The organism is Bradyrhizobium sp. SZCCHNPS1003 (genome assembly GCF_032381555.1).
In the GTDB taxonomy this organism is placed as follows: domain Bacteria; phylum Pseudomonadota; class Alphaproteobacteria; order Rhizobiales; family Xanthobacteraceae; genus Bradyrhizobium.
Genome location: NZ_JAUHIU010000017.1, coordinates 112,851 through 159,939, shown reverse-complemented (window position 1 = coordinate 159,939; position 47,089 = coordinate 112,851). Strand labels below are relative to the sequence as shown.

Annotated in this window: 41 protein-coding genes (1 of these 41 running past the window's edge); 31 read left to right on the top strand and 10 right to left on the bottom strand. The window is 66.0% G+C overall.

Annotated features, from left to right (window positions below; genetic code table 11):
- The 3 genes from QX126_RS26170 to hemA form a co-directional block, all read left to right on the top strand.
- A partial coding sequence (locus QX126_RS26170) for a cytochrome c3 family protein (RefSeq protein ID WP_315784625.1) occupies positions 1-2,104 on the top strand: 2,104 nt, incomplete at its 5' end.
- Between the two features lie 50 nt (positions 2,105-2,154).
- Positions 2,155-5,370 carry a hypothetical protein gene (locus tag QX126_RS26165; protein WP_315784622.1) on the top strand — a complete coding sequence of 1,072 codons (3,216 nt, stop codon included), beginning with the start codon at positions 2,155-2,157 and terminating at the stop codon, positions 5,368-5,370.
- Between the two features lie 32 nt (positions 5,371-5,402).
- Positions 5,403-6,668, top strand: a complete 1,266-nt coding sequence (gene hemA / locus QX126_RS26160; RefSeq protein ID WP_409999126.1) for a 5-aminolevulinate synthase — start codon at positions 5,403-5,405, stop codon at positions 6,666-6,668.
- A gap of 71 nt (positions 6,669-6,739) precedes the next feature.
- Here the strand turns inward: hemA and QX126_RS26155 are convergent, their stop codons facing one another.
- Positions 6,740-7,024: a hypothetical protein gene (locus tag QX126_RS26155; RefSeq protein WP_315784616.1), complete on the bottom strand. Its 285-nt coding sequence runs from the start codon at positions 7,022-7,024 to the stop codon at positions 6,740-6,742.
- Between the two features lie 201 nt (positions 7,025-7,225).
- Between QX126_RS26155 and QX126_RS26150 the strand changes: the two genes are divergently transcribed.
- Entirely contained in the window at positions 7,226-9,082 is a 1,857-nt protein-coding gene (locus tag QX126_RS26150; RefSeq protein WP_315784613.1) for a tetratricopeptide repeat protein, read from the top strand.
- Between the two features lie 12 nt (positions 9,083-9,094).
- Here the strand turns inward: QX126_RS26150 and QX126_RS26145 are convergent, their stop codons facing one another.
- From QX126_RS26145 to QX126_RS26135, 3 genes are read right to left on the bottom strand one after another with little or no spacing between them, the layout of a single operon-like run.
- Positions 9,095-10,129 (bottom strand): class II aldolase/adducin family protein, encoded by a 1,035-nt coding sequence (locus tag QX126_RS26145; protein ID WP_315784611.1) that lies wholly within the window; start codon positions 10,127-10,129, stop codon positions 9,095-9,097.
- A 14-nt stretch (positions 10,130-10,143) separates the two neighbouring features.
- On the bottom strand, positions 10,144-11,013 hold the full coding sequence (locus QX126_RS26140; RefSeq protein ID WP_315784609.1) for a TIGR01459 family HAD-type hydrolase: 870 nt from the start codon (positions 11,011-11,013) through the stop codon (positions 10,144-10,146).
- Entirely contained in the window at positions 11,010-12,284 is a 1,275-nt protein-coding gene (locus QX126_RS26135; protein WP_315784607.1) for an FGGY-family carbohydrate kinase, read from the bottom strand. The genes QX126_RS26140 and QX126_RS26135 overlap by 4 nt, the downstream gene beginning before the upstream one ends.
- 180 nt (positions 12,285-12,464) lie before the next feature.
- On the opposite strand from QX126_RS26135, the gene QX126_RS26130 reads away from it, so the two are divergent.
- The 11 genes from QX126_RS26130 to QX126_RS26080 all read left to right on the top strand — a co-directional run bounded on the left by QX126_RS26130 (position 12,465) and on the right by QX126_RS26080 (position 26,757).
- Entirely contained in the window at positions 12,465-13,454 is a 990-nt protein-coding gene (locus tag QX126_RS26130) for a sugar-binding transcriptional regulator (protein WP_315784636.1), read from the top strand.
- A gap of 38 nt (positions 13,455-13,492) precedes the next feature.
- On the top strand, positions 13,493-14,932 hold the full coding sequence (locus QX126_RS26125) for an extracellular solute-binding protein (protein WP_315741296.1): 1,440 nt from the start codon (positions 13,493-13,495) through the stop codon (positions 14,930-14,932).
- A 99-nt stretch (positions 14,933-15,031) separates the two neighbouring features.
- Positions 15,032-15,964: a carbohydrate ABC transporter permease gene (locus tag QX126_RS26120; protein WP_409999125.1), complete on the top strand. Its 933-nt coding sequence runs from the start codon at positions 15,032-15,034 to the stop codon at positions 15,962-15,964.
- Between the two features lie 12 nt (positions 15,965-15,976).
- Positions 15,977-16,834 carry a carbohydrate ABC transporter permease gene (locus tag QX126_RS26115; RefSeq protein ID WP_315741294.1) on the top strand — a complete coding sequence of 286 codons (858 nt, stop codon included), beginning with the start codon at positions 15,977-15,979 and terminating at the stop codon, positions 16,832-16,834.
- Between the two features lie 6 nt (positions 16,835-16,840).
- Entirely contained in the window at positions 16,841-17,944 is a 1,104-nt protein-coding gene (locus QX126_RS26110) for an ABC transporter ATP-binding protein (RefSeq protein ID WP_315784601.1), read from the top strand.
- 15 nt (positions 17,945-17,959) lie between these two features.
- Positions 17,960-19,069: an ABC transporter ATP-binding protein gene (locus QX126_RS26105; protein ID WP_315784633.1), complete on the top strand. Its 1,110-nt coding sequence runs from the start codon at positions 17,960-17,962 to the stop codon at positions 19,067-19,069.
- Between the two features lie 2 nt (positions 19,070-19,071).
- The gene (locus QX126_RS26100; RefSeq protein ID WP_315784598.1) at positions 19,072-20,652 is read left to right on the top strand and encodes an FGGY-family carbohydrate kinase; all 1,581 of its coding nucleotides are present in this window, start codon (positions 19,072-19,074) and stop codon (positions 20,650-20,652) included.
- Positions 20,645-21,685 (top strand): 2-hydroxyacid dehydrogenase, encoded by a 1,041-nt coding sequence (locus QX126_RS26095; RefSeq protein ID WP_315784595.1) that lies wholly within the window; start codon positions 20,645-20,647, stop codon positions 21,683-21,685. Before QX126_RS26100 ends, QX126_RS26095 begins: the two co-directional genes overlap by 8 nt.
- 18 nt (positions 21,686-21,703) lie before the next feature.
- Positions 21,704-22,450 carry a class II aldolase/adducin family protein gene (locus tag QX126_RS26090; protein ID WP_315784593.1) on the top strand — a complete coding sequence of 249 codons (747 nt, stop codon included), beginning with the start codon at positions 21,704-21,706 and terminating at the stop codon, positions 22,448-22,450.
- Complete coding sequence (locus QX126_RS26085) at positions 22,447-23,955, top strand: glycerol-3-phosphate dehydrogenase (RefSeq protein ID WP_315784592.1); 1,509 nt, start codon at positions 22,447-22,449, stop codon at positions 23,953-23,955. The genes QX126_RS26090 and QX126_RS26085 overlap by 4 nt, the downstream gene beginning before the upstream one ends.
- A 309-nt stretch (positions 23,956-24,264) precedes the next feature.
- Positions 24,265-26,757 (top strand): hybrid sensor histidine kinase/response regulator, encoded by a 2,493-nt coding sequence (locus QX126_RS26080; RefSeq protein WP_315784589.1) that lies wholly within the window; start codon positions 24,265-24,267, stop codon positions 26,755-26,757.
- Between the two features lie 748 nt (positions 26,758-27,505).
- Here the strand turns inward: QX126_RS26080 and QX126_RS26075 are convergent.
- The 3 genes from QX126_RS26075 to QX126_RS26065 form a co-directional block, all read right to left on the bottom strand.
- Positions 27,506-28,027 carry a DNA-binding protein gene (locus tag QX126_RS26075; RefSeq protein ID WP_315784586.1) on the bottom strand — a complete coding sequence of 174 codons (522 nt, stop codon included), beginning with the start codon at positions 28,025-28,027 and terminating at the stop codon, positions 27,506-27,508.
- Between the two features lie 60 nt (positions 28,028-28,087).
- Positions 28,088-28,444: a hypothetical protein gene (locus tag QX126_RS26070; protein ID WP_315784583.1), complete on the bottom strand. Its 357-nt coding sequence runs from the start codon at positions 28,442-28,444 to the stop codon at positions 28,088-28,090.
- A gap of 86 nt (positions 28,445-28,530) precedes the next feature.
- Positions 28,531-29,196 (bottom strand): XRE family transcriptional regulator, encoded by a 666-nt coding sequence (locus QX126_RS26065; RefSeq protein WP_315784581.1) that lies wholly within the window; start codon positions 29,194-29,196, stop codon positions 28,531-28,533.
- Positions 29,197-29,401: 205 nt separating this feature from the next.
- Between QX126_RS26065 and QX126_RS26060 the strand changes: the two genes are divergently transcribed.
- The 4 genes from QX126_RS26060 (at position 29,402) to QX126_RS26045 (ending at position 33,142) form a co-directional block, all read left to right on the top strand.
- Positions 29,402-30,898, top strand: a complete 1,497-nt coding sequence (locus QX126_RS26060) for an amidase (protein ID WP_315784579.1) — start codon at positions 29,402-29,404, stop codon at positions 30,896-30,898.
- A 40-nt stretch (positions 30,899-30,938) separates the two neighbouring features.
- Positions 30,939-31,289: a RidA family protein gene (locus QX126_RS26055; protein WP_315784577.1), complete on the top strand. Its 351-nt coding sequence runs from the start codon at positions 30,939-30,941 to the stop codon at positions 31,287-31,289.
- A gap of 16 nt (positions 31,290-31,305) precedes the next feature.
- Positions 31,306-32,544 (top strand): FAD-binding oxidoreductase, encoded by a 1,239-nt coding sequence (locus QX126_RS26050; protein WP_315740349.1) that lies wholly within the window; start codon positions 31,306-31,308, stop codon positions 32,542-32,544.
- 223 nt (positions 32,545-32,767) lie between these two features.
- Complete coding sequence (locus tag QX126_RS26045) at positions 32,768-33,142, top strand: hypothetical protein (RefSeq protein ID WP_315740348.1); 375 nt, start codon at positions 32,768-32,770, stop codon at positions 33,140-33,142.
- Positions 33,143-33,258: 116 nt separating this feature from the next.
- Here QX126_RS26045 and QX126_RS26040 read toward each other — a convergent pair whose 3' ends face one another.
- Both QX126_RS26040 and QX126_RS26035 read right to left on the bottom strand, forming a co-directional pair.
- Complete coding sequence (locus QX126_RS26040; RefSeq protein WP_315784575.1) at positions 33,259-34,452, bottom strand: polysaccharide deacetylase family protein; 1,194 nt, start codon at positions 34,450-34,452, stop codon at positions 33,259-33,261.
- Between the two features lie 240 nt (positions 34,453-34,692).
- Complete coding sequence (locus QX126_RS26035) at positions 34,693-35,529, bottom strand: polysaccharide deacetylase family protein (RefSeq protein WP_315775257.1); 837 nt, start codon at positions 35,527-35,529, stop codon at positions 34,693-34,695.
- Between the two features lie 110 nt (positions 35,530-35,639).
- Here QX126_RS26035 and mgtE point away from each other — a divergent pair, with 110 nt between their 5' ends.
- The 8 genes from mgtE to QX126_RS25995 all read left to right on the top strand — a co-directional run bounded on the left by mgtE (position 35,640) and on the right by QX126_RS25995 (position 42,335).
- Positions 35,640-37,058 (top strand): magnesium transporter, encoded by a 1,419-nt coding sequence (gene mgtE, locus QX126_RS26030; protein WP_315740345.1) that lies wholly within the window; start codon positions 35,640-35,642, stop codon positions 37,056-37,058.
- 81 nt (positions 37,059-37,139) lie between these two features.
- Positions 37,140-37,415, top strand: a complete 276-nt coding sequence (locus QX126_RS26025; protein ID WP_315740344.1) for a helix-turn-helix domain-containing protein — start codon at positions 37,140-37,142, stop codon at positions 37,413-37,415.
- 76 nt (positions 37,416-37,491) lie between these two features.
- Positions 37,492-38,310 carry an aldo/keto reductase gene (locus QX126_RS26020; protein WP_315784574.1) on the top strand — a complete coding sequence of 273 codons (819 nt, stop codon included), beginning with the start codon at positions 37,492-37,494 and terminating at the stop codon, positions 38,308-38,310.
- Between the two features lie 161 nt (positions 38,311-38,471).
- On the top strand, positions 38,472-39,344 hold the full coding sequence (locus QX126_RS26015) for a hypothetical protein (RefSeq protein WP_315740342.1): 873 nt from the start codon (positions 38,472-38,474) through the stop codon (positions 39,342-39,344).
- 142 nt (positions 39,345-39,486) lie between these two features.
- Positions 39,487-40,146 carry a glutathione S-transferase family protein gene (locus tag QX126_RS26010; RefSeq protein ID WP_315784573.1) on the top strand — a complete coding sequence of 220 codons (660 nt, stop codon included), beginning with the start codon at positions 39,487-39,489 and terminating at the stop codon, positions 40,144-40,146.
- A gap of 239 nt (positions 40,147-40,385) precedes the next feature.
- Positions 40,386-40,577, top strand: coding sequence for a hypothetical protein (locus QX126_RS26005; protein ID WP_315740340.1), 192 nt, complete (start codon positions 40,386-40,388; stop codon positions 40,575-40,577).
- 298 nt (positions 40,578-40,875) lie between these two features.
- A complete protein-coding gene (locus QX126_RS26000) occupies positions 40,876-41,871 on the top strand; it encodes a hypothetical protein (protein WP_315784571.1) in 996 nt (331 codons plus the stop codon).
- Positions 41,872-41,894: 23 nt separating this feature from the next.
- Positions 41,895-42,335, top strand: coding sequence for a DUF1489 domain-containing protein (locus QX126_RS25995; RefSeq protein WP_315740338.1), 441 nt, complete (start codon positions 41,895-41,897; stop codon positions 42,333-42,335).
- Positions 42,336-42,506: 171 nt separating this feature from the next.
- On the opposite strand, the gene panC is transcribed toward QX126_RS25995, so the two are convergent.
- On the bottom strand, positions 42,507-43,358 hold the full coding sequence (gene panC / locus QX126_RS25990; RefSeq protein WP_315775251.1) for a pantoate--beta-alanine ligase: 852 nt from the start codon (positions 43,356-43,358) through the stop codon (positions 42,507-42,509).
- 262 nt (positions 43,359-43,620) lie between these two features.
- On the opposite strand from panC, the gene QX126_RS25985 reads away from it, so the two are divergent.
- The 4 genes from QX126_RS25985 to QX126_RS25970 all read left to right on the top strand — a co-directional run.
- Positions 43,621-44,544 carry a division plane positioning ATPase MipZ gene (locus QX126_RS25985; protein WP_315740336.1) on the top strand — a complete coding sequence of 308 codons (924 nt, stop codon included), beginning with the start codon at positions 43,621-43,623 and terminating at the stop codon, positions 44,542-44,544.
- Between the two features lie 403 nt (positions 44,545-44,947).
- A complete protein-coding gene (locus QX126_RS25980) occupies positions 44,948-45,835 on the top strand; it encodes an alpha/beta fold hydrolase (RefSeq protein ID WP_315754484.1) in 888 nt (295 codons plus the stop codon).
- Between the two features lie 155 nt (positions 45,836-45,990).
- Entirely contained in the window at positions 45,991-46,749 is a 759-nt protein-coding gene (locus tag QX126_RS25975; protein ID WP_409998060.1) for a VWA domain-containing protein, read from the top strand.
- A gap of 110 nt (positions 46,750-46,859) precedes the next feature.
- Positions 46,860-47,089, top strand: partial view of a DnaJ domain-containing protein gene (locus QX126_RS25970; RefSeq protein WP_315754567.1) — the 5' end (the start) only. Its footprint extends 487 nt past the window's final position; only the first 230 of its 717 coding nucleotides appear in the window; its start codon is at positions 46,860-46,862; its stop codon lies beyond the right edge, outside the window.

Genomic DNA, 47,089 nt, shown 5'->3' with positions numbered 1-47,089 from the left:
CGGTGGCGCCGACTGCGTCAGCTGTCACGCCAAGGCGGCCTCGGGCGGCTTCACCAGCTGGGGCGGCGCGGCGTTCACCCACTCCGCGGCCAACACCAATTGCTCCGCCTGTCACAATGGCTCGAGCGCGAAGGGTTTGACCACGCCGCCGCACATTCCGGTGACCGGCGTCCAGTGCTCGAACTGCCATAGCAACACCGCGGCGAGCTTCGCCACCTACACGATGAGCCATACCGCCGTGCATGCGACGCGCTGCGACAGCTGTCACAATGGCGCCTATCGCAGCCAGGGCCGCAGAGGCGCGCAGGGGCCGGATCACAGTGCCAAGTCACAGGATTGCGGCTGCTGCCACGTGCGCGCTGCCGCCAACTTCTCGACCTGGGACGACGACCCGCAGAAGCCGGCCGCGGGTTGCTCGACCACGGCCAGGTCGGTGGTCCCCGCTCAGGCGCCCGTCGCCAAGGCGGTGACGCCAGCCACGACCGCCAACCGGACGATGACGGCGGCCACGACTCCCGAGTCCGCATCGGGCACGAGCGCAGCGCCGGCCACGGCTGCGGCCGGCGCGGCTGCGAAGCCTGCCGCACCATCCAGTTCGACGCTCTTGTTCAGCAGCAAGCCGCTGGCGAATACAGCTGCGACGTCGGCGGCCGCGACGACCGATCCTCGAGCGGGGGCCCCGGCCGGTGCGCCTGCCGCCTCCAAACCCGACGGCGCGGCGAAAGCTGGTGACGCGGCGTCGGTGTCGCAGCCGCCGAGCACTCTCCCGCGGATGACATCCGCCCCTTCAGCGCCTGTGCCGAACGATCCGCGCAGCAAGCTCCTGCCTTCGATCGGTGCCGCCAATCCTGATGCAATGGAGTCGCAGAACGCAGGTCGGGTTCCATCGCTGTTGCCGACGGTCAATCCGAGGGCAGGGCTTGCCGGGTCGAGCGCCACGGAGGCCGGCTCGAGATTCAACCACATGACGGCGCAGGGACCGTGCGCATCCTGCCACAACGGCATGAGTGCGCCTGGCAAGCCGTCGAAGCACATTGCGACTGCGGCGCCGTGCGAGACCTGCCACAAGAGCACGACGACGTTCAGCGGAGCCCGCTTCAGCCACACCGGGACGACAGCGGCCTGCGCGAGCTGTCACAACGGCATGGCCGCGACCGGCAAGCCGCAGAAGCACGTCGCGACCAATGCGCCGTGCGAGACCTGCCACAAGAGCACGACGACGTTCAGCGGAGCCCGCTTCAGCCACACCGGGACGACGGCGGCCTGCGCGAGCTGCCACAACGGCATGGCCGCGACCGGCAAGCCGCAGAAGCACGTCGCGACCAATGCGCCGTGCGAGACCTGCCACAAGAGCACGACGACATTCGGTGGAGCCCGCTTCAGTCACACCGGCACGATGGCGGCCTGCGCGAGCTGTCACAACGGCATGGCCGCGACCGGCAAGCCGCAGAAGCACGTTGCGACCAATGCGCCGTGCGAGACCTGCCACAAGAGCACGACGACGTTCAGCGGAGCCCGCTTCAGTCACACCGGTACGATGGCGGCCTGCGCGACCTGCCACAACGGATCATCAGCCGGCGGCAAGCCGCCGCGCCACGTGGTCACCAGCGCGCCATGCGAAAGCTGCCACAAGAACACCGTGTCGTTCTCGGGCGCACGGATGGATCACGCCAGCCTGACTGCGCCGTGCGCCAGCTGTCACAACGGCTCCAATGCCACCGGCAAGTCGCCGAAGCACTTCGTGACCAACGTCCCCTGCGAGAGCTGCCATCGGACGGTCAGTTGGAGCTCGGTCAACTACCGGCATATGTCGGCAAGCTATCCGAACCATAGCGCCACGATTGGCTGCACCGCCTGCCACAGCGGCAATTCGCAAGCCGTCGTGTTCAAGTTCGCGGCCTACAAGCCCGACTGCGCCGCCTGTCACGCGGGTGATTTCCGGCCGCAGCAGCATGCCAAGCTCGTGAAGCCGGCGCCGATGGACTACACCGTCGCCGAGCTCAAGGACTGCACCGGCGCGTGTCACATCTATGCTGACAAGTCGCAGACCGCCATCATCACCCGTCGCCAGCGGCAGCACCGGGTCAATGGAGGCGGCTGGTGATGAGCTGCCGCTTCAGTCAAGCAGCAGCAGCGAGGTCGACCCGATGGGCGATGACTCTGCTGTCCGGCCTGCTCGCAATCCTGCTCGATGGAGCCTTCGGCGTCGCACCGGCCCAGCCCGTCATCGATCAGTTCGTCGCCAGCGCAAACGCCACGACGATCGGCAACTGCAGCCTGCTGCGCGTCAACTTTCATGCTCGCGTGCGCTACACTGGGCATTTTCCGCTGGATAAGGGCAGCCAGCTCAGCGTCTCGCTACAATTGGTCGATCGGGACGCCGTCATCACGCGGCGTCTGGTCAGACGAGAGGGCGTGCGGGTCGACAATGCCCAGGGCTCCGGCATCCAGGACGTCTATTTGACGCTCGATCAGAACAGAGGACCGATCCTCGTCGCTCAGTTTGCTGGCGAGTTCACCTATCAGATCGTGCAATCCGGCAGCTTCGAGCAGGTCACGATCGTGATTGCCCGGAAGGGCCCGGTGTCGGCGTGCAAGGTGAAGGCCCTGGTGCCGAGCGTAGCCGCTCCGGATGCGCCGAAACCGGTTGCGATCCCCGGTGCGGCGGCGTCGGTCCGCAACGACAATCGCACGATGCAGCAGGCGTCCGCGGCGGACATCCGGTTTGCGGAGGCCTCGATGGACGAGGCGCGCGCATCGATCAAGAAAGGCAATTTCAACGCCGCGATCGACCTTCTGAAGAAGGTGCTGAAACTCCCTGAGACCGGTTCGAGCGCAGAGGCGCAGGAGCTGCTCGGCGTCGCGCGCCAGAAGGCCGGGCAGACCGCTGCAGCCCAGGCCGAATTTGAGGACTATCTGCGCCGTTATCCGAACGGCGAGGGCGCTGAGCGGGTGAGGCAGCGGCTCGCTGCGCTTCTGACCGCAACCAGCAGCGCGCCGGCACGACCGCGCGACATGTCTCCGGCCAACTCCGATGGCGGAGACATGGGGGCAGGGATGCCAACCAAGTCGGCAGGGCCGAACGGCGATACGCGCTGGTCGATGTCGGGCAGCCTCTCGACCACCTTCATCACCAATGACAGCACCAGCGCCGTCAAGGACAGGGCCATCGCGCCGAACCCGAATGCAGATCCCGATGCCCACCGGGTGCACCAGAACACGCTGCTGACCAATTTCGACTTCCTGGGCACCGCGGACAACGATCGCATCAGGACCAAGTTCAAGCTGGCGTTCACCCACGAGCGCCAATTCGATACGGGCAATGACAAGTATGGCGTCTCGACCGCGCAAGTCGATTACACGCTGAAGGAAGCCGACGTGACCTTGCGCGTCGGACGGCAATCCCGCAACACCGGCGGCGTGATCGGCCGTTTCGACGGCGCGGTGCTGAGTTGGCAGAAGAGCCCCGGGCTGCGCTTGAACGTGCTCGCGGGCTCGCCGAACTGGAGCCGTTTCGACGCACCGTTCAAGGATGGCAAGACGCTCTATGGGGCAAGCATCGATTTTGGCAAGATCCTCGGCGGGCTCGAGACCACCGTCTACCTGATCACGCAATACGACCGCAACATCGTCGACCGCCAGGCCATCGGCGCGGAATTCCGCTATTTCGACACCAACAAGTCGCTGCTCGGCCTGATCGACTACGACACGCATTTCCGCGCGCTCAATGCCGCCGTGTTCTCGGGAACGTATACGTTCGAGGACAAGTCGGTCATCAACGCCTCGTTCGATTACCGAAGAGTTCCATTTCTCTCGACCTGGAATGCGTTGCAGGGGCAGCCGTTCCTCACGCTCTACGACATGATGAAGTTCAATACCGCAGGCGAGATCAGGCAGCTCGCGATCGACCGCACGCCGACATTCCAGTCGGCGATGGTCAGCTATTCGCGGCCCCTGAACGAGACCTGGCAGGTCGCCGCCGATGCCACGGTGACCAATCTGACCGGCACGCTGCCGTCCGGCGGCGTCGACGGCACGCCGGCGAGCGGTCTCGAATATTATCTGTCGGCTCAGTTGACCGGGAACAGCATCATCAAGCCGGGCGATCTGTTCATGGGCGCGCTACGCTACGCGAGCCTGGCGGACTCGAAGTTCTATGTGCTGGATCTTGCCTCGCGCTACCCGATCACCCCCGATCTCGCCATCAGCCCGCGGCTGCGGATGGGCTACAGGTCCGGCACCCGGACCGACTTGAAGGAGTACACGATCCTGCCGTCGTTGCTGGTCAGCTATCTCTGGTCGAAGGAGATCAGCTTGGAAACAGAGGTTGGCTACCGGTTCGTCGACAGCACGCTGGCCAACGTCAAGACGACGACAAAGGACCTGTTCGCGACGGTCACGTTGCGGCGCGATTTCAACGCCGACGGTGTCACGAAGTGCAACGCCTCGATCGTCAGCTGCGCCTGGGCCAGGCCTGCAGCGTTGCAAGGCGGCCAAGGCGCGGGCTCGGGCGATATGCCGCTGCGGTCGCGCGCGTCGATCCTGCCGTCCTATATGCTGGAGACCGGAGTGCGCTACTGGTTCAGCTCGGGGCAGAATCGCTACCGCTATTTCGCCGATCAGGCAGCGACGCTTCAGGTCTCCCGGCTCGCTTATGGCGGCATGACCGGGCACAGCGGCGAGATGTTCTTCAGGGTTGATGCGCTCGACGGCCCGTTCACCAACATGTTTCTGAAGGGCTATTTCGGGGCGGGCAAGATCAGCTCGGGCACTCTCGTCGATGAGGACTTTGCTCCTTTCGTCAATCCGTCATCCAAGACCGTCAGCAGCGTGGGCGGGCGGCTGCAATACGCAAATCTCGATGTCGGTTTCAATCTGCTGGAGACGGAGCGTTTCCGGCTTGGTGCCTTCGTCGGCTATCAATATTGGACAGAAACGGTCGACGCGCGGGGCTGCACCCAGGTGGGTGGCAATCCGACGATCTGCAGTCCGGCTCTTGGGGCAGGCGTCAAGGTGGTGACCGAGCAGGATCGCTGGCATAGCGGACGGGCCGGTGTCTCACTCGACACGCGGCTGTCTGACCGGCTGAGCTGGCAGGCGGAGGCCGCTTATGTCTGGACTTCGCAGAATGCGATCGACACGCACTATTTCACGTTCGGGCGCGATCCTGCCTCAGGACAAGGATCCGGATTCCAGGCCGAGACCGTGCTGAACTACCAGTTGACCGATAATTTCCGCATCGGCATCGGCGGACGCTGGTGGCATCTCAGCACCAATGCGGTCGATTCCTTCAATCAGGTCCTGAGATATACGACGGAGCGCTATGGCGTCTTCCTGCAGGGCTCCTACCAGTTCAATCGGGCAAAATAGTCGGCAGGAGTCGTCCAATCATGAACTACCAGATGCGGCCGTTGAGCCTCCTCCCTGAATATGATGCGATGTTCCGCGGTGCGTTGGATCGACTGCATCAGGAACGGCGCTATCGTGTCTTTGCGGATCTTGAACGCCAGGCGGGGCGCTATCCCTATGCGATCTGGCATTCGGGGGAGGGCAAGCGTGAGGTTGTGATCTGGTGCTCGAACGATTATCTGGGCATGAGCCAGCACCCGAAGGTCATGGGAGCCATGATCGATGCCGTATCGCGCATGGGCACAGGAGCCGGGGGCACCCGTAATATCGCGGGAACGAACCATCAGCTCGTCGCGCTCGAGCAGGAGCTGGCCGATCTCCACGGCAAGGAATCCGCGCTGGTGTTTACCTCCGGCTACGTTTCCAACGAGGCGGGGATATCGACGATCGCCAAGCTGCTGCCTGGGTGTTTGCTGCTTTCCGACGCGTTGAACCACAACTCCATGATCGAGGGTGTTCGCAAGGCGGGTGCTGAGAAGCAGATCTGGCAGCACAATGATCCGGAGCATCTTGAACGGCTGCTGCGGGCGGCAGATCCCGAAAGGCCAAAGCTCATCGTATGCGAGAGCCTCTACTCGATGGACGGCGATATCGCGCCTCTGCATCGAATTTGCGACTTGGCCGAGCGCTACGGCGCACTGACCTATGTCGACGAGGTGCATGCGGTCGGGATGTATGGCCCGCGCGGCGGCGGCATAGCTGAGCGCGACGGGGTCATGGAAAGGATCGACATTGTTGAGGGCACGCTCGCAAAGGCCTATGGCTGTCTCGGCGGCTATCTTGCGGCTGGGGCGAACCTGATCGATGCGGTGCGTTCCTACGCCCCCGGTTTCATCTTCACGACGGCATTGCCGCCTCCGGTCTGCGCAGCCGCGACCGCTGCAATCCGGCATCTGAAAGCCTCGACAGCGGAGCGCGTCCGGCATCAGGATCGTGCAGCGCGGCTGAAGTCCGTCCTGACGGCAGCAGACCTGCCGGTGATGCCGAGCGAGAGCCATATCGTGCCGGTGCATGTCGGCGATCCCGAGAAGTGCAGGGCGGCTTCGGAGCTGCTGATGTCGGAGCATGGCATCTACATCCAGCCGATCAATTACCCCACTGTCCCGCGAGGAATGGAACGCCTGCGTCTTACACCTACGCCCTATCACGACGACGCGCTCATGGACCAACTGGTCCATGCGATGATGAAGGTGTGGGACAAACTCCATCTCTGTTACCGCCGGGAGAGCGGCTTCACACGTGGGCATGAAGCGCCATAGCGCTGCCGGCGGAAGATTGGATCAGAAATCGGCACGTCCGGCCGGTGTGCGGAAAGGCGGTCGTGCTTCAACTACTGAACGAACGCAGGTGTTCTCCCGCTCCGAGCGCACCATCCAGCCTCTCCTCCTTTCCAGTCTGTTTCCGGTTGTTTGCGGATGGCCGTGTCCGGCGACGAGTCCGAGCTGTCCGACGGCCCACGCCAGGCATCCGGCCGGATCAGCGCCAGGCCCGATTCCGGATCGTGAAACTTGCGCAGATGCGCCGGCGTTTCGGTGATGATGATCTCGAGGTCGGCCGGATGGCCCGACCTCGTATAGGCGTAGCCACCGAAGAAGTCCTCACCCTTGTCCTGCACGCCGATTTGATCATGCTCGCAATGGTTGCGCTGAGTTTGACTTCCACGAAGCGGTCATCGGATCGTTGTCTTCCGCGCTCTTATGCTAGGGAATGCGGGCAGAATCGGAGCGCTCCTCACCACAGCCGGAGATAGAATTGCGACTGTCAGCCTGAATGAGAATCAATTACCCTGAAATCGTAACCGGGACGAATTGCAGCAATGAACCGTCGCGAGCGCCGAGCTTCGCCCACCAAAGTGAAGCTCCAACCTGCCAAGCCCGATGGTGCCGCGAACTTCTATGACGCTGCCTTGCGTGACGTCGCCAATGGCCGACACGCGGACGCCGAGCGGTGTTGTCATATGGCGCTTGCGATCGATGGAGGGCATGCGCCGACCCTCAACTTGCTAGGGATCCTTGCACTGCAGGCACAGCAGTATGAAGCTGCACTGCGGTGGGTATCCCGCGCGATCCAGCAGGATGTTCAGCCGCAGTACTTCCTGAGTCTTGGCACGGTGCTGCAGGTCCAGGGACGCTCGGATGAGGTGATGAAGGTCGTCGAGAAGGCGAGGGCGCTCGGTCTCGAAAGCGCCGATCTGTGGATGCTGAGGGGCAATGCCCTTGTCAGCCTGCAGCAGCTCGCCGACGCTGTGTTGAGCTTCCAACGTGTGCTGGAACTGAATGCGAGGCATTGGGACGCGGCAAACCAGTGCGGCATCGCGCTTCAACGGTTGGGACGGATCGATGAAGCGCTCGCCTATCTCGATCTGAGCGACGCCTTGCGGCCCAACCATGTACCGACGTTGTTGATGCGTGGTGCACTTCTGAATGGCCTGAAGCGCTTCGACGAGGCCCTTGCCATCTGTCGGCGAGCCCACGAGATCGAGCCCGGCAACTCTGACATCTGCGTCAAGACGGGCATTGTCCTGCGGACGATGCGCCGAGACGAAGAAGCGTTGCAATGGTTCGAGCGAGCTCTGGCTTTGCAACCTGGCTCCAGGGATGCGCTGCACGACAAGGCCTCTGTGCTGACGAAGCTGCGTCGATTCGACGAAGCGTTCGAGGTCTACAGGCAGTTGAAGCGTGCCGACCCGAAAGACACGCTGGCCGATCTTGGAACGGCTCATTTGAACCTGTTGCTGGGGGATCTCGACGCGGGCTGGTCTGGTCGGGAGGCCCGTTGGAGCCTGCCGAGCTCTTATCCGCGCTTCCAGCAACCCATGTGGCTGGGCCAGGACGGCATCGCTGGAAAAACCATTGTCATCGCAGCCGACGAAGGACTGGGCGATACGATCCAGTTTGTCCGTTACGTGCCGATGGTCCTGGCGCTAGGCGCCCGCGTCATCCTCGCCGTTCAAAAGCCGTTGCTACCTCTGTTGTCGAATGTGCCGGGCATTTCGCAGTGCATTCCGGTCTCGGAGGCCGCCGACCTTGCGGGAGTGGATATCCATTGTCCAATCATGAGCTTGCCGTTTGCCTTTCGGACGACACTGGCCGCGATTCCAGCGCCGGTGTCGTATTTGCCGGCGCCTGATCCGGATCGGATTCAAATCTGGCAAGAGCGCCTTGGTGCGCCTGAGAAGTTGCGTGTCGGCCTGGTCTGGTCAGGCAACCCCAATCATCTCGACGACCACAATCGCTCCATCCCATTGCGCATGTTTTCCCGCCTGCTCGGCGAGGACGCGGCGTTCATCAGCCTGCAGAAAGAGCCGAAGGCCGAAGACAAAGCCGTGCTCCAGGAGACGAGCCGGATTGCGGACCTGACGGGTCAACTTGCCGATTTCGCGGACACGGCCGCGCTGATCTCATGTCTGGATCTCGTGATCACCGTCGATACCAGTGTCGCTCATCTCGCCGGCGCGCTCGGCCGTCCCACCTGGACGCTTCTGTCGTATACGCCGGACTATCGCTGGCTGCTCGATCGTGACGATAGCGTCTGGTACCCGAGCATGCGTCTGTTCCGTCAGCGCGAAGGGCGCGACTGGGGCGAAGTCATTGATCGGGTCGGAGATGCTCTTCACAAGCTGATTGTGGCGAGGGCGCCGTCCCTGCCGGTGTCGAGCGAGGAGATCGCGTGATCTGCCGCCGTTTCACTTCGACGACTGGCGGCTTGCCGTCAGCTGCTGTCGGTAACGTTCGGCGTCCCAGTTGAGCAGCAACTGCTCGTGCTGAGACGAGAGATAGCCGATATCGGCCGATAACGGCAGGCGGCTGGTCACGAGCGCGAGGCAGCTCAGCATGGCCTCGGCGCCCGGGCTGGCGTCGCTGCGGATGATGGCGCCGAGACCCGGCGCGAGGACCGCGACGGGCGCGGGCAGGCGGCTCGCGTCCGCCCGTGCGAGCAGCGTGGCGAGGCCGCCGGCGCTCTCGATCGTCGGCAGGCCCGGGCCGAGAAACACGACGTGATCCGGATACAATGATCCGCCGGTTGCGATGGCGCGGTTGAACGGATCGGTGGCGATGCCGTGGCTACCAGCGTCGTGCGGCAGGCGATAGGCGGTGCCGGCGCACACGCGGCGCAAGGCCGCGGCGTCGGCGGCGGGCGCCGGGCGCACCGGCAGCGCCAGCCGGCGCTCGACGTCATGGACCAGCGCCTCGGCCTGGTCGCAGCTTTCGGCACCGACGACGAGGCCGTGATTGCCGAGGATCAGCACGTCGATGCGCTCGCGCGCGACGATTGCACTCACCGCGCGCGCCAGCGGCAGCCCGGGATGAAAGTAGTCGAGATGGCGCCAGGAGAGCCCGACCAGTCGCGCCGAAAATTCATCGCGTGCGTCGCGCCGTGCCGCCCAGGCGATGGTGTTGACGGCATGCACGTGCAGCACGACCCGGTGCGGCAGCAGCGCATGCAGCGCGGTCTCGATCGAGGCGCGTAGCGGGCCGGGGGCTGCCAGCGGAATGCGCTCGTCATCAGCGGCGAGCGCATCGCGCGCCGCAGGCAGGAGGACAGGCACGAAGATGTCCTTCGCGTCGGCGTCGGCAAGCCAGGTGCCGGACGCCTTCACCCACAGCACATCATCCTGCTTGAGCGAGGAGTTGCCGCCGGCGCCTTGCACCAGCTCCACGTTGCGGCCGACCCGCGCCGACATCCGGCGCAAATCATCAAGCTCGGCAGGCTCGCGCATCTCGCGTCTCCTTCTCACCACACCAGGTGCTGCATCGTCCAATTCGGCATGCGGCCTGGCGAAGCCGCGAGCTTGCGCGTCGCGGCAGCCAGGTCGGGCGCACCGGCCAGCGTCGTGCGATGCACGCCATCGCCGAGCAGCAGGCTCTGCAGGCCTGCGGCGCGGGCGCCGGCGACGTCATGGTCGAGCGAGTCGCCGATCATCAGCACGCGATGCGGATGCGGATGGCCGAGCTGCTCCAGCGCAGCCGCGAAGATCGGCGCATGCGGCTTGCCGACGAAGCTCACCGGGCCGCCGAGCCACTCATAGGCGCGCGCCAGCGTGCCGGGCGCAGGCACGAGGCCGCTCGCGCCGAACATCATCAGGTCGGGATTGGCGCAGATCATCGGCAAGCCTCGCGCCGCCGCTCCGGTGAATTGATCGCGCCAGAGGTCCGGCTCGGCGAGGTCGTCATCAAGGCCGCCGAGCAGGATGAAATCGGCGTCGCGCATATCCGTCACGATGACGAGATCCAGCCCGTCGATCAACGAGCGGTCGCCGCCCCTGGTGATCAGGAAGCAGGCATTGCCACAATCGGTGAAGGGCGCGCGGGTTCTGTCGCGCAGGCCGGTCCAGGTCACCTCGCCCGAGGTGAGAATGCCGTCATAGGTCGAGCGCGGCAGGCCGAGCCGGGCGAGGCGCTCGGCATTGGCGCTCGCGCGCTTGCCGGAGTTCGACAGCACCAGGATATGCTTGCCGGCCTCGCGCAGCCGCAGGACGCAGTCATGCGCAGCGGTAAGCACCGTCCTTCCGTCATGCAACGTGCCCCATTGGTCGAGCAGCACGTGATCGAACCTGTCGGCGATGGCGGACAGGCCGCTGATCTCGCACGCCGCCGGCGTCATCGCGGCGGTCCCTGCAGCGCCAGCAGCGCCGTGCCGTAGCTCGCTTCGGTCTGCGCGGCGGCGCTGACGGGCACGCCGACGATGCGCCGGCGGATATCGGTCCAGGCTTCGTTCCGGGCACCGCCGCCGATGCTGATCACCCGCCGCAGCGCCGGCGCGCCGAGCGCGTGCAGGCGCCGATAGGCCAGCGCTTCTACGCCAGCAATTCCTTCGAGCAGCGCCTGGAAGAAGCGATGATCCTCGGCCGGCCGTGGCGTGATCCGCGGCGCCAGCGCGGGATCTGCGATCGGAAAGCGTTCGCCGGGTTTTTGCAGCGGATAGTAGTCGAGCCCGGTGGGCTCGTCCGGGCGCAGTAGTGGTGTCATGCGATCCATGGCGTCGGTGGTGAAATGCGCAAGCAGCGCGGCGCCGCCGGAATTCGATGCGCCGCCGGCGAGCCATTTGTCGCCGAGGCGGTGCGAGTACACGCCCTGATCGGCGGCGAAAATCGGCTGCGTCGCGACCAGCTTCACCACCAGCGTGGTGCCGAGCGAGGTCACCGCATCGCCCGGCGTATCAGCGCCGGTGGCGATGAAGGCGGCGACGCCGTCGGTCGTGCCGGCGACGATGCGCGTCGATGGGGACAGACCGAGCGAGCGCGCGATGGCTGGATCGATATCGGCGAACGGCGTGCCCGGCACCAGAATGCTCGGCAGCACGTCGCGTGGAACGCCGAGCTGATCGATCCACGGCGGCCATTCGCGCCTGACGGGGTCATAGCCGAGCTTCAGGGCGTTGTTCTCATCGCTGACGCCGTGATGGCCGGCGAGGCGTCCGGCGATCCAGTCGGCCTGGTGCACGGCACGCCGCGCGCCGCTGGTGGAGGCGAGCAGATGCAGCAGCTTGGCGAGCGGGCTGCTCGTGCCATGCGCACCGCTCTCGGGCGGTGCGACGGCTGCGATGCGCCTGGCCTCGTCGACCGCGCGGGCATCATTGTACATCAGGCCGAGCGAGCGGGGCCGCCCGTCGGCGTCGATCAGCAGCAAGGTGCCGGAGGTGCCGTCGACTGCGATGCGCGCGACGGCGCCGAGATCGACGATCCTGCCGAGCTTGTCGAGCGCCGCGACCGTCGCCTGCCACCACAGCTCGGGATCCTGGTCGATGGCGTTGCCGTCCTGATGCGGCGCGATGAGCGGAACAGCGGCTGCGCCCTTGATCTCGCCGCTGTTATCGACGGCGCAGGCGCGCACACCGCTCGTGCCCACGTCGATGCCGACAAACAACTCCGTCATGCGACCTCATCCCGTTGTGCGCCGACGAGCATGCCTGTGCTCGCCCGGCGCGTCGTCCCTGACGCGCTGCAGCACGTTTGGGGGATTGACGGCCGGATCGGCGTCTGCAATTTTTTGCAAGGTGTGAAGAATTTTGCAAGCAGGCATTCAGGCGTGACGACAGCTTCCGACAGGGCGCCCATGGTGGACGGCGAGGCCTCGCTCGCGACGCGCGCCGCGTGGCTGTATTTCGCGGCCGGGCTGACGCAGTCGGAGGTCGCCGACCGGCTCAACATCCAGAGCACCAAGGCGCACCGCCTGATCGCGCGCGCCAGCCGCGAGGGCATGATCCGCGTCTTCGTCGAGGGCCCCGTCGCCGAATGCGTCGCGCTGGAGAACGCGCTGGCCGAGCGCTACGGGCTCGCCTTCTGCCGCGTCGCGCCGGATCTCGGCGAGGGCGATCTGCCGCTGAAGGCGCTGGCGCTGGAGGGCGCCAGCTTCCTGCGCCAGGTGCTGGAGCGCGGCGACGACAAGATCATCGGTGTCGGCCATGGCCGCACGCTTGCGGCGGTGGTGGCGCAGCTGCCGCAGACCCCGGCGCGCGACGTGCAGTTCGTGTCTTTGCTCGGCGGCCTCACGCGCAAATTCGCCGCCAACCCGTTCGACGTGATCCATCGTCTCGCCGAGCGCACTGGTGCCGAAGCCTATCTGCTGCCGGTGCCCGTGTTCGCCAATTCGGTCGCGGACCGCCGCGTGCTGATGCAGCAGTTCGGCATTGCCGACGTGTTCGCGCTGGCGCAGCGGGCGTCGCTGCTGTTCGTCGGCATCGGCCAGATCCACGCTGACGGCTTCCTGGTGTCGAGCGGCATGATCAAGCCGGACGAGGTCGTCGAGCTGAAGCGCGCCGGCGCCTGCGCCGACCTGCTCGGGCATTTCTTCAACGCCCAGGGCGAGCTGCTCGATCTCGATCTTTCGGCGCGCGCCACCTCGATGGCCGCTGCCGATCTGAAGAAACACCGCATCGTCGCCATCGGCGGCGGCCAGGCGAAGATCACGGCCCTGCGCGCGGTGCTGCGCAGCGGCTTCCTGAACGGTCTCATCATCGATGAGGTAACCGCTCAGGCACTCGCTACCGACAAGCCGGAGAAAACATCCGGCCACGCCAAGAACAAGAGTCGGAAGGGCAGGTAACGCGAACACGTCTCTACAAAAAACAAAGGGAGGGTTGAATGTACGATCGTGAGAAGAATCTCTTTGCGTCCTATGCCGGCAAGCGCATCAGCCGGCGTGATCTGCTCGACGGCGCTGCCAAGCTCGGCATCGCCGGTGTCGCCGCCAATGCCGCCTTTGCCTCGGCGATGTCGAGGGCGATGGCCGCGGATTTCAACTGGAAGGCCCATAGCGGCAAGACCGTCAAGCTGCTCCTCAACAAGCATCCCTATGTCGATGCGATGATCGGCGACATCGAGGCGTTCAAGAGCCTGACCGGCATGAACGTCAGCTACGACATCTTCCCGGAGGACGTCTATTTCGACAAGGTGACGGCGGCGCTGTCGTCGAAGTCCGATCAATACGACGCCTTCATGACCGGCGCCTACATGACCTGGACCTATGGTCCGGCCGGCTGGATCGAGGACCTCAACACCTACATCAAGGATCCCGCCAAGACCAATCCGGCGTTCGCCTGGGACGACGTGCTGCCCGGCCTGCGCTCCTCGACCGCCTGGGACGGCGTCGCCGGCTCCGAGCTCGGCTCGGGCAAGGCCAAGCAATGGTGCATCCCGTGGGGCTACGAGCTCAACAACATCACCTATAACCGCAACATCTTCGACAAGGTCGGCGTCAAGCCGCCGAAGAACCTCGACGATATGCTCGACGTCGCCGCCAAGATCACCAAGGACGCCGGTGGTCCCTATGGCGTCGGCGTGCGCGGCTCGCGCTCCTGGGCCACCATCCATCCCGGCTTTCTGTCGGCCTACGCGAATTTCGGCCAGAAGGACTTCGTGATGGAGGGCGGCAAGCTCAAGGCCGCGATGAACACCAAGGCGTCGAAGGATTTCCACGAGAAGTGGGTCAAGATGATCCAGGGCTCGGGTCCGAAGAACTGGTCGACCTACACCTGGTACCAGGTCGGCACCGATCTCGGCGCCGGCGCTTCCGGCATGATCTTCGACGCCGACATTCTCGGCTACTTCATGAACGGCGGCGAGAACAAGGAGCGTGGCAATCTCGGCTACGCGCCATTCGCGGCCAATCCGGCCGCCAAGGCGCCGACGCCGAACGTCTGGATCTGGTCGCTGGCGATGTCGAGCTTCTCCAAGCAGAAGGATGCGGCGTGGACCTTCATGCAGTGGGCGGCTTCCGTCGAGCACGACCTGTTCGGCGCCCGCAAGATGGACTTCGTCAATCCAGTCCGCACCTCGGTGTGGAAGGACAGCGAGTTCCGCGATCGGATCGCCAAGTCCTATCCTGGCTATCTCGAGCAGCATGACCTCTCGGCGCCCGGTGCGAAGATCTACTTCACAGCGCAGCCGCTGTTCTTCGATCTCACGACGGAGTGGGCGGCCTCGCTGCAGAAGATGGTGGCCAAGGAGATCAGCGTCGACGAGGGCCTCGACAAGCTTGCCGAGAGCATCAACCGTCAGTTGAAGCAGGCCGGCCTTGGCTGAGGCCGGGCGACGCTCGTTCCATGACCACCCGCCGGTCCGGCCGCTCCCCCACGGGCGTCCGGACCGGCCCATCCCCGCGCTGATGCGATCCCGCTTGTCATGAGCATGGCTGAACTTATCGAGACCAATGCGGTGCCGCGCCGCGCCAAACGCTGGAGCGGGCGGCTGCTGCCGTATCTGTTGAGCCTGCCGGCCCTGCTGGTCTGCATCGCCATCCTGGTGCCGTTCGTCACCGCGGCCGTCTATTCTCTGCAGCGCTACCGGCTCAATCTGCCATATCTGCGCGGCTTCATCGGCATCGACAACTACATCGATTTCCTGTCCGATCCGGCGTTCTGGAACACGCTGCGGATCTCGCTCGTCTACACCGCGGTAACAGTCGTCGCCGAGCTGCTGCTCGGCCTGGGCATCGCGCTGCTGCTGCGGCGGCCGACGCGCTTCCACAACGCGGTCTCGATCGTGCTGCTGCTACCGCTGATGACGGCGCCGGCGATCGCCGCCTTGATGTGGAAGCTGATGACCAATCCGAGCTTCGGCATCCTGTCCTATCTGGTCGGCCTGTTCGGCGCACATGACTTCAAATGGGCCTCCGATCCGTCGACCGCGCTGTTCACGGTCGTCCTGGTCGACGTCTGGGTCTACACGCCCTTCATCATGATCCTGCTCTTGGCCGGTCTGCGCTCGCTGCCGCGTCAGCCGTTTGAGGCGGCCGCACTCGACGGTGTGCCGGCGAGTTTCGTGTTCTTCCGCATCACCCTGCCGATGCTCGCGCCCTACATCATCACCGCCTCGCTGTTCCGGCTGCTCGATTCGATCCAGCAGTTCGACATCGTCTATGCGATGACGCAAGGCGGCCCCGGCGACCGGCTGATGGTGTTCCAGGTCCAGGCCTATCTCGAATTCTTCCAGTACACCAATGTCGGACGCTCGGCGGCGCTTTTGATGATCCTGTGGCTGATCACCAACATCCTCTCGAACATCTTCATCAAGAACTGGCTGCGGCTGCGCGCACGCGCCCACGGTCACGCCTGAGGGAGGGACGTCATGGATCACTCCAGCCTGGCTGGACGCATCTTTCGCGGCATAGCGCTCGCGCTGGTGCTCGTGTTCTTCATGTTTCCGATTGTCTGGATTCTCCTGATGTCGTTCCAGACCAACGAGCAGATCCTGCGGATCCCGCCGCGCATCTTGTTCGAGCCGACATTCGCCAATTACGAGGCGCTGATCTCGGGCCAGCTGCGCACCGCGGCCGGCAATCTGCAGATCTCGTTCATGCGCAACCTGATGAACAGCTTCGTGCTGTCGAGCGCCTCGGTGATCCTGGCCTTGCTGCTCGGCGTGCCCGCGGCCTATGCGTTCGCGCGCTTCAAGTTCAGGCTCGGCGAGACCATTGCGTTCACGCTTCTCTCGTTCCGCTTTGCGCCCCCGCTGCTGGTGCTGCTGCCGCTGTCGCTGTACTACCAGCAGCTCGGCCTGAACGACACGTATTTCGGCATCGTCTGGGTCTACCAGCTGATCGCGCTGCCGTTGATCCTGTGGATCGTGCGCGGCTATTTCGAGGACATCAGCCCGGATATCGAGCATGCCTACCGGCTCGCCGGCCACTCCTGGCGCGAGGCGTTCACACGCATCGCGGTGCCGCTGGCAGGGCCGGGGATCGCAGCGGCGGGGCTGTTGTCCTTCATTTTCTGCTGGAACAATTTCGTCTTCGCGCTGATCCTGGCCTCGGCCGACAAGCAGCCGGTGACGGTGGGCGCGCTCGCCTTCGTGACGGCGTCCGGCATCCAGTACGGCCAGATCGCCGCCGCGATCGTGCTGTCGGTTACGCCGACATTGCTGCTGGCGCTCTACGCGCAGCGTTATCTCGTCGAAGGACTGTCGCTCGGTGCGGTCAAGGGTTGAGGATACATGGCGCGTCTCGAACTGAAAGCCGTCGACAAGACCTTTGGCGCCGCTTGCTGCGCGAAAGGCGTGTCGCTGACGGTCGAGCCCGGCGAGATCGTCGCAGTGTTCGGTCCGTCCGGCAGCGGCAAGACCGTGCTGCTGCGCATGATCGCCGGCATGTTCGAGCCTGACGATGGCGACATCCTGGTCGGCGGGCGCTCGATCGTCGATGCCCCGCCGGAGCAGCGCGGCATCGGCATGGCCTTCCAGAATTTTGCGCTGTTTCCGCATATGAGCGCGCGCGACAATATCGCCAGCGGCCTGCGCGCGACGGGGACGGCCGACACCGCCGCGAAAGTGACGGCGATGAGCCGGCTGTTGAAGATCGAGCACGTGCTCGGCCACAAGCCTCGTGAACTGTCCAACGGCCAGAAGCAGCGCACCGCGCTGGCGCGCGCGCTGATCGGCAACCCTGAGGTGCTGCTGCTCGACGATCCCCTGCGCAACGTCGATGCCAAGCTGCGTTACGAGATGCGTCTCGAGCTGCCGAGCCTGCTGCGCCGCAGCTCGGCGGCGGTGCTCTATGTCACGCAGGACTATCGCGAGGCGATGGCAATCGCCGATCGCATCGCGGTGCTGATCAATGGCCGTCTGGTGCAGGTGGCGCGTCCCGAGGAAATCTACGCGCGGCCTGCCTCGGTCGCGGTGGCGCGGCTGTTCGGCGATCCCAGCATCAATCTTGCCGAGGTCACGCCGGTGGCGGAGCAGGGCCGACTGACCGCATCTGTCGCCGGGACGCTGATCCGGCTCGATGCGGACGGCTTGCCGACCAATATGCGCGAGCGCTGCTGGCTTGGCGTCCGGCCGGACGATGTCGTGGTGACGCGTGATGGCGGCGAGGGTGCGATCCCGGCGCGGATCGTCGCGGTCACGCCGATCCACGAGCGCGCCGTGGTGCTGCTGCGCTTCGCCGACGGATCCGAGTGGCTGGCTGCGCTGGCGCCCGAGGCGCTGGAGGCAGATGCGGACGAGGACGTGTTCGTGCGGTTCGCGCCCGATGCGGCGCTGTTGTTCGACCACGCGACGGGAGACCGCATTGGCCTCTCGCCGCGGCGGCAGGCGGCGTGAGGACCTGACATGGGCATGCTCGAAATCCGCAACGTCGACAAAGTCTATCACAGCCGGGGCAAGCCGCCGGTCCATGCCGTGCGCGCGCTCGATATGGAGGTGAAAGCAGGCGAGATCGTTGCGCTGCTCGGCTCTTCCGGCTGCGGCAAGACCTCGACTTTGCGCATGATCGCCGGGTTCGAGAGCGTCAGCTCGGGTTCGATCGCGCTGGCGCATCGGCCGATCCATGATCTGGCGCCGGCGAAGCGCAAGGTGGCGATGGCGTTCGAAGGCTATTCGCTGTATCCGCCGCTCACGGTGCGCGAGAACATCGGCTTCGCGCTGAAGGCGCAGCAGCTGTCGCGCGCCGAGATCGCGCATCGGGTCGATAGCATCGCCCGCCTGGTCGAGATCGAGGATATCCTCGACAGCCATCCGCGCGCGCTTTCCGGCGGGCAGCAGCAGCGCGTCTCGCTGGCGCGCGCGCTGGTGCGCGACGCCGACCTCTATCTGCTGGACGAGCCGATGGGGCAGTTGGAGCCGCAGCTCCGCGCCGTGGTGCGCGGCCGCATCAAGGGCCTGCTCGCCGAACGTGGCATGACGGCGATCTTCGTCACCCATGACCAGACCGAGGCGAGCGCGCTCGCCGATCGCATCGCTGTCATGGAAGACGGCGTGCTGCAGCAGTTCGCGAGCGAGCGCGAGCTGAAGAACCGCCCGGCCAATCAGTTCGTCGCGAGCTTCATCGGCGAGCCGCCGATGAACCTGCTGGAGACCGCGGTGACGCAGGAGGAAGGCGGCTTCCGTCTGTCCGTGGGCTCCGATGTTGCCTTTCACATTCCCGGGCAGACGTTGGACGTGACGGGACAACAGGCGCTGGTGCAGGCCGATCGGATCAAGGTCGGCATCCGGCCGCAGCGGATCGCGATCGGCAGCGGTGAAACGCGGCTGCGCGTCGTCTCCAACCAGTGGCTCGGCGATCAGTCGCACATTGCGGGCGAGTGCGCCGGTCATCTGCTGGTCGCCGTGACGTCGAGCAGGGTCGTGGCGCGGCCGGGCGACGTCGTGCCGTGCGCGCTGGAGTCACGCCATCTCCACGTTTTCGGCGCCGACGGAGTCTGCGTCCGCCACGCGGAGGCGCGTTGAATATGACCTCCGGAGCGATTCGCGACGTGATCATCGGCATCGACGCCGGGACGTCGGTGATCAAGGCGGTGGCCTTTTCGCGGGATGGCCGCCAGCTCGGGGATTTCGCGATTCCCAACAGCTACACCACCTTGCCGGGCGGCCGAGTCGAGCAGGACATGGAGCGGACCTGGACCGACACCGTTGCGGCCTTGCGCGGCCTCAGCGGCGCGCTGCCGAATCTGGCTCACCGGGTCGCCGCGATCGCTGTGACCGGGCAGGGCGATGGCACCTGGCTGATCGATGCGGATGGCCATCCCGTCGCGCCCGCGCTGCTGTGGCTCGACTCGCGTGCGGCAGGTTTCGTTGAAGCCTTCCGCGGCGGCGAGCGCAATGTCGCGCACTATCAGCGCACCGGATCGGGGCTCAACGCTTGCCAGCAGGGGGCGCAACTGGCCTGGCTGCAGGCCCATGACGAAGAGTTGCTGGGACGCGCGGGCACGGCGTTCCACTGCAAGGACTGGCTCTACTTCAAGCTGACCGGCGAGCGGGTCACAGATCCCTCCGAGGCGACGTTCTCCTGCGGTGATTTTCGCAAGCGCGGCTTCGACGGCGAGGCCGCGCGTCTCATCGGCATCGCCGATGCCGCGCGCCTGTTTCCAGATGTCGTCGACGGTGTCGCGACGACGCATGGCTTGACGGCAACGGCTGCGGCCGAGACGGGCTTGCCCGAGGACGTGCCGGTGTCGCTCGGCTATGTCGACGTGATCTGCAATGCGCTCGGCGGTGGGCTGTATGACCCCACGCCGGAGGTCGGCTGCACCATCATCGGCTCGACCGGCATGCACATGCGGCTGGTGAACGGCGCCGATGCAGTCAGGCTGAATGCCGAGGCGACCGGTTATACGATGCCGTTCCCGGTGCCGGGCCACTATGCGCAGATGCAGTCGACCATGGCCGCGACCTTGAACATCGACTGGCTGCTCGATGTCGCGCGCGGGGTGCTCGCCATGGAAGGCATCGCGCGGTCGCGCAACGATCTGATCCGGCGGCTGGACGAGCGCGTGCTCGCGGCGAAGGCGGGCGAGCTGCTCTATCACCCTTTCATCTCCGATGCTGGCGAGCGCGGCCCCTTCGTGTCCCATGAAGCTTCTGCGCAACTGATCGGCCTGCGCATCCGTCACGGCTACTGGGATCTGATGCGTGCCGTGATGGAGGGACTGGCCTTCGCCGCACGTGACTGCTACGCGGCGATGGGACCGCTGCCGACGGAAATTCGCCTGACGGGGGGCGCGGCGCGCAGCCGCGCGCTTGGTGCCATTCTCGGCGCGGCACTCGGCAGCACAATTCGAGTCTGCCGTCGCGAGGAGGCCGGCGCGTCGGGGGCGGCGATGATCGCCGCGGTCGCGACCGGGCTCTACTCGGACATGATGATCTGCGCGGAGGAGTGGGTGAGACCGTATCTGGATGAGCCGCAAGCGCCGGATGCGGCGCTGGCGGAACGCTATGCGCAGCTGTTCCCGGCCTATGTCGAGGCCCGCCTCGCGGCGCGGCCGGTCTGGAAGCAGCTCGCCGCACAACGCGCAGGTGCCGATCATGTCTAGCTCCATCGCCATCATCGGCGACCGCTTCATGCTGCCGTCGGTGTTCGCCGAGCGCATCACCGCCATCTGCGGCGATGGCATCGACATCCGCATGCTCGAGCAGCCCTGGCCGGATGAGCCGATGGAGCACGGCTATGCCGGCTCCAAGCTCGACGGGCTGAAGGAGTTCATGGGCGACCCCGAAGAACTGGCGGACTTCATCGGCGAGGCGTCCCTGCTGGTGACGCATCTGGCTCCGATCTCGCGGGCGATGCTGCAGCGGTTGCCGAGCCTGAAATTCATCGCCGTGTCGCGCGGCGGCCCCGTCAACGTCGACATGCAGGCCGCGCGCGATCACGGCGTGTTGGTCGTCAATACGCCCGGCCGCAACGCGAGCGCGGTGGCCGAATTCACCATCGGCGCGATGCTCGCCGAGACCCGGTTGATCCGTAGCGGCCACGAGTCGATGCGGGGCGGGCAATGGCGCGGCGATCTCTACCGCGCCGATCGCACGGGACGCGAACTCGGCGAAATGACGGTCGGCATCGTCGGCTATGGCGCGATCGGCACCCGCGTGGTCAAGCTCTTGAAGGCGTTCGGCTGCAAGATCCTGGTGACCGACCCCTACGTCCAGCTCAGCGCTGAGGACCGCAACGACGGCGTCGAGCACGTCGCGCTCGCCGACCTCTTGGCGCGCGCCGACGTCGTCAGCCTGCATGCCCGCGTGACGCCGGAAACCACCGGCTTCATCGATCGCGATGCGCTGGCCCGGATCAAGCCCGGCGCGATCCTGATCAACACGGCGCGCGGGCCGCTGGTCGACTATCACGCGCTCCATGACGCGCTCAGCTCGCAGCGACTGGCCGGTGCGATGCTCGATACGTTCGCCGTCGAGCCGGCGCCGCCGGACTGGCCGCTGTTGCAGCTTCCCAACGTCACGCTGACGCCGCACATCGCCGGCGCGTCCGTGCGCACCGTCACCTTTGCCGCCGACCAGGCGGCCGAAGAGGTTCGCCGCTATCTCGCCGGCGAGCCGCCGCTCAATCCCTGCTGACGACGAAAGGTTTTCGACATGAATCGCGAGGAACGGCTGATCCGCGAGAACATCATCGCCAAATGCCGATGGATGAATGCGTCGGGCTTGAACCAAGGCACCTCGGGCAACATCTCTGCCCGCTACAGGGACCGCATGCTGATCACGCCGTCGGCGACGCCCTATGACTCGATGAAGCCGGAGATGATCGCCTCGATGCCGCTCGAGGGTGACTACGGTTCCTGGGAGGGGCCGTTGAAGCCCTCGACGGAATGGCGCTTTCATCTCGACATCATGCGCGGTCGTCCGGATGTCGGCGGCGTCGTTCACACGCATTCCACCTATGCCACCGTGCTCGCCATCGCGCGCAAGCCGATACCGGCCTGTCACTACATGATGGCGGCGTTCGGCGGCACCGACATCCGCTGCGCCGGCTATGCGCGTTTCGGCACGGCCGAATTGTCCGAACTCGCGCTCGCGGCGCTCGAGGGACGCAACGGCTGCCTGCTCGCCAATCACGGCATGATCGCGGTCGGTGCCAATCTCGAGAAGGCGATGTGGCTCGCGGTCGAGCTCGAGACCATCGCCCGGCAATATTATCTGTCGCTCGCGCTCGGCCAGACGCACATCCTGGGCGACGCCGAGATCGCCGAGACGGCGCAGGGGTTTTCGACCTACGGGCTGCAGGAGCCGAAGGCGAAAGCGGCAAAGCCGGCCAAGGCTGCGACGAAGGCGCGTGCTGCTGCGCGCAGCAAGCCAGAGAAGAAGCGCAGCAGCAAGCGATGAATGCGACGGTCTCACGCAGCGGAACCGATCACGGTCTGTTGGACCTCGCCGTGATCGGCGGCGGCATCAATGGCGCTGGTATCGCCCGTGATGCCGCCGGCCGCGGCCTGAAGGTGCTGTTGTGCGAGAAGGACGATTTCGCCGAGGGCACCTCGTCGCGATCGGGCAAGCTGATTCATGGCGGCTTGCGCTATCTGGAGTACTACGAATTCCGCCTGGTGCGCGAGGCCCTGATCGAGCGCGAGGTGCTGCTGGCCTCGGCGCCGCACATCATCTGGCCGATGCGCTTCGTGCTGCCGCACTCGCCGGAGCAGCGTCCCGCCTGGCTGGTGCGCGCCGGGCTGTTCCTCTACGACCATCTCGGCGGCCGCAAGCAGCTGCCAGCGAGCCGCAACGTCGATCTCGCGCATGAGCCGGAGGGCGCGCCGCTGCGCCCCGAATTCCGGCGCGGCTTCGAATATTCGGACTGCTGGGTCGACGATGCCAGGCTGGTGATCCTCAATCTCGTCGATGCCGCACGCAAGGGCGCGACGATCCTGCCGCGCACCCGCGCCGTGAGCGCACGGCGAGAGAATGGCGTCTGGCGGCTGGAGATGTGCTCCGAGAGCGGCGAGCTGCAGACCGTCAGCGCGCGGGCGCTGGTCAACGCCGCAGGTCCCTGGGTGCAGGACGTGGTGCAGGGCGTCGCCGGGCTCAACTCGGCGCACAATGTGCGGCTCGTGAAAGGCAGCCATCTCGTGGTGCCAAAATTCTGGAGCGGATCGCAGGCCTATCTGCTGCAGAACACAGATCGCCGCGTCATTTTCGTCAATCCTTATGAGACCGATCTGGCGCTGATCGGGACCACTGACATCGTGCATGACGGCCGCGCGGAAGACGTTGCGATCGACTGTGCCGAAGTCGACTATCTGCTCGCCGTGCTCGACCGCTATTTCCGGGCTGCGCCCGGCAAGGGGGATATCATTCACGCCTTCTCGGGGGTGCGGCCGCTCTATGACGACAACGCCGACAATCCGTCGGCGGTGACGCGCGACTACGCGTTCGAGGTACATGGTGCACCCGGGCAGCCGCCGCTGCTGTCGATCTTCGGCGGCAAGATCACGACGTTTCGCCGGCTTGCCGAACAAGCGATGGAGCGCCTCGCGCCATGGTTTCCGCAGCTGGCGTCGGCATGGACGGCGGGCGCGCGCCTTCCGGGCGGCGATCTCGGTGCGCCGTTCGATCAGTTCCTTGCTGATCTCGCCGGCGAGTATCCGGGATTGCCGCCGGCGGTGCTGGCACATTATGCGCGGCTCTACGGCACCCGGGCGCGCGACCTGCTCGGAGCATCCCGCAACGTCGGCGATCTCGGCCGCCATTTCGGTTCCTCCTTTTATGAGCGCGAGCTCGTTTTTCTGCGCGAGCAGGAGTGGGCCGTCACGGCCGCCGACGTCCTCGACCGGCGCACCAAGCATGGCTTGCATCTGAGCCGTGCCGAGCGCGAGGCGTTCGAGCATCAGCTCTGATCGCGTCTTGACGCCTCGAGCCCTTCCGCGACCGCCGCAGCGCTTGGCGGGTGCCGATGACACGCCCCGGCAAACCGTGCTATCGAGCGCCCGCGATATGGATCGCGACGCGCCTGGAGACGCGGAATTCGGCACAATCCGGACCTTCGCCGATGCTTGACGCGCCGATCGCTTCACAATCAAACCGCCCGACGACCTCCTGAATTCGACGCCATGCCGGACCAGATCAAAGCGAGAGCCGACCATCGGCGCGGTCCGCGGCAGGCAGGCATTGTCGACGCCTGGACCAGGGCCGCGTCCGGATCCTGGATGGATCGGCGCTGGACCCCCTGGATCATCGTGCTGAGCGGCCTCGTGCTGGCGCTGCTGTGTGATGCCTTCGTGGCGCACATGCTTTCCGTCAACTATCGGGAGACCTATCGGGCCACCGAGGCCGCCAACGGCGATCTTGCCCGCGCGCTCGAAGAATACATGTTGCGCAACATCCAGGGCGTCGACGTGCTCTTGAACACGACGATCGACAGTCTCAAGCAGGACCCATCGCTGCTCACCGCCGGCAATCCGGCCCTGATCGACGAGCTGAAGCGCAGGGTGGCGCCGTATCCAGCCGCGGGCGGCATCGTCGTGATTGATGCGGACGGCAACCTGCTCGGCGACAGCGCCGGCAACGGAGTTCCCGGCCGCGAGAACAATTTCGCCGATCGGGCCTATTACAAGGTCCAGCGCGATGACCCCGGCCGCGGCCTGTTCATCGACGTGCCGGTGGCCTCGCGTGTGAACAAGGGTCTGTTCATCGCGGTGAGCCGCGCCTTGATGATGCCGGGCGAACGTTTCGCCGGCGTGATCGTCGTGGCCGTCGACTACGAGAATCTGCGGCAGTTCTTTCTGTCGCTGAACGTCGGGCAGCGCGGAACGGTGACGCTCTATCGAGACGATGGCACGATCTTGCTGCGCTCGCCGAACGCCGACGATTTTGCCGGCCGCAACGTTCGGTCCAATCGTCTGTTCAGCCAATATCTCCCGCAGGCGCCTCACGGCAGCTTCGAGGGCAGCGGCATGACGGATGGCACGTCGCGGAGCATCAGCTATCGACGCGTCGCCGGCCTGCCGCTGGTGGTGACCGTGGCGCGCGATCCGGTCGAGTATCTGGCCGGCTGGAAACACAACGCGCTGTACTACAGCGCCATCGCCGCCGGGCTCAATCTGCTGATCTCGGGATTCGGCCTCGTCCTGGCGCGGCAATGGCGGCTGCGCGCGGCATCCGAGCAGGCGCTGCGCGATAATTTCGAGCAGCATCTGCTGGTCACGGAGAACGTGCCCGCGTTGATCGTCCAGGTCGGCGCCGATGGTGACATCCGCTACGCCAATCGCGTCGCACGCGAATGGTACGCGCAGCCGCCCACCGGAGCCGGCCGCAGCCGCAGGATCGACGACTACATCGATCCCGCGCGACGTGGCGAGGTGAGGTCGAAGATCGAGGCCGCGCTGGCCGGCCGCACCGCGGGCGGTGAGGAGAAGATCGCGTTTCCCGACGGCCGTGAACGCTGGTGCCAGACCATTCGGGTGCCGGATCGCAGCCAGGATGGCACGGTGCGCGGCTATTTCGTGCTGTCGGTCGACATCACCGAGCGCAAGCGCATCGAGGACGAATTGCGCCAGGCCCAGAAGATGGAGGCCGTCGGCCAGCTGGCCGGCGGCATCGCGCACGATTCCAACAACATGCTGGCGGCGACGCTCGGCAATCTGGATCTGCTGCTCGACGCCTTGCCGCCCGCCGATGTCTCCTGCCGCAGCATGGTCGAGCGGGCGATCGAGGCGGCGGAGCGGGTCGCCGATCTCAACCGGCGGCTGCTGGCCTTCGCCCGCAAGCAGGCGCTGCAGCCGCAGATCACCGACGTAAATCAGTTGGTCAGCGGGATGACGACGATCCTGCAGCGGACGCTCGGCGAGAACATCGAGATCGAATTGGCGCAGGATCCGATGCTGTGGCACTGCCTGATCGACCCGACGCAATTGCAGAACGCGCTGCTCAATTTGGCGCTCAACGCGCGCGATGCGATGGATGGCGGCGGTCGACTGACGATCACGACGACGAATGCCGTGCTCGACCAGCCGCTCGATGACGGCGACGAGCGCATCATGCCCGGGGACTACGTGACGATCGCGGTGTCGGACATGGGGGCCGGCATGCCGCCCGAGATCGCGCGCCGCGCCTTCGAGCCGTTCTTCACCACCAAGGAGTTCGGCAAGGGCAGCGGCCTCGGCCTCAGCATGGTCTATGGCTTTGCGCGGCAATCGGGCGGCACGGTGCTGATCGACAGCCGGGTGGCGGAGGGCACGTGCGTCACGCTGTATCTGCCGAGCGCGGGGCCGGGCGTCACCGGTCGCGCGCGCGCCGGCGCGGCGCGGCTGGCGCGGCCGCAGACCGGCGAACGGATCCTGGTCGTGGAGGACAATCCGCTGGTGGGCGCGATGGCATCGACCATGCTGACATCGATGGGCTACAGCCCGGTCGTCGTCATCAATGCGACCGCTGCGATCGCCGAGCTGGAGCGGCCGGATCCGATCGCGCTGCTGCTGACCGACATTCTGCTGCCGGATGCCATGACCGGCATCGACCTGGCGCGCGAGGTGCGCCGCAGATGGCCCGAGCTGCCCATCGTCTTCATGTCCGGCTTCGCCGACCCCTCGCTGGTGCCGGAGGAATTCCGGGCGACGACCAGGCTTCTCGCCAAGCCGTTCCGGCTGAGCCAATTGTCGGAGGCGATCGTGTCGGCCTTGGCCGGCAGGACAGCGACGTGAGTCCGCAGCGATCATGCGGTGAGGGATCCCTCGTTCGCCCCGATCCACAGCGCCGTCCGGGCGAGCCGTCTCCGCCTCGCGGCGCGTGATGCGTCCGAGCTCTGCCGGTGGTTTCGCCCTCTCGACAACGAGGGGGCGGGGAATGCCGGGCGCTGGCCGCACCCATGGCCCGCCTGCGAAAAAAGTGCAGGCGGCAGGAACCACAGGTTCAGCCGAGACATCCCGGCATTCCCCGCGCGATGGTTGGGCGGCTTATACGTCCTCTCCCCGGGGACCGGCTGTCTTGCCCCCGTCACCCGCGCAACGCGAACGCGTTGTCACGAGCTTGGCCTCAGCACCGGGAGGCCAGGACCCTACGATTTCGCCGGCGCATCGGATTCGTTCGTCCGCATGTCGAGCATGCTGGGACTCGCTACGCCCACCGCATCCCACCCCGCGTGTCGTGACGATCGCGATACGCCCCTCGTGCCGAGGCGGGATGGTGGTAGAAAATCATGATTTTCGGAAAAACGAAAGAGGAATATTTTTCACGGAACGACTGGACAGGGGTGATGTGGTTGAGGGGGCAGACGAAAACAGAGTTTTGGCGCAACCGGGTTTTCTCCCGCGCTGCTCGGGACGGCGTTGAACCATGAGAGCGAGGAGACGTCGTTGCAGCCATGGCGCAACGTCCGACATGAAGAAGCCAAGACGGTTGTGCGGACACGAAGCCTCAGCGCGGCGACCGAGACTGGCTTAGTGCACAGCTCTAAGCCTGATCAGGTTCGGCTCCTCGATAGAAGAGTGCTCGTCCCTTCGGTATGAGCTGAAGCAATATGTCGTAGTCGGTGACATTTGCCGTCAGGACCACCAAGCCGAGCTTCTGCGCCTGAAGGAACAGCGCGCAATCCTGGAGAGCGCGGAACTTGCCATCTTTATCATAACCCTGGGTTCGGCAAAGGATGCCTGACAGGAGTGCTGCGCGTCCAAGAATTTCGGCGTCTGGGATGAAGACGCAATGCGAGGGCGTTGCCTTGATCTGTCGTCCAACCACCGCGATGACGGACGCAGTGCGCGAGTCGGTTGGGTTCAAGGCGCCAACCGTGTGCATCAACTCCTGCACCGCAAGGATCGAGTGGTTGACCTGACGACGCGCGATGACTTCGTCCAGAATGGGAGGTGAGCGGCTCTGCATCTGGTCGATATAGACACAAGTGTCGAGCAAAAGTCCTTGTCCGGCAATCAGGCCGGGTCCGACAAATGGCAGCTCGTCATCGCTCCGCCGTGCCACGTTCCCCGTGGATCGAAACGCGCCCAGCGCCGCGCGCTCTCGAAGTCGAATGCCGCCACGTCAATAGCCGAGCTTCAGTTTCGGATCGACCGTCCCGCGCAATTCCTTGAAGACTTGCGCGAAATTATCCTCGAGCGCGATGGTCGCGAGAGCAAACTCGATAAGGTCGGTATCCGTTTCGATTCCCGTTTGCCGTTTGGCCTGCCGGACCAGCGCGGAGCTCACGCGTCCGCCAATCCGTCCCGCCTTGTCCTTGAGGAGTCCGGACCGTTCGGCTGCCCGCATGACTGCCTGGACGCGCGTCTCGCTCGGGACGACGCGTCCAATCGTCGCCTCATCACGAGGCCGACGCGACATGCCGTGAGCGGTTTGCTTGCCCCGGCGGGAGGGGGATTTGCCGGCAGGTGCCTTGGCCATGATGATCCGGGTTCTGTTGGACAAAAACCTTCTTTGTTCAACATAGCGCGTCTCGCCTCTGCTTCAACGTGCCGCCGACGCGCCCCTCACTCCACCGCATCCTTCGTCGCGATCCGGTGCAGCTGCTCGAACAGATCGGCCTGCTCACTCGTGCACAGACACACGCCCTGCGCGGAGTCCGTGTCGCCGGCGTTGAGGTAAGCGTGGCCCATGGTGCTGTCGAGATACATGCCGTCGCCTTCGTGCAGGATCTCGGGCGCGTAGAACTCGGTGTGCACGGCGATGGTGCCGCGGGTCACCAGGAAGTATTCCTCGCCGCTGTGGCGGAGCAGGGGGCCGAACTCCTCCAGCGTGCGGGCGCGCACCTCGGCGATCATCGGCACCATGCGCTTTCCGATCAGGTCGGTGCATTGATAGGTGTAGGTGTAGAACCTGGTGTTGACGATCTGGCCCTGGCCGGCGCGGCTGACGCTGCGGCGGGCGGTCACCGGGCGACCCGCCTCGGGACGCGGCGAAGCCGGGCTGAACAGCTCGGCGATGTCCATCTGCAGGCCCGAGGTGAGCTGCAGCAGCTTGTCATAGGTCAGCGACATCAGGCCGTTTTCGACCTTGGACAGGGTCGACAGCGCCATGCCGGTCTTTTCGGCGACCTGCTTCAGGGTCAGCCCGCGCGCCTGCCGGGCCGCCTTCAGGCACTGGCCGAGCTGGGAGTGGGGGCCTTCGGTCGACGCGCTGATGGCAGTGTCTGTCAAAGCGATCTCCGGAAAATCCGTTAGCGGATCAGGCGTGCCGATGGCCGGGGCAGGCCGACAATCTCGCCCCAAAGAACAACATATTCAATTGGGTGCCCCAATGTCCGAAGGTCATGCGTGGACAGCGGTGGAACAATGCGTTTTCGGGTCGTGCATTCGATTTCCTATATGCTAAATAGTTTTCCGAAACGGAAAAGAGAAGCCCGTGGAATCGATTTGCGACAAGACCGCCGTCGAGCTGGTCAACCTCCTGAAAACAAAGGCGATCTCGCCGGTTGCGCTGCTCGAATCGTGTCTGGACCGGATTGCGGCGGTGAATCCGGCCGTCAACGCGGTGGTGACCCTGGACGAGCCGGCTGCCCGCGCGGCGGCCAAGGCCGCCGAGGCCGAGATCGTGAGGGGCGAGGACCGGGGGGCGCTGCACGGTCTGCCGGTGCTGATCAAGGACACCCAGGACACCGCCGGGATGCGCTCCACCTATGGCAGCCCGATCCTGGCCGACAATGTGCCCGTGGCCGACCAGGCCTCGGTGGGCCGGCTGCGCGCCGCGGGCGCGATCATCTTCGGCAAGACCAACACGCCGGAATGGGCGGCGGGCGGCAACACCCGCAATCCGGTGTTCGGCGCCACCGGCAACCCGTTCGACCCGATGCGCTCGGCCGCCGGCTCCTCCGGCGGCTCGGCGGTCGCGCTCGCTTGCGGCATGGCCCCGCTGGCCTCCGGCTCGGACACCGGCGGCTCCCTTCGCAATCCGGCCGGCTTCTCCGGCATCGTCGGCATGCGGCCGTCCTACGGCCTCGTCGCCAGCGAGAAGCGCGCCCATGGCTGGTCGTGCCTGTCGACCGATGGGCCGATGGCGCGCGATGTCGCCGATACCGCGCTGATGCTGTCGGTGATGGCGAGCGACGATGCGCGCGATCCGCTCGCCTACACCCTGCCGGGCGAAGCCGTGCGCGGCGCGCCATCGCGCTGGGCGGTGCCGCCGGTGCTCGAACTCAAGACGCTCAGGCTCGCCTTCACCGAGGATTTCGGCTTTGCGCCGACGGAAGCGCTGATCCGCCGCGCCTTCCGCGCGCGCGTGTCGCGCATCGCGCCGCTGTTTGCTGACGCGCACGAGAGCGCGCCCGATTGCAGCGGTGCCGACGAGACCTTCGCGGTGCTGCGTGCCTCTCTGTTCCTCACCCAGCACGGCAAGAATTTTCGCGAGCGGCCGGAGATGCTCGGGCCGAACGTGCGCGCCAATGTCGAGGAGGGGCTCGGCTACAGCCTCGACGATTTTTCGCGCGCGAGCGCCAACCAGACCCGCATCTACCGCGCCTACCAGGGCTTCTTCGCAAGCCACGACGTGCTGATCAGTCCGACCATCACCTTGAGCCCGCGGCCGTGGGTCGAGCTGTATCCGGCCGAGATCGACGGCGTGCCGACACGCTCCTACTTCCACTGGCTGGCGCTTGCCTATGCGGTGACGCTCGCCGGCCATCCCGCGCTCAGCCTGCCGCTCGGCCTCGACGACAACGGCCTGCCGTTCGGCCTGCAGATCGTAGGTCCCCGCGGCGGCGACGCGCTGGTGCTCGGCGTCGCCGCGGCGCTGGAAGCCGCCTTCGCCGATGACGCCGAGCTGCGCCGTCCACGGCCCGACCTCGCCAGGCTCGCGTTGCTGCCGCCGCTGGCGCAGACGCCGGGCTTCATGGCGTGGGATTGAGGCCGGCCATCATGATCAATACATCCTGGAGCGACTAACGATGTTCGACGCCCCCTCATGGCCGTTTTCGCTGGTGCGCCGCGCCGGCGGCCTGGTGTTCCTGTCCGGCGAAATCCCGGTTGCCGATGACGGCAGCATTCCCGAAGGCATCGCGGCGCAGACCGATCTCGTCTTCAAGCACATCTCGGAGACGCTTGCCGGCGAAGGCCTGACGCTCGACGACGTCGTGTCCTGCATGGTGCACCTCGCCGACAAGGCGGATTTCGCCGCCTACAACGAGGCCTATCGCAGGCACTTCAAGGACCCGCTGCCGGTGCGCACCACGGTGCAGGCGCAGATGATGGCGGATGTGAAGATCGAGGTCACCGTCGTCGCGGCGGCGCGGACCTGAGGCAGGAGTGATGACGATGCAAAGCGCGATCGTTCTCGGTGGCGGCATGGTCGGCGTCGGCACGGCGCTGCACCTGCAGAGCCGCGGCTGGTCAGTGGCACTGGTCGACCGCAGGGAGCCAGGCCGCGAGACCAGCTACGGCAATGCCGGCATCATCCAGAGCGAGGCCGTCAGGCCCTACGCGATGCCCTATGATCTCGCCGGCGTGCTCGACATTGCGCTCGCGCGCACCAACGACGTGCACTACAGCCTCGCGGCGTTGCCCTATCACGTGCGCCCGCTGCTGCAATACTGGTGGAATTCGTTCCCCGCCCGGCACGAGGTGCTGACGCGGACCTATGCGCAACTGATCGCACGCGCCGCGCCCGAGCACGAGCCGCTGATTCTCGCGGCCGGGGCCGGCAATCTCGTGCGCCGCGACGGCTTTCGCGTGCTGCACCGGACGCAGGCGCAGTTCGACAAGGAGGCGAGGGAGGCCGAGGCGGTCGGCAAGGCGTTCGGCGTCAAGTTCAAGCTGCTTAGCGCGCAGCAGCTCAAGCAGGCCGAGCCCGGGCTGATCGACAGCGGCATCGGCGGCCTGCACTGGCAGGAGCCGTGGACCGTGTCCGACCCCGGCAGCCTCGTCGGCTCCTATGCCGAGCTGTTCACGCGGCGCGGCGGCAAGCTGCTGCGCGGCGATGCGACCACGCTCGCACAGGCGGGCAGCGGCTGGGCCGTCACCACGGCGGAGGGACGCATCGAGGCCGAGGCCGTGGTGGTCGCGCTCGGACCGTGGTCGCCGGAGTTCCTGAAGCGGTTCGGCTACGACATCCCGATGGTGCGCAAGCGCGGCTATCACCGTCATTACACCGGCGGCGCCCCGCTCGATCTGCCGTTGCGCGATGCGGCGCGCGGCTATCTGATGAACCCGATGGCGCTCGGCGTGCGCATCACCACCGGCGCCGAGCTGTCATCGCCGAATGCGAAGGCGACCCCGGTTCAGCTCGGCAAGGCCGAGGCTGCCGCGCGCCAGCTCATCGATCTCGGCAAGCCGGTCGAGCCCGAGCCGTGGATCGGCACGCGGCCGTGCATGCCCGACATGCTGCCGGTCGTCGGCCAGGCGGCGCGTCACAAGGGCCTGTGGCTGCATTTCGGCCACGGCCACCAGGGCTTCACGCTGGGGCCCGCGACGGGACGCATCCTCGCCGAGCTGATGAGCGGCGAAGCGCCGAGCGTCGACGTCGCCGCCTGCGCGCCGGCGCGATTCGGCGCATAGCTGCGAGAGCTGCTGCAGCCCTGCAATTGCAGGCTGCAGCGGCGCTCTCCGGGCAGTCCCTTGTTTACCAAGCGGGCCTGTTCTGGCGCTGCAAAATTTCCACTTCACGAATTCGCAAGCCCGCTCTCCTAGGGTGACGCCGGTTGAACCAGGACGCGGGGGCGAAACGCGTTTCGTGAGTTCTGTCGTCGGCCAGTGATCCGAACATCATGTGGGGGAGCAGATGAACTTCACGGGCCTCGTGTACCGCTTCATCTCGAATTTCGTATTTCTCGCGGCCGTCTATCTCAGCCTGAACTACATCGAGAAGTACCAGAACCGCGCCGTCCTGGCGCTCGTGGTGCTGATCTATGCCGGCATGCGCGCCGTCACGGTGGTGCGCACCTTCCATTTCTTCGGACGGATCGAGAAGATGGAGTCGGACGTCCGCCGGCTCGCCGGCATGCTCGGCGACGGGCCGGTGGGGCAGGTGGTCAGCAGGCAGGTGGTGTCCGACGTCGGATCGCTGCGCAAGGACGGCGAGAAGAAGTCCTACATCGACCTGTTCTTCCTGGCCGCCGCCGTCATCCTCTGCGTCAGCAAGCTGGTCTCGAACTGATCGGTCGCACCGCGAGCGGTGTGCATCAGGCCGATCGCCGCGATATCGAGCTCGAGCAGCCGAAGGCGAGGGCGAGCGAATCGTGCCGCATCCCCGCGTGCAACATCTGCGAATGTTCAGCGTCGCCTGAGGCTGGCGAGGCGCAGCGGACGCGGCGCCGGCTTGGCGGCCGCCGCCTTCGGGGCCGGGCTCTCGAGCCGGGCGAGCTGATGCCGCTGCGCCGACAGCGGCGCGACAGGCGGCCATGCGAACAGATTGGGCGCCGGCGCTGCCAAGGCCGGCGCTGCAAGGCGCGGCGCGAGCGGCGGACGCGGCCATGCCGGCTTCTGCGCGCCGTGCGTGACGGCCGCGGGCACGTCGAGAATGCCGAAATCGTCCAGCCTGGCGCGGGCGCGTGTTTCGGCGCCGGCGAGATCGACGGGCGCGATCCTGGGCCAATGCGCCACCGGGGTCTCGTCCGACGGACGATGCAGCAGCCAATCCTCGGGCTCGGTCGGCGTCGCCGGCCGGTCCGGCGTTGCCGCCACGACGTGCACGATCTTGTAGTTCTTGGCCTTGAGATCGGCGAGGATCTTCGGCAGCGCCGTGACGGTGCGGGCCTGGATGTCGTGCAGCAGCAGGATGCCCTTGCCGCGCGCCTCCAGCCGCTTCATCGCGAGCTCGTAGACCTTGGCGCCGGAAATGCTGCGCCAGTCGTCGGCGAGGAAGTCAGCGCTCCAGACCTGCAGGCCGAGCGAGGCGGCGTAGCTTTCCACGGCGTCGCCGCGCAGCAGGCCGGGGACGCGGAAGAACGGCGACAGCGCGGAGGGATCGGTGAGCGCGGCCTTCGTCCAGGCGATGCCCTGATCGACCTCCGGCTGGACCTGTTCGAGCGTCATCTTGTTGAAGCTCAGCGGATGGTTCTGGCTGTGGGTGCCGATGGTGTGGCCGGCGGCCGCGAGCTTCCTCACGCCCTCGGGATCGGCCTTGGCCTGGCGGCCGATGGTGAAGAACGTCGCCTTGACGCATTGGTCGGCGAGAATCTGCAGCACCCGATTGCTGTATTTCGGCAGCGGCCCGTCGTCGAAGGTGATGACGACCTCGTGATCCTTGAGCGGCAGCGTCTCCTTGTACTGCATCGCGCCCAGGCGCGGATGCTCGCGCGGATCGACCACCAGGACGCGCGACGTGCCGAGCGCGTTCGGGTGTCCGGGACAATCGGCCGCCGATGCGACTGACGATCCGACACTGGAGGCGACGCAGGCGACGGTGCCCAACAGCACTGCGAGCCATGTTGGCCGTCCGACGCAAGCCCACTGACGATCACGCATCACGCTGCTCACATTCCCTTCACCGTCCCGGCCCCTTCGGCCAGGGTCTTCGACGCTCGATGATGTGTCGCAGCCGCGCGGGACGGGCAAGCGACCGCCAAGACATAGCAGGGATGTTCGGCTGTCGCGAGATGACATCGTTCCGGGTTCCGGTTTGCACGCGGCTGTTGCCGGATTGCAAGCGGCGGAAATCGCCGTGATCACGGCCGTCGAGCGTAGACAGGGGTCCTGAACGACGGATTAACCACCTTCGTTCGGCGTCGTCGGCGCGGGTGAAGGGCGCTCGCTATGCTGCTCGTGATGCGCATCCGCCGGCTGCTTCGGAACCACATGGACCACGCGATAGCCGTGGTTCTTCAGGTAGCGCAGGAACGCGGGCAGCATGGCGACCGTGCGCGGCTGCGGATCGTGCAGCAGGATGATGCCCTTGCGCGCCTGGCTCAGCCGGGTGGTCAGCAGCTTCAGCGTCTGCTGCGGTGACATCGGGTTCCAGTCGCTGGCCCAGAGATCGGCGCCGAACACGACGATGCCGCGCGACTGCAGCAGGTCGAGCGTCGCCGGTGTCGATTCGAAATAGGGAAAGCGGAAGAATGGCGTCGACGGCGTGGTCGTCTCCGCGCCGTTGAGCGCCTTCTCGTCGGCGCCGATGCCGCGATCGATCTCATCGACGGCCTGTCCCGGCGTGATGTGCGCGAGATTCGCATGCGTGAAGGTGTGATGGCCTATGGTGTGGCCTTCGGCCGCGATCTTCCGCACCAGCGCGGCGCGGCGCGACGCAGGCTCGCCGACCAGGAAGAAGGTCGCGCGCACACATTCCCTGGCGAGTGCGGCGAGCACCTTGTCGGTCATCGGCGGCGACGGACCGTCGTCGAAGGTCAGCACCACCTCGCCGTCGTGCAGCGGCAGCGTGTCCGGGAAGCTCTTCAGGCCGACGCGCGGATGTGTCGCGGGATCGACGGTGAGAATGCGCGACGTGCCGAGCGTACCTTCGCGCGGGCATGCGGCGGGCGCGGCTGCGGCGACGTCAGCCGCAAGCAGCGCCGCCACGACGCAGGCCGCGTTTACCCATCCCGTCATCGGTCGCCAAAGCCGCATCTTTTCCCGTTGCGCTCGCTGTTGCCGATTATGTAATGCGTGAAAGCACAAATCAGACCATTTGCTCTGAAATCAAGCGCGTGAGGCACGTCATGAACGAGACATCGGACGTTGCCCATGCTGATGCTACTCTACGCGATCGCGCGCCGATGCGCACCGAATCCGGCGAGATTCGCGCCGAATTCATCGCGGCCATCACGGCGGCGATCGCCGCCGAGGACGAGGCGTTTCTGCGCGCCGAGGTCGCCGAGCTGCACGAGGCCGATCTCGGCGACCTGATCGCGGCGCTCGCGCCGGACGACCGTGTCCGGCTGGTCGAGCTGACCGGCACCGATTTCGACTTCTCCGCGCTGAACGAGGTCGACGACGCGGTCCGCGAGGAGATCCTCGAGGAGCTCGAGCCTGCGACCGTCGCCGAGGGCGTGCGCGAGCTCGAATCCGACGACGCCGTCGAGCTGTTGGAAAGCCTCGACGAGGAGGACAAGGAGGAGATCCTCGAACGCCTGCCGCCGTCGGAGCGCGACGCGCTGGCGCGCAGCCTCGACTATCCCGAGGGCTCGGCCGGCCGCCGCATGCAGAGCGAGTTCATCGCGGTTCCACTGGGCTGGACGGTCGGCGAGGCCATCGACTACATGCGCGAGACGCCGGATCTGCCCGAGCGGTTCTACGAGATCTATGCGGTCGACGACGCACGGCATTGGCAGGGCGCGGTGTCGCTCGATGCGCTGCTGCGCGCCCGCCGTCCGGTTCCGCTGGCCGATCTGATCGACGAGGACCGCCGTCGCGTCACCGTCACCGACGATCTCGCCGAGGTGGCGCGGCTGTTCGGCAAGTACAATCTGGTCGCGGCCCCCGTGGTCGATGCCGATAACCGGCTGGCCGGCGTCATCACCATCGACGACGTGGTCGACGTCATCGAGGAGGAGGCCGACGAGGACTTCAAGGCGCTCGGCGGCGTGTCGGGCGACGAGGAATTGTCCGACAGCGTCTGGACCATCGCCAAGGGCCGCTTCAACTGGCTGCTGATCAATCTCGCCACCGCGTTCCTGGCGTCATCGGTGCTCGGCCTGTTCGAGGGCCAGTTGCAGCAGATGGTGGCGCTCGCCGTGCTCGCGCCGATCGTCGCCAGCCAGGGCGGCAATGCCGCGACCCAGACCATGACGGTCGCGGTGCGCGCGCTGGCGACGCGCGAGCTCGGGCCGAACAATGCGATGCGGGTCGTGATCCGCGAGGGGCTGGTCGGGCTCGTCAATGGTCTGGCCTTCGCGCTCGTCACCGGCATCGCCGCCGTGGCGTGGTTCAAGATGCCCGGGCTTGGCATCGTGATCGGGCTTGCGATGATCTCGAATCTCGTCGCGGGGGCGCTCGGCGGCATCCTGATTCCGATGGTGCTCGAACGCGTCCGCGCCGACCCGGCCGTCGCCTCGGGAACCTTCGTCACGACGGTGACCGACGTCGTCGGCTTCTTCTCGTTTCTCGGCATCGCCACGCTGTGGTTCGGCTTGAAATAAGCGCAATCCCTGAACGACTTATATCGTTAATCCGGCCTTAACGCGGTTCGGCGAGACTGTCGCTCGAGACGGAGTCGGACGATGCAACGCTTGCGGCTGAAGGCAGATGGACGGATCGTGGAGCTGCGTGACGGCGAGGAGATTCCGCTGGCGCCCGCGGCTCCGCTCGAAGTGCGCGACCTCAGGCGGCGGGTGCAGCTGACCCAGCAGGAATTCGCCGCCAAGCTCGGCGTGCCCGTCGAGACCATCCGCAACTGGGAGCAGGGCAAGCGCATGCCGCGCGGCCCGGCGCGCGCGCTGCTCACCGTCATCGCGCACGCGCCCGAAACGGTGTTTGCCGCCTTAGCCAAGACTTAAGCCAAACACGGGTCGTGCGTTGGCAACGCCCAGCGTGTGCCTACATAATGTTGCACGCGCTCTGGAGTGCACGGCCATGCTGATGATCGAGGCCAATGGTGCCGGAATTCCCGCTTTGGGTCTCGGAACCTGGGAGCTGCGCGGCCGCACCTGCAGCCGCATCGTCGAGCAGGCGCTCACCCTCGGCTACCGGCACATCGACACCGCGCAGGTCTATGAGAACGAGCACGAGGTCGGCGAGGGCCTGCGCGCCTCCCGCGTCCGGCGCAACGAGGTGTTCCTGACAACCAAGGTGTGGACCACGCATTTCGCGCCGCACGACCTCGAGCGCTCGGCCAAGGAGAGCCTGGTCCGGCTGCGCGTCTCCGAGGTCGACCTGTTGCTGCTGCACTGGCCCAACCCGCACGTGCCGCTGGCCGAGACGCTCGGCGCGCTGGCGCATGCCAAGACGCTCGGGCTCGCACGCCACGTCGGCGTCTCCAATTTCACGGTTGCCTTGCTCGACGAGGCGGTGGCGGCATCGCCCGAGCCGCTGGTGTGCAACCAGGTCGAGTATCATCCCTATCTCGATCAGACCAAGGTCCGCGATGCCTGCGCGCGCCATGGCATCGCGCTTGTCGCCTACAGCCCGATCGCCAAGGGCAAGATCAAGAACGATCCGACCTTGACGCGGATCGGCCGCGCCCATGGCAAGAGCCCGGCGCAGATCTGCCTGCGCTGGCTGGTGCAGCAGAACGTGGTGGCGATCCCGCGCACCTCGAAGATCGAACGGCTGTCCGAGAACCTCGACGTGTTCGATTTCGAGCTGTCCGAGCAGGACATGGCGGACATCTTCGCGATGGGCAGTCCCGAAGGACGGATGACCAACTTCGCCTTTGCGCCGAAATGGGATTGAGGGCGGCGCCCGCGCCGCTATGCTAGACACCGACATGGCAGGCGCGGCCGGCGGGCCGGATGGCGGCTGGCGCTGCAATCCCTGCCAATGATCGGCGAGACCGCGCGCAGCCCAGGCAATCGGTCCGGCGTTCGGTCAGGCGCGGGCGCAAGTGAAGCAGCATGGAACGTTGGCAGTTCATCCGTTGGGGCATCGCCGCATCGGTGCTCGCGCATCTCCTGATCGCCGGTGGGGTCGTGGTCTCGACCACGGTACGTCCCTACGAGATTGCCAGGACTGACGAGGTTGCCGTCGACATCGTCGATGCCGACGACCCGCAGAAGACGCCGGAGCCGGTGCCGTCGCCATCGCCCGAGCTGACGCTGCCGCAGCCGGCGCCGAGCCCGTCGCCGGCGGCCGCCGCGCCGCCTCCGGCGCCTGAGCCGGCGCAGCCACCGGTGCAGGAGGCGAAGGAGATGCCGAAGCCGCCGTCTCCCTCACCGGCGCTGCCGCAGCCTTCGCCGATGCCGCCGTCCAAGGCCGTGAAGACGGCCGCCAAGGCGGAGGCGAAGTCGGCCGCCAAGCCTTTGCCGCCGCCTGTGCCGGCTCCGGCGCCGAGCTATGTACCGCCCGAGCCCGACATCACGGTGAAATACGGCGTCATGCTGGGCCTGCCGGAGCCGCTTTCGCCGCTGCCGCCGGCAATCGGCCCGGACGATGCCAAGGACGCCGGGCCGGCCGCGACGACCAACCTCGCGGCCAATCTGGAGACGGCGCTGCGTCAGCGGGTCAGGAGCTGCGCCCGTCTTTCGGCTTCGATGTCACCGTCCGACCGGGTCATGGTCAGGCTGCGCTTCGCAATGACGCCCGACGGGCGGCTGGCGACGGAGCCGGAGGTGAGGGAGGTGATCGCACCGCTGAAGGCTGCGCAGCTGAAGGAAAGCGCCGTCGAGGCATTGAACGCCTGCCAGCCTTATTCGATGCTGCCGCGGGATCGCTATGACGAGTGGAAGGTGATCGAGATGTCGTTCACGCCGCAGGACTTCACGCGCTGATCGTGTCGCGCGCGGGGGACGCAAATCGGAGCAAGTCGCTGTCGACGCGGCCGCCGCCGATCCTGTATGCGTCCCGGAAGGCAAGGCTCCCATGGCCGAGACGGCGCGGCCCATGCACGCCTGAACACGGAGACGGCTGGACATGACGCTGAAGCTGGTGATCGGCAACAAGAACTATTCCTCATGGTCGATGCGGCCGTGGCTGGCGCTGCGCGGCTGCGACATCGCCTTCGAGGAGATCGTGATCCCGCTCTACACCGACGATCCCGCCGACAAGGCGCACATCCTTAAGCATTCCCCGGCCGGCAAGGTGCCGATCCTGATCGATGGCGCGATCAGCGTGTGGGATTCGCTCGCGATCATCGAATATCTCGCAGAGCGTTTCCCGCAAGCGGGGCTGTGGCCCGCCGATGCCGCTGCCCGCGCCCACGCGCGATCGGTCTGCGCGGAGATGCACTCCGGCTTCCCGGCCTTGCGCAACGAATGCCCGATGAACCTGCACCGCGAGGTGCGGCCGGTGGAGCTGTCTGCCGATGCCAAGGCCAATATCGCCCGGATCGAGGACATCTGGCGCGACTGCCGTGCCCGCTACGGCAATGGCGGGCCGTTCCTGTTCGGCCGCTTCGGCGCGGCCGACGCCATGTTCGCGCCGGTGGTCACGCGCTTCCACAGCTTCGCCATTCCGGTCGCCGCCGAGACCCGCGCCTACATGGACACGATGATGGCGATGCCGGAGTTCGCGGCGTGGGTGAAGGACGGACTTGCAGAGAGCTGGATCATCGACCGGGTCGAGAAAGTCTGAACGGCGCCGCCTGTTCACGATATGGTCTGCGGTGGACGAGCGAGCCCCGACGCGCTCGTCCAGAAATACCGCCTACGGCGTCATCCCGTTGAAGACTCTCGCAATCTCCGTGTTTGCCATGTCGTGAGGTCGCTGGTCAGGGCGGGCGGCGGCGTGATATAAGCGCGATATTTATAAAGACACGCCGGCCCGGGCAGCGGGACAAGGGGCTCTTGCCGGCACGCGAGCAGGAGAGGGCGTTGAAACACAAGTTCCCCATTGGATCGACCGTCTATTTTACCGCGAGCAACGTCTCGCGTCCGGCCGCCACCGGCACCTACGAGATCATCCGCCAGCTTCCGACGGAAGACGACGACTGCCAGTATCGGATCAAAAGCTCGACGGAAGCCTTTGAGCGGGTTGCCAGAGAGAGCCAATTGGCCTTGTCTTGAGGATGACGTGCCGCGTCGGCGGAGGCGGCCGCCGGAGACGTAGCCGAAGCGAGAAGGGGAGTTGCCACGCGTTCGGGAGCCGTGGCGCGAGACGCTGACGATTGCTGCGCGATCCCTTTGGGGATAGCGGGTAGCTCCACACCATCCGGCGCCCGCAGGCGCATGGAATCGTCTTATTGTCGTGGTGGGGCCGCAATCGATCGGGTGATCATTTGAATTTGATGATCGTTTCACGGCCGTCCCATGTAGGGACGCCATCGGGCCCGCTCTCGCTGGCCCACGTCAGGAACAAGCGCGCATGAACTCGACCTGGCCTTCCTCGTTGGATCAGCTCTTGAACTCACCGGCGTTCCCGATGTGGCTCACCGTTGCCGCGGCGGGTTTCTTTGCACTGATCGTCCTGATTACCCTGCTCAGGGCCGAGAAATCGGTCGCCAACGGCGCGCTGACGGTGATCACGCTGCTGGCGGTCGGGATTGCGGTGGCGTCGATGATGCGGAGCCAGGATGCGAGCCCGCGCGGCGCCAATGGCGATCCTGCGGCGACCGCCTCCGTCAGCTTCTCGCCGCCCGCTCTGGCCTGCGTGGATGATCTCGCCGGCGACCTGGTGCTCGCGAATTGCGAGAAGAGCCTGTTCGGATCGGCCGAGATGACGGCCGCGGCCGTCAGTTATGCGGCGGGCATGCTGAGCCGGCTGTCCCAGGCGGGCGACGTCGCCAGCGCCAACAAGGTGATGACCGCCGAGCTGCTGGCGCTGCGCCGCGCCGTGGAGCGCGATCGTTATGGCCTGATGGCCTATGTGCTGCTGACGCGCGACCGCTGCACGCCGAGCGATTGCGTGATGTTCCGTGCCGTGGGCGATCGCCAGCAACTGATGAACAACATGGAAGGGCGGACCTATGAGGGGCTGGTGACGCGCTACGCCTCGCAGTGGAATGCGGCCCCGGGCCAGCCCGTCGCTGGAACCTTTGCGGGACTGGCGCCTCCAGGGCAGGCGCCGTCGGCGCCGAGCGGCAAGCCGACGACCGCGGAATTTCCCAGCTCGGCCAATACCCCGCCGGTCAGCATCATGAATCCCGAGCCGACGGCCTCGACGCGTTCGGTCGCACCGGCAGCCGCTGCGCCGAAGCCGCCGACGCAGCTTGCGCCGTCGCCGGCAGCGCCGCCGACCGTGGCTGCCAGCCACGCCCAGGCGCCGCCGGCGGCCAAGAAGGCCGCACCGAAGCCGAAGCCGGCTGCCGCGGCGCCTCAAGCGGCGCCTGACGCCGCCGAGCCGGCCGCCAACAACGAATAGATCCCGCTGGTCGAACCGCCATCATGCCTCTGCACCTGATCAAGCTCGCCGTCGGCTGCGAGTCCGTGAAAGAGCTGAAGGAGTGGATCGCCGAGCGCATGCTCGCGGCCAAGAAGAAGGGCCTGCCGCAGCAGCACGTCCATGTCACGCGGATGACGCCGAAACGGGTCGAGGACATCCTCGCCGGCGGCTCGCTGTACTGGGTGATCCGCGGTGAGGTCGCCGCCCGCGAGAAGATCGTCGGCATCGAGCCGTTCCGCGACGGCGACGGCATCGGGCGGTGCCGCATCATCATGCAGCCGAAGGTGATCGCGGTGTCGCCGCGGCCGATGCGTCCGTTCCAGGGGTGGCGCTATCTGACCACCGAGGATGCGCCGGCCGATCTCGGCAAGTCCAGTGCGGCGGGGGTCGAAGCCATGCCCGAGCCGCTGCGCCGCGAGCTGCGCGATCTCGGCCTGCTGTAGCCGCTCGACGAGTTGCCGGTGTTGCACGTGAGCATCTCACGCCGGGGCGGAAGTTCAGACTCGATCGCAAGGGCAGAGCGTACGCTCTACCCGGCGTCAGTTGCCGCTGCCTCTGCCCTTGCGGGCGAAGGAGCACTCGCGGTCTTGGCGAGCCGCTGATTTCCCGGCGGCTCAGCCGGCGATATTGTCGATCAGTCGCGTGGTTCCGATCTTGGCCGCGACCAGGATGCGTATCGGTCCTGACTCGTTCGGGGCGATGGGCGCCAGGGTCTCGGCGTGGCGGACCTCGAGATAGTCCAAGGCAAAGCCGGCTTCGGTGATCGCGGCGGCGCCGTCCCCAAGCGCCGCCTGCATGTCGTCGCCGGCGCGCAGCCGGGCCGCCAGCTCCTTCAGGACACGGTGCAGCGTCGGCGCCGCCCGCCGCTCGTCTGCAGTGAGGTAGACATTGCGCGACGACATCGCGAGCCCGTCGCGTTCGCGCACCGTACGGGATCCGACGACGCGGACGCCGAGATCGAGGTCGCGCGCCATCTGGGCGACGACGCGGAGCTGCTGATAGTCCTTCTCGCCGAAGATCGCGACGTCCGGCCGGCATTGCGTGAACAGCTTGGCGACCACGGTCGCGACCCCGCCGAAGAAATGCGGACGGAAGCGATCCTCCAGCCCGGCCAATGCCGCGCCTTCCGGCACGACCCGCGTCGCGAAGCCGTCCGGATACATCGCCTTCGCGTCGGGATGCCAGATCAGATCGACGCGCTCGGCCGCAAGTTTCGCAACATCCTCCTTCCAGGTCCGGGGGTAGGAACCGAAATCCTCCGTCGGCGCGAACTGAGTCGGGTTGACGAAGATCGAGACGACCACCTTGTCGGCGCGACGCTTCGCCAGCCGGACCAGCGAGATGTGGCCTTCATGCAGCGCGCCCATGGTCGGCACGAGCGCGATGCTGGCCTTTCTCGCGCGCAAGCTGTCGAGCTCGCGGCGGAGGGCGGAAACGGTGCGGGCGATGCGAGGGCTTCGTGACATTTTTGCTCGATCTCACAGCGAAAAATTGCGGTTGCTCTGTTCGGTCTTGACGCTCGGGCGACCGCCCTTAACAAGGACGCGACACGCCGCTCAGCATACTTGAATACGCCTGTTAGCACGTCTCCGCGTCCGATGCGGAGTTGGTAAACGCGCGCGTCAAGTAGTAGCGGAGGATGCGTCCCCCGTGGGATTCACGATGACGATGCATTTCACTTGACCGCAGACGACCGTGACTCGAAGATGATCGTAAGAGGTCGACAACATGCTGGTGCAGACTAGCCAAGGACAATCGGGCTCGGCCCACGTGGTTGTGCTTGGAAACGAGAAGGGCGGGTCGGGCAAGTCGACCACCGCCCTGCACATCGCCGTGGCACTCCTGAAGGCCGGCCAGCGCGTCGCCACGATCGATCTCGACTGTCGCCAGCAGAGCTTCACCCACTACATCAACAACCGCAGCGCCTGGGCGCGCCGCACCGGCCTGCGCCTCGAGCTGCCCACGCACTACTGCATCCAGCTCGGCCGGACGCTGCAGATCGACGAGAACGAGAACGCCGAGTTCCAGCAGTTCATGGAGGCCGTGAGCGCCGTCGAACGCTCGTTCGATTTCATCGTCATCGATACGCCCGGCAACGACAGCTACCTGATGCGCCTGGCGCATTCGATGGCGGATACGCTGGTCACGCCGATCAACGACAGCTTCCTCGACTTCGACGTGCTGGGAACGGTCGATCCGGCGACCTATGCCGTGACCGGCGAGAGCCACTATGCGGAGATGGTGCGTGACGTCCGGCGCAAGCGCCGCCAGGTGGACGGTGCGATGACCGACTGGATCGTGGTCCGCAACCGGCTGTCGATGCTCGGCTCCCGCAACAAGCAACTGGTCGCCGACGGCCTCAAGGACCTGTCGCTGCGGCTCGGCTTTCGCGCCATCGACGGCTTTGCCGAACGCGTCGTCTATCGCGAGTTCTTCCCGCGCGGACTGACCGCGCTCGACGACATCGACGAAGCGACCCTGGGCACCCGCCCCAATCTCGGCCACGTCACGGCCCGGGAGGAGGTCACCAGCCTGCTGCGGCAGCTCAAGCTGCCGCTGGACGAGCGCGGCCGCCGCCGCGCCGCGAACCGCGCCGAATGGTTCGCCCAGGTCGACAAGCCGCTCGACCTGCACGACATCATCAGCGCCTGAATACCGTCCGCAGTCCGGCGAAGCCGCGCCTGAGACATTGTGCGCGTTGAACGTGCGCCCGCCGCTTGGTTAACAATCCGCGTGACAGGGGGGACGGCGCGTTCAGCCTGCTTGGGGCAGACGAGGAAGATTTGTCTCAGGTCAACGCCGCGGCCGCCAACTTCGCTAGATTACCGTCAAATTCATGACTGATTTGAACCTGACGTTCAGGGCTCAAGTTACAGAGACGGGCGACGGAACCCGCTATGCTGCACAGCAACTAGGTGCGACGCACAACGAACGGGCGATCGATACACAACATTTGGTCTTCCTGTCACAGCGCCGTTACATATATTAAACAGAACGGGTCGCGAGAGTCTTACAGGTTCAAAACTACCTTTGATTGTGCTCCCGAGGGACGAACATGAAGCGTGGAATAACCGTTCTTGTGTCTGTCAGCGTGCTGGCGGCCGTCGGCTACTTCACCGCGAGCAAGTGGGCGATCCGGCACGAGACCATCAGGTTCTATGACGCCTCGCGCGACAACCGTCTGGTCGAAGTCGCCGTGGCCGTCCGCCGCGACAAGGAGATGCAGGCCGAAGCCGGCATGGTCAAGCTGCCGGTCGCGATCCTCAATCACGGCAACACCGTCAAGTTCACCGAGTACTCGTTCCTGGCCAACGTATTTGCTGCGCGCGGCTACGTGGCGGTCAGCATCCAGCACGACCTGCCGACCGATGCGCCGATGGTGACGAAGGTCGGCGAGCCCTATGTCGGCCGCCTGCCGCAGATCCAGCGCGGCGTCGCCAACATCCGGTTCGCCGTCGAGCAGATGCGCGAAGTGCAGCCGAACGCCGACTATGATCATCTGACGATGGTTGGTCATTCGATGGGCGGCGACATCTCGATGTATTTCGCCAAGCAGTATCCCGAAGACGTCCGGAAGGTCGTCACGCTCGACAACCTCCGCGTCCCGTTCGTCACCGACGGCAAGTTCAAGATCCTGTCGTTCCGTTCGAAGGACCCGCAATTCAAGACCGATCCCGGCGTGATCCCGAGCGACGACATCTGCGAGAAGGAAGGCATCACGGTCGTCAACACGGACTTCCAGCACAACGACATGCGCGACACCGGACCCGACGACGCCAAGTCGTCGATCCAGGCCATGCTGGACAAGTTCCTCGCCGACAGCGACAGCAGCAGCGACATCGGGCCGGTCAAGACCAAGACACCATTGCTCGATCCGGGTCCCGTCGCGCCTTATGCGCCGGTCGGCAAGACCGCGACGCCGGCCAAGCCGCTGACGCATTGAGCGCGCAAGCCGGGATGCGCGCCAGCCCCGCCTGACCCTTGTGCCGCCCACCACGACGGGCGGAATGAACGGCGTATGCGGCAGATGGGCCGCTGCCGTCATTGACGCTGTTCGTCCGGCTGCCCACATGATGCGCGTCCGAGCAAGGTGCGCGTATGGTCGATCGTCGTACGAAGCCAGGTTCTGCGCCGATGACCTCGGCCGACGATGGCTCGCGCCAGCAACGGTTGCCGGACGATGCGCGCTCCACGGCAGACGCCGTTGCGGCGTTTGTCGCGCAGGCCAAGGCCATGGCTCCTGCAGCTCAGGGAACCAGAGGTCGTCTCGTCTTTGCGCTTGATGCGACCCTGAGCCGCCAGCCGACCTGGGACATGGCCTGTGCCCTGCAGGCCGACATGTTTCGCGAGGCCGCCGCACTCGGCAGCCTGGATATCCGGTTGGTGTACTATCGGGGCTTCGATGAATGCCGCGCCACTGGCTGGATCTCCGACAGCGCTGAGCTCGCCCGACTGATGGGCAAGATCGATTGCCGCGGCGGCCAGACCCAGATCGGCAAGGTTCTTGCCGAGGCGCGACGCCATGCGACAGCGTCTGGAATCCGCGCCGTCGTGTTCGTTGGCGACGCGATGGAGGAGAATGTCGACGTGCTCTGCGCAAAGGCCGGCGAGCTCGGGCTGTTGAAGGTCCCGCTGTTCATGTTCCAGGAGGGCAATGAGCCCGCGGCCGAGCAGGCTTTTCGCGAGATGGCGCGGCTGTCGGGGGGAGCATGGTGCCGCTTCGATCCGGGCGCATCCGCGCAGTTGCGCGATCTTCTGCGCGCCGCCGCGGCCTATGCTGCCGGTGGTCGCGCGGCGCTGCTCCGGCTCGCCGGCTCCGAAGCGGGCGCGGCACGTCTGATCGGGCAGATGAAGTAGAGATCGATCTCGGCCGCCGCCAATATCAAGCCCGGCGCACCGGCTCGAGCCTGCCGGTCGCGTACGCAGCCGATCATGCTTTTTGTCTCGACACGCCCTATATTCGGATCATGACACTGATCGCTGGCGCCGTCGCCGTCATCACCCTTTATCTGTTGCTGCAGATGTTCCGGAACGCGAATCCGGCGGCGCTGGCGCGCGCGCTCAAGTTTGCCGGCGGCATCGGCTGCCTTGCGGTGGCAGCCTTCACCGGCCTCCGCGGCGAGCTGGTGGTGGCGATCCCGATCGGGCTGTTCGGGGCGGGATTGCTCGGCTGGTCACCGGGTGGGCTCGGCAACGT

What these genes read in the sequence shown, in the direction of transcription:
- QX126_RS26165 (WP_315784622.1), top strand. Translation starts at nt 2,155, where the DNA reads ATGACTCTGCTGTCCGGCCTGCTCGCAATCCTGCTCGATGGAGCCTTC.
- hemA (WP_409999126.1), top strand. Translation starts at nt 5,403, where the DNA reads ATGCGGCCGTTGAGCCTCCTCCCTGAATATGATGCGATGTTCCGCGGT.
- QX126_RS26150 (WP_315784613.1), top strand. Translation starts at nt 7,226, where the DNA reads ATGAACCGTCGCGAGCGCCGAGCTTCGCCCACCAAAGTGAAGCTCCAA.
- QX126_RS26145 (WP_315784611.1), bottom strand. Translation starts at nt 10,129, where the DNA reads ATGCGCGAGCCTGCCGAGCTTGATGATTTGCGCCGGATGTCGGCGCGG.
- QX126_RS26140 (WP_315784609.1), bottom strand. Translation starts at nt 11,013, where the DNA reads ATGACGCCGGCGGCGTGCGAGATCAGCGGCCTGTCCGCCATCGCCGAC.
- QX126_RS26135 (WP_315784607.1), bottom strand. Translation starts at nt 12,284, where the DNA reads ATGACGGAGTTGTTTGTCGGCATCGACGTGGGCACGAGCGGTGTGCGC.
- QX126_RS26130 (WP_315784636.1), top strand. Translation starts at nt 12,465, where the DNA reads ATGGTGGACGGCGAGGCCTCGCTCGCGACGCGCGCCGCGTGGCTGTAT.
- QX126_RS26125 (WP_315741296.1), top strand. Translation starts at nt 13,493, where the DNA reads ATGTACGATCGTGAGAAGAATCTCTTTGCGTCCTATGCCGGCAAGCGC.
- QX126_RS26120 (WP_409999125.1), top strand. Translation starts at nt 15,032, where the DNA reads ATGAGCATGGCTGAACTTATCGAGACCAATGCGGTGCCGCGCCGCGCC.
- QX126_RS26115 (WP_315741294.1), top strand. Translation starts at nt 15,977, where the DNA reads ATGGATCACTCCAGCCTGGCTGGACGCATCTTTCGCGGCATAGCGCTC.
- QX126_RS26110 (WP_315784601.1), top strand. Translation starts at nt 16,841, where the DNA reads ATGGCGCGTCTCGAACTGAAAGCCGTCGACAAGACCTTTGGCGCCGCT.
- QX126_RS26105 (WP_315784633.1), top strand. Translation starts at nt 17,960, where the DNA reads ATGCTCGAAATCCGCAACGTCGACAAAGTCTATCACAGCCGGGGCAAG.
- QX126_RS26100 (WP_315784598.1), top strand. Translation starts at nt 19,072, where the DNA reads ATGACCTCCGGAGCGATTCGCGACGTGATCATCGGCATCGACGCCGGG.
- QX126_RS26095 (WP_315784595.1), top strand. Translation starts at nt 20,645, where the DNA reads ATGTCTAGCTCCATCGCCATCATCGGCGACCGCTTCATGCTGCCGTCG.
- QX126_RS26090 (WP_315784593.1), top strand. Translation starts at nt 21,704, where the DNA reads ATGAATCGCGAGGAACGGCTGATCCGCGAGAACATCATCGCCAAATGC.
- QX126_RS26085 (WP_315784592.1), top strand. Translation starts at nt 22,447, where the DNA reads ATGAATGCGACGGTCTCACGCAGCGGAACCGATCACGGTCTGTTGGAC.
- QX126_RS26080 (WP_315784589.1), top strand. Translation starts at nt 24,265, where the DNA reads ATGGATCGGCGCTGGACCCCCTGGATCATCGTGCTGAGCGGCCTCGTG.
- QX126_RS26070 (WP_315784583.1), bottom strand. Translation starts at nt 28,444, where the DNA reads ATGGCCAAGGCACCTGCCGGCAAATCCCCCTCCCGCCGGGGCAAGCAA.
- QX126_RS26055 (WP_315784577.1), top strand. Translation starts at nt 30,939, where the DNA reads ATGTTCGACGCCCCCTCATGGCCGTTTTCGCTGGTGCGCCGCGCCGGC.
- QX126_RS26050 (WP_315740349.1), top strand. Translation starts at nt 31,306, where the DNA reads ATGCAAAGCGCGATCGTTCTCGGTGGCGGCATGGTCGGCGTCGGCACG.
- QX126_RS26045 (WP_315740348.1), top strand. Translation starts at nt 32,768, where the DNA reads ATGAACTTCACGGGCCTCGTGTACCGCTTCATCTCGAATTTCGTATTT.
- QX126_RS26040 (WP_315784575.1), bottom strand. Translation starts at nt 34,452, where the DNA reads ATGCGTGATCGTCAGTGGGCTTGCGTCGGACGGCCAACATGGCTCGCA.
- QX126_RS26035 (WP_315775257.1), bottom strand. Translation starts at nt 35,529, where the DNA reads ATGACGGGATGGGTAAACGCGGCCTGCGTCGTGGCGGCGCTGCTTGCG.
- mgtE (WP_315740345.1), top strand. Translation starts at nt 35,640, where the DNA reads ATGAACGAGACATCGGACGTTGCCCATGCTGATGCTACTCTACGCGAT.
- QX126_RS26025 (WP_315740344.1), top strand. Translation starts at nt 37,140, where the DNA reads ATGCAACGCTTGCGGCTGAAGGCAGATGGACGGATCGTGGAGCTGCGT.
- QX126_RS26020 (WP_315784574.1), top strand. Translation starts at nt 37,492, where the DNA reads ATGCTGATGATCGAGGCCAATGGTGCCGGAATTCCCGCTTTGGGTCTC.
- QX126_RS26015 (WP_315740342.1), top strand. Translation starts at nt 38,472, where the DNA reads ATGGAACGTTGGCAGTTCATCCGTTGGGGCATCGCCGCATCGGTGCTC.
- QX126_RS26010 (WP_315784573.1), top strand. Translation starts at nt 39,487, where the DNA reads ATGACGCTGAAGCTGGTGATCGGCAACAAGAACTATTCCTCATGGTCG.
- QX126_RS26000 (WP_315784571.1), top strand. Translation starts at nt 40,876, where the DNA reads ATGAACTCGACCTGGCCTTCCTCGTTGGATCAGCTCTTGAACTCACCG.
- QX126_RS25995 (WP_315740338.1), top strand. Translation starts at nt 41,895, where the DNA reads ATGCCTCTGCACCTGATCAAGCTCGCCGTCGGCTGCGAGTCCGTGAAA.
- panC (WP_315775251.1), bottom strand. Translation starts at nt 43,358, where the DNA reads ATGTCACGAAGCCCTCGCATCGCCCGCACCGTTTCCGCCCTCCGCCGC.
- QX126_RS25985 (WP_315740336.1), top strand. Translation starts at nt 43,621, where the DNA reads ATGCTGGTGCAGACTAGCCAAGGACAATCGGGCTCGGCCCACGTGGTT.
- QX126_RS25980 (WP_315754484.1), top strand. Translation starts at nt 44,948, where the DNA reads ATGAAGCGTGGAATAACCGTTCTTGTGTCTGTCAGCGTGCTGGCGGCC.
- QX126_RS25975 (WP_409998060.1), top strand. Translation starts at nt 45,991, where the DNA reads ATGGTCGATCGTCGTACGAAGCCAGGTTCTGCGCCGATGACCTCGGCC.